Genomic DNA, 44216 nt, shown 5'->3' on the forward strand with positions numbered 1-44216 from the left:
TCGTCGCGGACGGGGCCGACTCCTTCTACCGGGTCCTCGTCGACCCCCGCGACGGAGCGCCCCTGGAAATCGGCCGCAAAAACTACCGACTCCCCGAAACCATCAAACGCTGGATCCGCCTGCGCGACACCACATGCACGTTCCCCGGCTGCACCAACCACACCCCCGACAACGACACCGACCACCTCACCGCCTGGAACCACGGCGGCACCACCGGAATCAGTAACCTCGCACAGCTCTGCCCCAAACACCACCGCCTCAAACACCACACCCGATGGACACCCGACCCCGCCACCCACAACGAACCACCCGGCTGGACCTCACCCACAGGACGCCACTACAAACCCGAACACCCCGACCCCACACCAACCCACTGGCCACCGGGAATCCTGCCGATGGATGCTGCTGTGACGCCCGTCGAAGCAGCAGCACGGCCCGGATCCAGGGCTCGACTTGATGACACTGCTCGACTTAACGACACTGCTCCGCCTGTCTCGGCGCCACCATGGCCAGGGTTGCACCTATCGGAAGATCCGATGTGGCAGGAGTTCCTCGCATCAATGCCGCCATGGCCTGATCCTCCTGTCGAAGAACCGCCAGGAAGCAACATGCTGGATCCGGCCGAGCTTGGTCCTGCTGATCCCCTGTGGGATGGGTTCTACGCAGCGTCGTGCAGCCTGCCCGCTGACCCACAGGCGGACTGGCAGCTGCTGCTGGGCATGTGACGGCAGGAGCGCAGCGCTCCAACAGTAAGGGTCCGGTCCGGTTATGGCACCCCAGCCTGGGCCCGTCAAGGTCCGTACTTAACCAAAAGGCATGATCTGGCGTTCAGGTCGGCGACGGCCAGGAAGAACTGGAATTAGGGGCCGCCCATCAGGCCACAGCCGACGCTTCCATCAGCCGCCTTCACGACGATGAATACGCGGTCTTCATCCGTGGAGGCCAATGCGAGGATTTCGGCTCCCCCTGCTGTAGTGCCTTGGGCTGTCAGGTTTGAAAAGTCGGTCCGCACCGGCTCTGGGCGGGGACCGCAGTTGTACTCCCTCCCGGCGAACTGGACTTTGGAAGGAACCTCTTTTGGCCAGAGGACCCAGTCGGAAGTCTGTTGATGAATGCTCCACACTCGTCCGCCAAGGAAAGATCCGCCCAACGCCACGATTACACCCGCTGATGCCAATACAGCCCGCAAACCGAGGTCCATGCTGCAACAATCCACGATCACGTTTGAGGAATCAACAGAAATCCATGCTCGACCGGCAGTCCGTCCTGGACCATCGTTCAGCAAGTCCGGGAGCGTTGGCTCAGCGACCTTCCACCGCGGAGCTACCCCAGCCCCACGGCCTTACCGAAGAGGCTGAAGCCGACGAAGGCCACGATATCCAGCAGCGCATGGGCGATGACCAGCGGCATGACCCGCTTGGTGCGGGTGTAGAGCCAGGCGAAGACCACCCCCATGACGGCGTTTCCAATAAAGGGGCCGAAGCCCTGGTAAAGGTGGTAGCTGCCGCGCAGCAGCGAGCTGACGCCGATGGCAAGCGGCATGCTCCAGCCGAACTTGCCGAAGCGGTCCAGGAGGTAGCCCACCACAATGACCTCCTCGAGCACCGCGTGACGCATGGCCGACAGAATGAGGACGGGCACGGTCCACCAGTATGCGTCCAGGGCACTGGGAATGATGGCAGTAGTGATGCCGAGGGCCCTGCCCGCCGCGTAGAGCCCGAGGGAAGGGAGACCGATCAGCGCGGCAAGCCCCAGGCCCTGCAGGAGGTCCTTTCCGGGGCGGGCGAAATCGAACCCCAGCTTGCGGAATGCGGAACCGAAACTACCTTCACCCGGCGCAGCTTGCCGCTGGTCCGTGAGGAAGTAGAGCACCAGCAGAACAGGAACCAGCGCAAAGATGATGTCCAGCAGCTGGTACGTGAGGTCGAAATACTCCCGCGTGCTCTGCGACCGGTTCAGGGTGGAGGTGCCCTCGGCCAGGGGCGCGCGGGTCATCTTGTCGAGCAGCTGCACCACGGAGTAGACAGCCGACTGGCCCAGGGACAGGCCAAGGACGATCCAGACTTCGAGCCGCAGTCGACGGCGGGAGGGAACCAGCATGTTCCCATCTTGCCTTCAGTTTCTGGATCCTGCCTGACGGAACCCCGCCCGGCCCCGGAAAGAATCAGGCGGGAGCGACAATCACTTCCGTACCGTTCGCTTCAAAGGCAGCCTTGTCGCGCGCAGAGATTCCGGAGTCGGTGATCAAGCGGTTGAAGTGGTACCCGTCCATCGTGGCAAAGGCGCGCACGCCGACCTTGGATGAATCCGCCAGGACATAAGACACCCTGGCCCTGGAAGCGAGCAGGGCATTGACCGAGGCCTCGCCCTCCCCCGTGTTGGTTGGCCCCACCTCAGGGTCGATGCCGTTGACACCGATGAAGGCGATGTCCAGCACCACCTTCTGCATGATGATGTCCGTGTAAGGGCCCACGAGCTCGTACGACCGCGGGTTCAGGATGCCCCCGGTCACCATCACCTTGATGTTGGGCCGGACAGCCAGTTGGCCGGCAATGTTGATGGCATTCGTCACTACGGTGAGGGTGGGCTGATTGGAGGGCGCGTTCAGGTCTTCCCGGGTTGCCAGGATCTGTGCCAGCGCGGTGCTGGTGGTGCCCCCACAGAGGCCGATGACAGCGCCCGGGCGGATCAGGGCGGACGCGCACTGCGCGATCTGTTCCTTGGCCTCGGCGTGGTCATCGCGGTTGTAGCGTCCGGGCAGGTCGTACGCGAGGGCACCGGTGGTGGCGCCACCGCGGGTTCGTGTCAGCAGCCGGCGCTTGGCAAGGCTGTCCAGGTCGCGGCGGGCTGTGGCCGGGGAAACGTTGAGCGTGCTGACGATCTCGTCAACTTCCACCTGCCCCGTCTTGGCCAGCAGGTCAAGAATCGCCGTCAGCCGGTCGGTGCGCGTCATGATGGCGTGCCTTTCGATACATCAGCCATCTCTCCTGATGACGTTTCCTGACAATAACCATATGGAAACAGTCAGGAACAATCAAAGTGAACGCCTTGTGTCAGCGTTTCCGCTCTCCGGCCCGCCAGACAGCGTACGTCAGCGGCATCCCCGGCCGGTAGGCAAGATGCGTCGCGGACGGTGCGTTCAGTAAGTGCAGGTCGGCCCGGTGCCCGACGGCGATGGACCCCACGGCGCGTTCGCCGTCGGCATCCCGCCCGGCTTCCTGGTGCAACGCCATCGCGCCGCCGTAGGTGGCGGCACGGACAGCCTCGTGCACACTGAGGCGCATCTGGAGCACGGCCGTCGTCACGCAGAAAGCCATGGAGCTGGTGTAGGACGTGCCCGGATTGCAGTTGGATGCCAAGGCCACCTGCACACCGGCGTCGAGGAGTTCGCGGGCGGGGGCCAACGGCTGGCGGGTGGATAGGTCGCAGGCAGGAAGGCAGGTGGCAACAGTGCCCCGCTCCCCCGTCCCCTCGGCAGGGTCCCAGCCCGACCAGGACGCAGCCAGCGCTTTCACATCCTGCGCGGCAAGGTAATTGACGTGGTCCACGCTGGCCGCGCCAAGCTCCACTGCAAGATGTACGCCGGGGCCCTCGCCCAGCTGGTTGCCGTGCACCCTCAGGCCCAGGCCGGCCTCGCGGCAGGCCACCAGCACGCGCCGGGATTGTTCGGCGTTGAAGGCGCCCTCTTCGCAGAAGACATCTGCCCACTGGACGTAGGGCCGGACCGCGGCGAGCATCGGTCCGCAGACCAGGTCGGTATATTCCTCCGGGTCCTGCCCGGCGGGAACCAGGTGTGCGCCGAGATAGGTCACCTGGTCCGCGATGGTGGAGGCAATACGCGCACTCCTGGCCTCGTGCTCTACGTCCAGGCCGTAGCCGGTCTTGGTTTCCAGGTAAGTGGTGCCCTGCGAGACGGCCTCGGCCACCCGCCCCATGGCCAGGCGGGTGAGATCGAAGTCTGACGTGGCGCGCGTGGCGTTCATAGTGACGGCGATGCCGCCGGCGGCGTACGCCTCCCCCGCCATCCGGGCTTCGAATTCGGCGGTGCGGTCGCCCGCGAACAACAGGTGGCTGTGGGAGTCCACCCATCCCGGCAACATGGCCCGGCCGCCGGCGTCGACGGCGTCATCCGCTGCCGGAGCGTCGGCCGACGCCCCGATCCAGGCGATCCGTTCACCGTCGATGACCACCGCTGCGTCCTTCAGAACCCGGTGTTCCAGGTCCTGCGTCATCAGCTCGGCGATGTTGGTGATCAAGGTGCTCATGGATTCATTCTTCAGCGTCTGATGGACCAGCGCGTGGCCGCCAGGGCCTGCGCTGTCCGGGATTCCGGACCGTCCACGGCCGCTGGGGCCGGTGCAGCGGCGCCGGATGCGCCCAGCCCGGCAAGGATCTGCCCGGCGGCGAACTCCGCCAGGGCGGCCGACGTCTGGAATCCGTAACCGCCCTGGCCTGCGAGCCAGTAGAACCCGGCCGCTTCTGCGTCAAACCCGGCCACCGGCACGCCGTCCGCGGCTTCGGTGCGCAGGCCCGTCCAGGCCCGGCGCACCCCGGTGATCCCCAGGCTGGTGAACGCATTGAGCTTCTCCACCAGGCGCTCCACATCACCTGGATGCGGCCGGGCATCCTCGGGCCCGCTGGGCACCGTCTCCGAAGGGGAAATCAGCACGTCCTGGCCGTCGGGACGGAAATAGAACGTATTGTCAGCCGCGGCCACCATAGGGGTGGCAGCCGGCAAGGAATGGTCGACGGCGGCAATCGCCGCAGTGCGCCGGTACGGCTGGAGGCCCAGCTTCTCGACGCCGCTGAGCACCGCCAGCTCGTCCGCCCAGGCACCTGCCGCATTGACCACGACCGCGGCTTCAAAGCCCTCGGCGCCGGCACCCACCTGCCAGCCGGAACCCACCCGCTGTGCTGAATGGACGCGGGCGCCGGTGATGATGTCGGCTCCGGCGGCGAGCGCCCGCTTGCGGTGGCGCTCCAGCAACAGGGGTGCGTTGCAGCCAAAGGAGCCGATGTCCAGGCCGGCTGCCTCGAAGGTTCCCGGCTTCAGGGCCGAACACAGTTCCAGGGCCCGGTCCACCGTGATGGGCTGCATGTGTCCGCTGGCCTCCGCGGCAACGTCCTCCGCAGAGCCCACCAGCATGAAGCTGCGCGGCGTGAGGACCGCTTCCGTCGCTTCCGCGTCGCGGGCTGCCAGCAGTTCCAGGGTGCGGACGGTGAGTTCCTGCACCACGGGAGGCCCGTAGCTGGGAATCAGCTGGCGGGCGGAGCGGGAGGACGTGTGGTACGCCAACTCCTGCTCCGCCTCCACCAGTGCAACGCTGCAGCGGCCGGAGAGTTCAGACGCAAGGGACAGGCCGGCGATGCCGCCGCCCACAATCAGGACATCGTAGTGTGCTGCCATTGGTCCATCCTGACAGAGATTGCCGGTCCCGGGGCCCTGTTTTGCTGAGGCCCAGCGTTACTGCGGTACAGCGCTTCAGGAGCAGCCCTGTCAGGCTGCCGCCTCGGCACGGCTGGCGACGAAGGCACGCACGCATGCTTCGACGTCATCCGCTGAATGTGCGGCTGAAAGCTGCACCCGGATCCTGGCGGCACCGCGCGGAACCACCGGGAAGCTGAAGGCGGTCACGAAGACACCGTGCTGCAGCATCCGGTCCGCCACCTTGGCCGCCATGACGGCGTCGCCGAACATGACCGGGACAATGGCGTGCTCGCCGGGGAGCAGGTCGAAGCCTTCCTCGGTCATGCGGCGGCGGAACAGTTCGGCGTTCTCGAACAGGCGGCGGCGGAGGTCGGCCGAGTTCTGCACCAGGTCCAGCGCTTTGAGGGTGGCGGCCACGATGGCGGGAGCCAGGGAATTGGAGAACAGGTAGGGCCGGGCCTTCTGGCGCAGCATGGCCACGATCTCGCTGCGTCCGGAGACGTAGCCGCCGGATGCTCCGCCCAGGGCCTTGCCGAAGGTGCCAGTGTAGATGTCCACCCGGTCGGAGACGCCGGCGTGCTCGGGCGTCCCGGCCCCAGTGGCGCCCATGAAGCCCACTGCGTGGGAATCGTCCACCATGACCACGGCGCCGTACTGTTCGGCGAGGTCGCAGATGGCTTCAAGCGGGGCGAGGAAGCCATCCATGGAGAAGACCCCGTCGGTGACGATCAGTGTCCGGCGGGCGCCCTGTGCTTCCTGCAGGCGGGCTTCGAGTTCGGCCATGTCCTGGTTGGCGTAGCGGTAGCGGCGGGCCTTGCAGAGGCGGATCCCGTCGATGATGGAGGCGTGGTTGAGCGCATCGGAGATCACGGCGTCGTCCGGTCCCAGCAGGGACTCGAACACGCCGCCGTTGGCATCGAAGCAGCTCGAGAACAAGATGGTGTCCTCGGTGCCCAGGAACGCGGAGACCTTGGCTTCCAGTTCCAGGTGCAGGTCCTGGGTGCCGCAGATGAACCGGACGCTGGCCATGCCAAAGCCACGCTCGTCCATGGCGGCCTTGGCGGTGCTGATGATGTCCTGGTGGTCGGCCAGGCCCAGGTAGTTGTTGGCGCAGAAGTTCAGCACATCCGCGCCGGGACCGCCGATCTGCCCGGCCGTGATGTGGCTGGACTGCGGTGAGCTGATGCTGCGCTCGGTCTTGTACAGGCCGGCGGTGCGGATCTCGTCCAGCTCTTCGCGCAGCTGATCCTTGATGGAGGTGAACATGGGGTTCCTTACAGTCGGGTCCAGTCGAGGACTACTTTGCCGCCCACGCCGCTGCGGGCAATATTGAAGCCTTTTTCCCAGTCCGTGGCGGGCAGCGTGTCCGTCACCACGGCGGAGATACCCGCGTGCAGGACCGGGTTGGAGGAGAGCATGGCGCTCATGGCGTACCAGGTTTCGTACATTTCGCGGCCGTAGATGCCCTTGAGCGTGAGCATGTGGGTGACCACCTTGCCCCAGTCGATGGTGATCTCCTGGCTGGGCAGGCCCAGCATGGCGATCCGGCCGCCGTGGTTCATGTTGTCGATCATCTCAGGCAGGGCGGAGGGATGGCCTGACATTTCCATTCCGACGTCGAAACCCTCGCGCATGCCCAGCTCGCGCTGGGCATCACGCACCCGGGTGGTGGAGACGTCGATGGCAAGGTCGGCGCCGAGCTGCCGCGCCAGGTCAAGCCGCGGCCGGGAAACGTCGGTGATGGCGATCTTGCGTGCCCCGGCGTGGCGGGCCACGGCAATGGCCATGAGTCCGATGGGGCCAGCGCCGGTGATGAGCACGTCCTCGCCCACCAGCGGGAAGCTGAGGGCCGTGTGGACGGCGTTTCCGAAGGGGTCGAAGATGGCACCGAGTTCGGGTGTGACGGAGGGATCGTGGTGGACCCAGACGTTGGTTTCGGGGATCACGACGTACTCGGCGAAGGCACCGTCACGCTGGACGCCCACGCTGACCGTGTGGATGCACATTTGGCGGCGTCCGGCCCGGCAGTTCCGGCAGATGCCGCACACTACGTGGCCTTCGCCGGAGACCCTGTCCCCTACCTTGACCTCGCGGACGTCCTCGCCCACTTCCACCACTTCGCCGTAGAACTCGTGCCCGGCGATCAAGGGAGCTTCGATGATCCCCTGCGCCCAGGAATCCCAGGATTGGATGTGCAGGTCGGTGCCGCAGATTCCGGTGGTCATGACACGGATCTTGACGTCAGCGGGGCCGGCTTCGGGTTCGGGCCGTTCGACGAGCTCGAAACCGGCGTGGGGACCGGCTTTGTACAGGGCCTTCATTGGCGTCCTTACTGCTTGGCGTGGGATCTGTGGGGTACGTCCCCATTGAAGCCCTGCCAACGCTTTAGCACAACAGGGATTTTCTCAATCGACGATGTAGCACTTGCTAATGATTAGAGTGGACGTATGGAGGTTCATCAGCTTGAAATCCTGCGGGAACTGGGCGCCCTGGGCAGTGTGAAGGCCGTGGCCGATACGCTCATGGTCACCCCGTCCGCGGTGTCGCAGCAACTGGCGCACCTGCAGCGCACCGTGGACGTTCCGCTGACGCGCAAGGAAGGCCGCAACCTGGTGCTGACCGAGGCAGGTCAGGTGCTCGCGGACGCAGGTGCCGCCGTGGTCAGCGCCATGGCCGAGGCCCGCGGCGCACTGGGCACCTACCACGGTTCCCCCGCAGGCAGGGTGACACTCAGCGGATTCCACAGCGCAGGGCAGGCCCTGTTCGCGCCGCTGGCCCGGATGCTGGACCGGCCGGAGCATCCGCGCATTGAACTATCGGACGAGGACGTTGCCCAGCAGGACTTTCCGGCCCTCACCGCCCGGTACGACCTGGTGCTGGCGCACCGTATGGACCACAGTCCACGCTGGCCGGCGGAACGGGTTGCCGTGATCCCGTTGGCGCATGAGCCCCTGGACGTGGCGCTGCCCGCTGGCCATCCGTTGGCCCGGCAGGAGACAGTTACGGCGGACGACGTCGGCTCGGAGGCCTGGGTGACCAGCCACCCCGGCTACTCCCCCGCCGATGTCCTGTCCGCCGTCGCAGCCGTCTCCAGCCGGGAGCCGAACATCATTCACCGCATCAACGACTACTCCACGGTGGCGGCCCTGGTGGCGGCCGGCGGCGTGGTGGGGCTGCTGCCCCGGTATACGGCGGGACCGGTCCTGAACCCGGACATCGTGCTGCGGCCGCTGGAAGGGATCAGCACCCGCCGCAGGATCGACCTGCTGGCCAGGCCGGAGAACCTGAAGCGGCGGGCAGTGGTGATGGTGTGCGAGGCACTGGAGGACATCATGGCGGGGCTGGTGAAACAGGGCTGAGCAGGGCCGGCATACCGGAAGCTACGAGTCCTGCTCATCCTGGCTGCTGCCGTTCCCCATCTTGTGTCCGAGCCCCTGGTTGTGGCCTGGCCCGTATCCCGGCACATGGCCCGGCCCGCGTCCCAATCCACGCCCCAGCCCCAGTCCGGGCCCGTCGCCGGCGCCCTTCACGATCCGCGTGGCCGTGGCGATGTCCCCGTCCTTGACGCCGGCGATGCGCACAGTGTCCCCGGCAGCGATGTCCGCGATGGTTCCGTCCGTGGGCTTGAGCCGCTTGCCGTCGTCGCGCATGGAACCCGGGGTGGTGTCGGGGCCTGGGGTGGCGCCGTTCGTGGCCGCTGCCGGAACCCTGGTGACCTTCGTATCGCCGTTGATGGCGTAAGCCTGCGAGAAGCCGTCCTCGCTCTTGACGGTGATGGCTGAGTCGCTAACGGACTCAACGGTGCCCCGTTGTTCCAGTTTGGTCTGGAACGTACCGTCGGGATTCTTGACCACACCCTCGCCGTGCAGGGGCTGTGCGCGCTGGGGCTTTCCGGGCTTATGTGGCCCCGGGGCGTCGCCTGGGTTGCCAGGCCTGGATTGTGACGAGGGTGAGGGCGTGGGTGCCGGCGCGCCGGTGGCGGACCATGCCAATGCGGCACCCGTCCCGGTCAGTGCCACCGCAACGGCACCGGCAAGCACTGCCCTGCGCATCCTCATGGATTCCATCATCGCTGTTCCTTCCCCAGGCTTGCGCCGCAACTGCTTGCCAGGGCATCTGCGCCCTGTGGGGTCCAGTGTAGGTCCGCCACGGACGGGCGGCCACGGGTAGTTTCGCTGACCGCCGGCTGAGTACTTAAAGCCAACCGGGCCGCAGTTATTGCCGTGATGAGGGTTCACAACGGCAACAACTGCGGCCCGGCCGGGCGGAAGTGCTAAGCGGTGACGCCCAGCTTCTCGAGGATCAGCTCGCGGACGCGGCCGGCGTCGGCCTGTCCGCGGGTGGCCTTCATGACCCCGCCAACAATCGCGCCGATGGCCTGCACCTTGCCGCCGCGGATCTTGTCCGCGACGTCGGGCTGGGCCGCCAGTGCGGCGTCGATGGCTTCCAGGAGAGGTCCGTCGTCGGAGACGACGGCGAGGCCGCGCTTCTGCACAATCTCCTCCGGAGTGCCCTCCCCGGCGAGCACGCCGTCCAGGACCTGGGAGGCCATCTTGTTGTTGATCTTGCCCGCTTCAACCATGCGGCTCAGCTCCACCACGGTGGCAGCGTCGACGCCCAGCTGGCCGGGATCCACGTCGGCGACCTTGGCCCGGCCCACGATTTCGCCCATCCACCATTTGCGGGCCACGGATGCGGTGGCGCCGGCGGCGATGGTTTCCTCGATCTCGTCCAGGACACCGGCGTTGACGACGTCGCGGAATTCGAGGTCGGAGTAGCCCCAGTCGGCCTTGAGGCGCTTGCGGCGCTCGGCCGGCGGCTCGGGGAGGGTGGCGCGGAGTTCCTCCACCCATTCGCGGGACGCCACCACGGGAACCAGGTCCGGTTCCGGGAAGTAGCGGTAGTCGTCGGCGTCGGACTTGGCGCGGCCGGAGGTGGTGGTCCGGGTGTCCTCGTGCCAGTGGCGGGTTTCCTGGATCACCGGTTCGCCGGAGTCCAGGACGGCAGCGTGGCGCTGGATCTCGTAGCGGACGGCGTGTTCCACGGCGCGCAGCGAGTTCACGTTCTTGGTTTCCGAGCGGATGCCGAACCGTTCGCGGCCGTGCGGGCGGAGCGAAACGTTCGCGTCGCAGCGGACGTTGCCGCGTTCCATCTTCGCGTCGGACACGCCCAGGTTCTTCACGATCTCCCGGACGGCCGCCACGTAGGCCTTGGCCAGTTCCGGTGCACGGGACCCTGCGCCTTCGATCGGCTTGGTGACGATTTCCACCAGCGGAACACCGGCACGGTTGTAGTCCACCAGCGAGAAGTCGGCGCCCTGGATCCGGCCGGTGGCGCCGCCCATGTGGGTCAGCTTCCCGGCGTCCTCCTCCATGTGCGCGCGCTCGATCTCCACGCGGAATACAGTGCCGTCCTCGAGTTCAACGTCCAGGTAGCCGTCGTACGCGATGGGTTCGTCGTACTGGGACGTCTGGAAGTTCTTGGGGGTGTCCGGGTAGAAGTACTGCTTCCGGGCGAAGCGGCAGGACTCGGCGATCTTGCAGTTGAGCGCCAGGCCGATCTTGATGGAGGACTCGATGGCCGTTTTGTTGACGACGGGCAGCACGCCGGGCATGCCCAGGTCCACCTCGTTGACGTTGGTGTTGGGCTCATCGCCGAAGACGTTCGGGGCGGAGGAGAACATCTTGGTCTTGGTGTTCAGCTCCACGTGGACCTCGAACCCCAGGACGGGATCGTACTTCTCCATGGCCTCTTCGAAGCTCAGGACATCATCAGTGCTCATTATTTTGCCTCCTGGGTTTCGAGGGTTGCGGCGTCGGCCAGGTCGGGTGCCTGGGCCAGCAGCGGGCCGCCCCACTTCGCTTCGAGCAGCGATTCGAGGACCGCACCCACCCGGTACAGGCGGGCATCCTCGCGGGCCGGGGCCAGCAGCTGGATGCCCACGGGCAGGCCGTCCTCGTCAGCCAGGCCGCCGGGCAGCGACAGGCCGGGGACGCCGGCAAGGTTGGCCGGGATGGTGGCGACGTCGTTGAGGTACATCGCCAGCGGGTCGTCCAGTTTTTCCCCGAGCGGGAACGCCGTGGTGGGGGCGGTGGGCGAGATCAGGACGTCAGCCTGCGCGAAGGCGGCCTCGAAGTCCCGCTGGACCAGCGTGCGGACCTTCTGGGCGGAGCCGTAGTAGGCGTCGTAGTAGCCGGCGGACAGCGCGTAGGTGCCCAAGATGATGCGGCGCTTGACTTCGTCGCCGAAGCCGGCGGCGCGGGTGGCGCCCATGACGCGTTCGATGGTCATGGGGCCCTCTTCGGGGAGGACGCGCAGGCCGTACCGGACGCCGTCGAACTTGGCCAGGTTGGAGGAGGCCTCGGACGGCATGATCAGGTAGTAGGCGCCCAGGGCGTACTGGAAGTTGGGGCAGGAGACCTCGACGATCTCCGCACCGGCTTCCTTGAGCAGCTCCAGGGCATCGTTGAAACGGTTTTCGACGCCGGCCTGGTAGCCCTCGCCGTGCAGTTCCTTGATGATGCCGATCCGCAGCCCCTCCACGTTGCCGGTCTTCGCGGCGGCGACGAGGTCCGCCAGGGGCTCGGGCAGCGAGGTGGAGTCGCGGGGATCGTGGCCGCCGATGACCTGGTGCAGGAGCGCGGAGTCCAGGACGGTCCGGGTGACGGGGCCGATCTGGTCCAGGGAGGACGCCATGGCGATGGCGCCGTAGCGGGAGACGCTGCCGTACGTGGGCTTGACGCCTACGGTTCCGGTGACGGCACCGGGCTGGCGGATGGAGCCGCCGGTGTCCGTGCCCAGGGCCAGGGGCGCCTCGAACGCGGCGACGGCGGCAGCGGAGCCACCGCCGGAGCCGCCGGGGATCCGGTCCAGGTCCCAGGGGTTGCGGGTGGGGCCGTAGGCGGAGTGCTCCGTGGAGGAGCCCATGGCGAACTCGTCCAGGTTGGTCTTGCCCAGGATGGGCATCTTTGCCGCACGCAGGCGCTCGACGACGGTTGCGTCGTACGGGCTGTGCCAGCCTTCGAGGATCTTCGAGCCCGCCGTGGTGGGCTGGCCGATGGTGACGATCAGGTCCTTGACGGCGATGGGGACGCCGGCCAGGTAGTGCAGGGCTTCGGCTTCCGCCCCGCCGGCGGCACGGATGGCGTCCACCTCGGCGGCAACAGCGAGCGCTTCTTCGGCGTTGACGTGCAGGAAGGCGTTAACCTTCCCGTCGACGGCGGAAATGCGGTCCAGGTGTGCCTGGGTGGCTTCGACGGCGGTGACGTCGCCGGCGCGCAGTTTCTCGGCAAGCTGTGCGGCGGAGAGCCGGATCAGGGTGTCAGCGCTGGTGTTCTTTTCAGTCATGTCTATGCCTCATCCAGGATGGCCGGAACCTTGAAACGGTTTTCGTCGGAGTCCGGGGCGCCGGAAAGTGCCTGTTCCGCGGTGAACGTGTGGCCCACAACGTCGTCGCGGAACACGTTGGTCAGCGGAATGGGGTGCGAGGTGGCCGGAACGTCGTCCCCCGCTGCCTCGCTGACGGACTTGACCGAATCCACGATGACGGCGAGCTCGCCGGCCATCCTGTCCAGCTCTTCGGCACTCATCTCGATGTGAGCGAGCCGCGCAAGATGCGCGACGTCGTCACGGTTGATCGCAGCCATGGATCTCCCCTGCAAAGTTCGAATTGTTTTCCGATCCAGTCTAGTGCGGAAACGCAGATGCCCGTCTGACATCCCCCAGCGGGCGTCAGACGGGCACCTTCGATACCCGGCCTGCCTCGGGGACAGGAGCACGGGCAGCTACAGACTAACCGATTCCAATGGCTCCAGTCAGCATCCCGACGCCGAGCATCACCAGGGAGATGACGGCCGTACGCCACAGGACCTTCTTGTGGTGGTCGCCCAGGTCCACCTTGGCCAGCGAGACCAGCAGCAGGATGGCCGGGACCAGCGGGCTCTGCAGGTGGAAGGGCTGGCCGGTGATGGAGGCACGGGCCATATCGGCGGCACCGACACCGTAGTGGGCGGCGGTTTCGCTGAGGACCGGCAGGACGCCGAAGTAGAACGCGTCGTTGCTCATGAAGAACGTCATGGGGATGCTGAGCACCCCGGTGATGACGGCCATGAACGGGCCCATGGAGGTGGGGATGATCTGGACCAGCCACGCGGACATGGCTTCCACCATGCCGGTGCCCTTGAGGACGCCGGTGAGGACGGCGGCGGCCATGACCATGCTGACCACGGCGACGATGGAGGGTGCGTGCGCAATCAGCTGGGCGCCCTGGTCCTTGACCTTGGGGAAGTTGACCAGCAGGGCGATCGCGGCACCCACCATGAAGACGAACGGCAGCGGGACGACGTTGGCGACGAGCACCACCATGACGGCGACGGTCAGGGCCAGGTTGAACCAGAACAGCTTGGGCCGCAGGGTGCTGCGGTTGGGATCGAGCGCGGTGTCTGCCATGGCGGAGTCGTGCTCGTCCACCAGGGTTTCGGTGCGTTCCAGCACTGCCACCGAGCCACCGGCCGGCGTTGCACCGGAGGGAGCGGGGGTGTTGCCCCTGCGGCCGGTGCCGGACGCGCCGGTTCCGGAGGCACCTGCGGAGGTGCCGCCGTCGAACTTTTCTGCCGTGTCCGGCACGCCCCAGATTTCGGGGGCAGTGGCGCGGAGGCGGTTGCGTTCCTGCAGGCCCAGCAGCCAGGCAAAGGCGAAGACGACCACCAGGCCGGCCACGAGGGACGGGATCATGGGCACGAAGACGTCGTTGACGTCGATCTTCAGTGCGGTGGCGGCGCGGGCCGTGGGGCCGCCCCACGGGAGGATGTTCATGGTGCCGTTGGCCAGGCCGGCCACGCAGGTGAGGACCACGGGGCTCATCTTCAGGCGCAGGTAGACCGGCAGCATCGCGGCGGTGGTGAGGATGAAGGTGGTGGACCCGTCGCCGTCCAGGGATACGGCGGCGGCCAGGATGGCGGTGCCCAGCACAACCTTGGCGGGGTCGTTGCCCAGCTTGCGGAGGATGAACTTCACCAGCGGGTCAAACAGCCCGACGTCGATCATCAGGCCGAAGTAGATGATGGCGAACATCAGCAGGGCCGCGGTGGAGGTCATGGACTTCATGGAGTCCATCACCATGTCGCCGATGCCCAGGCCGGCGCCGGCGAACAGGCCAAAAACAGTAGGGACAATGATCAACGCCAGTACTGGCGTCAACTTCTTCGTCATGATCAGCACCATGAATACCGCGATCATGGCGAATCCAAGTATTACCAGCACAGCCGGCTCCTTCTTGTGAACAGCGGCACAGCGGTGTGACGCGTGCTACAGACTGTAGGGTGGCGGACGTCACGGCAGTGCCTTTGGCTCAATTGATTGGCATACTGCTTATTGGGTGCATTTTGCTCATTGTGCTCACGTGCTGAGGCACCGAAACCCTGGCCCGCCGCCACCCGTCGAGGAGGATGAATGCAGCGTTCCGCGCCCCGGCAGCCGCTGCGGTTTTCCACCCAGACGCTGCTGCTCCAGCTGGCCGTGGTGCTGCTGGTGGTGCTGCTGAGCACCACTGTGCACGCGTGGCTGACGTATGACCGGGTGGGCAGCGACGCGGAGAACCAGGCGCTGACGCTGGCCCGGACCGTTGCGTCCGATCCGGAGGTCCGCGCCGATGTGCTGGCCATCAGCGGCCAGCCCGGAACTCCCCCTCCGGCCGAGCTCCTGGCCGGGCCGCTGCAGGCGTCGGCTGAGGCAGCCCGGACCCGGACCGGGGCGCTGTTCGTGGTCATCACCGACGAAACGGGCATCCGGCTGGCCCACCCCGATCCGCAGCGGCTCGGTGAGAAGGTGAGCACCGATCCGTCCGAGGCGTTGTCCGGGCAGGAGATCACCACCCGGAACACCGGAACCCTTGGCCCGTCGGCCGGCGCGAAGGTGCCGGTGTATGCGCCCGGCACCGCCACCGTGGTGGGCGAGGTCAGCGTGGGCTACTCCATGGAAACCGTGGCCCAGAGCGTGGCTCGCGATATCGGGCCGGTGGCATTGACGGCCGTGGGGGCGTTGCTGGCCGGGGTCCTGGGCTCCTTCCTGCTGCGCCGCCGCCTGCAGCGCCTCACTTTGGGCCTGGAGCCGGAAGAGATCAGCACGCTGGTGCACGACCAGGTGGCGGTCCTGCAGGGCGTGGACGACGGCGTAATCGGCGTCAGTGCCGACGGCCGGGTCAGCGTCTTCAACGCCGCGGCGCAGCGGCTGCTGGGTATGCCGGACCTGTCCGGCTCCCGCTGGGAAGAGGCTCCCGTCCCGGAACAGCTGAAAGCCCTGACGCGCCCCGGCGCCGGGGTTGCGGGCCCGGCTGTGGGTGGCGGCGGTTCGGCCCAGGATGCCCTCGAGCTGGTGGCGGGCGGCCGGGTGCTGGTGGTAAATGCCCGCAAGGCCCTGCACCGCCGGGAGGACCTGGGCTGGGTGGTCATGCTGCGCGACCGGACGGAGCTGCAGGAGCTCACCCGCCAGCTGGACGCCGTCGGGACCATGTCCACCGCGTTGCGCGCCCAGCGGCACGAGTTCGCCAACCAGCTGCACACCCTCGCCGGTTTCCTGGGCATCGGGCAGCACCGGGAGGCGCGCAACTACCTCGCCGGGCTCGCGGCCACCGGCCCGCTGAAGTTCCCGGTGGACCAGGCCGAGCTGCTCCAGGACCCCTACCTGCAGGCCTTCGTGGGCGCCAAGGGTGTGGAGGCGGACGAACGCGGGGTTGCGCTCCGCATTGGGCCGGAGACCCTGGTCCGCGGGCAGGTGACAGAGGCCCAGGATGTGACCACCGTGCTGGGCAACCTGATCGACAACGCCGTCAACGCCGCCGTGGCCGGGTCCTCGACGGACCGCTGGGTTGAGCTGGAGGTGCTGGACGAACCGGGCGACGACGGCGGCACGCTCCATGTGGTGGTGGCGGACTCGGGTGACGGGCTGGCAGAGGGCACGGACCCGGAGGGGGTGTTTGCCGAAGGTTTCACCACCGCCGCCGGGCCGGTCCGCGCCGGCGGCGGCCAGGGCTTCGGGCTGGCGCTGGCCCGCCAGCTGGCGCGGCGGCGCGGTGGCGATGTGAAAGTGCTGGACGGCGGATCCAGGGGTGGGCCGGGCGCCGTGTTCATGGCCACCCTTCCGCAGACGACGGCGGGAAACCCCGCCGCAAAGACCTTGGGGGCAGCCGGAAAGGATAAGGATGGCTGACGATTTTCGGGTCCTGATCGTGGACGACGACTTCCACGTGGCCAAGCTGCACGCCGCCTATGTGGACTCAGTGGCCGGGTTCCTGGCTTTGGCCCCTGTTGGGACGGCGTCGCTGGCGCTGCAGGCCATCCACAGCCTGCGGCCGGACCTGGTGCTTTTGGACGTGTACCTTCCGGACGCCTCCGGGCTGGACCTGCTGCAGCAGCTGGATGTCGACACGATCATCCTCAGCGCCGCCTCCGACGCCGCGTCCATCCGGGTGGCGTTCCGCCGGGGCGCACTGGGGTACCTGCTCAAACCCTTCACGGCGGAGTCGCTGTCGCAGCAGCTGCGCTCCTACGCCAGGTACCGGCGCCTCCTGGGCCAGCCCGGGGCGCTGGACCAGGAGGGCGTGGAGCGCGCCAAACGTGCGCTGATTCCGGGAGATGTCACGCCGTCGTCGAAACCCCGCTCGGCCACGGAAGCGGCTGTGCTGGAATCGCTGGTCCCGGGCGAGCAATACTCCGCCGCCGAAGTGGCCTCCCGGGTGGGTGTTTCCCGCGCCACCGCGCAGCGCTACCTGTCTTCGCTGGCGGACGACGGCGCGGTGGACATCCAGCTCCGCTACGGCACCACCGGCAGGCCGGAGCACCGCTACGGCCTGCCGGCGCGTTAGGCCGGAAGACTACTCGCCCTTCTGCGCCACCAGTTCGATCTCGACGAGCATCTTGGGGTCCAGGAACGGGAGCACGTGGACCAGGGAGAGGGTGGGCCGGATGTCGCCGAACACTTCGCCGTGGGCCCGGCCGGCTTCTTCCCACTTGCTGATGTCCGTCAGGTACAGCTTGGACTGCACCACGTCCGCGTAGCCGAAGCCGGCGTCGGCCAGGACCGAGCCAAGTTTCTGCAGGATGTACTGGGTCTGGGTGTAGAAGTCGTCCCCCACGATTCCGTCCTCACCGCTGGCGGCGGTGGCGGAGATGTAGAGGGTGTTGTCCACCTGGACGGCGCGGGAATAGCCGAGGGTTTGTTCCCAGACGGATCCGCTGCCGAAGGTTTTGCGCATGGGTGGGCCTTTCAAAGCTGGAATGGGTCGCCACCACTGTAGGGCTGCTACAGGTCGCGCCGGTAAACCAGCAGTTTTATGTCGGTTCCGGGGACCAGCCAGTCCCGTTCGGGCACCCGCTGGAAGCCGGTATTGCGGTACAGCCCGTGCGCGCTTTCCCAGGTTTGGCCGGTGGTGAGGGCCACTGCGCGGATGCCGGGGAGGGTGGTGGCGTAGCTGAGGATGGCCTCCACCATGGCCTTTCCGGCGCCGCTGCGCTGGACGGCGGGGTCCACCACCAGCATCCGGAATTCCAGCTCGTCCTGCAGGGCGATGTCCGCGTACGGTTCCCCCGGCAGTGCCAGGGTGACCGAACCCACCACAACGCCGTCGCGCTCCGCCACCCAAATGGTGGCCTGCTCCGCGCGCTCTGCCACGTCCATGATTTTGACCATGTACGGGTGGTCCGCGTCGTCAAAGTAGCCTGCCGAAAGATAGGAAGCTCCGGTGATCCGGGCAATGGCGGGGAAGTCGGCCTCGACGGCGGGACGGATGGTTATCTGCGGCTGCACCCGTCAATGGTAGTGGCGGGTGCAGCCGCGGCACGTCAGGATGGCACTTTCCGTGACAGAACTATCAGAACGGATCGTCCCCGACCCTGCGATGGCGGCTGTTCCCTTCCCCCCTGCCCGGATAGCCCTAGAGCGGAAACTTGCCGGACAGTTCCAGGCTGGCGGCACAGGTCCAGGCGTCCAGGCGCTCACCGTCGGTGGGGCCGCCCTCCAGCGGGCTGGTCAGGCGCGGCCTGCGCACCCAGCAGCCGGCCTCCTCCGCAATCAGGGCGCCGGCGGAAAAGTCATGTTCGTTCAGTCCCCGCTCACCGTAGGCATCGTGGGTTCCGTCGGCCACCATGCACAGGTCCAGGGCGGCGGACCCAAGCCGGCGGACGTCCGCGAAGCCGTCCATCAACGTGCCGAAAGCGGCCGCCTGCTGGGCTCGGATGGCGGGCTCGTAGCTGAACCCGGTGGCCAGGATCTGCCCCGTGCGGCCGGAGACCGGCCCCTCCAGCCTGGTGAGGGTGCCGCGTTCCTCCAGCCACGCACCCTGGCCGCGGGCAGCGTAGTACACGCGCCCCAAGGCAGGCGCGTGGACTACGCCGGCCTGCCAGGCGCCGTCGGCATCGGCGACAGCCACGGAGGTGGCGTAGTAGACGATGTTGCGGATGAAGTTGGTGGTGCCGTCCAGGGGGTCGATGGACCAGCGGTAACCGGTGGGACTGGCGGGGCGGGTGGTTCCCTGTTCCTCGCCGGTGATGCTGTCCCCCGGGCGGGCGGCGGTGATAACGCGGCGCACGGCGTTTTCCGCGGCCAGGTCGAAGGCCGTCACCCAGTCCCCCGCGGCCCCCTTGTTGCTGATGTCCAGGGCGCTGCCGTCGCGGCCGGACAAGACTTTCGCACCTGCCGCGGCGGCCTGCTTGGCCACCTCCAGCAGTTCTGTTGCAGACGTCACGCGCCCTCCCCCGCTGGGTTGTCCTGTACGGCGCTCTCCCCTGCCGGGGCAGGCACGGCCGCTTCTTCGTTGCCCCCGTCATCCCCGCCGGGTTCCACGGCATCTGCTGCGGTATCCCCCACGGCTTCCGGGCCGCCGTCGAGCAGTTGCCGGAACCCGTCCTCGTCCAGGACGCGGATGCCCAGCTGCTCTGCCTTGTCCAGCTTGCTGCCGGCGCTTTCGCCGGCCACCACGTAACTGGTGTTCTTGGAAACGGAGCCGGCTGCCTTGCCGCCACGGAGCAGGATGGCTTCCTTGGCCTCGTCGCGGCTGAAGTTGGGCAGCGAGCCCGTGACCACCACGGTCAGCCCCTCCAGGGTGCGGGGCATGGATTCGTCGCGCTCGTCCTCCATGCGGACCCCCGCCGCGGCCCAACGGTCGATAATCTCCACGTGCCAGTCCTCGGCAAACCATTCCTTCAGCGCGGCGGCGATAGTGGGGCCAACGCCGTCCACATGCGCGAGCTCCTCCTCAGATGCGGCGCGGATACGGTCCATGCTGCCGAATGCCTGGGCCAGGGCACGTGACGCACGCGGACCGACGTGGCGGATGGACAGCGCCACCAGGACGCGCCACAGGGGCTGGGCCTTGGCCTTTTCCAGTTCCTTGAACAGTTTCTGGGTGGTGGCGGTGGGCTTGGACGGCGACTTGGCCGTGCCCTTGCTGAAGAAGTACGGCACCAGCTCGTATTCGCCGGTGGGGACGCCTTTGCTCTTCTTTTCGCGCTGGATCCGGACACCGGCCAGGTCCTCGGGCGTGAGGTCGAACAAGCGGGCTTCGGAGGTCAGCGGCGGGGTTTCCGGTTCGGCGGGCTGGGTCAGTGCGATGGCCGCTTCCCAGCCCAGTGCTTCGATATCGAAGGCACCGCGTCCGGCCACGTGGAACACCCGCTCCCGGAGCTGGGACGGGCAGGACCTGGCGTTGGGGCAGCGGACGTCCACATCCCCCTCCTTCGCAGGCGCCAGCGGCGTTCCGCAGGAGGGGCATTCGGTGGGCATGACGAAGTCGCGCACCGGCGGATCCTGCTGGTCCCGGAGGTTCAGCACCGGGCCCACGATTTCGGGTATGACGTCCCCGGCTTTGCGCAGGATGACGATGTCGCCAATCTTGACGCCCTTGGCTTTGACCACGTCCTGGTTGTGCAGCGTGGCCATCTCAACGGTGGATCCTGCAACCTTGACCGGCTCCATGACACCGTAGGGCGTGACGCGGCCCGTCCGGCCCACGTTGACCTGGATGTCCAGCAGCTTGGTGTGGACTTCCTCCGGCGGGTACTTGTACGCCACGGCCCACCGGGGCACGCGGGTGGTGTTCCCCAGGGCCCGCTGGGTGGCGAAGTCGTCCACCTTGATGACGATGCCGTCGATTTCGTGAAGCAGCTTGTGGCGCTGGTCCCCGTACCGCTTGATGAATCCCAAGACGTCGTCCCGGGCCGCCAGCACCTCGAAGTACGGGCTCACCGGAAGGCCCCACTCCTTCAGCAGGCCGTAGGTTTCCGACTGGCTGCCGGCGGCAAGCCCTTCACGGGCACCGATGCCGTGGACGAACATCTTCAATGGCCGCTTGGCCGTCTCCGCCGGATCCTTTTGCCGCAGCGAACCTGCTGCGGCGTTGCGGGGGTTGGCCAGCGGCGCCTTTCCGGCTTCGATCAGGGCCTCATTGAATTCGGCGAACGCCTTGGACGGGATGAAGACCTCGCCGCGGACTTCCATCTCAGCCGGAAAACCGGTGCCGCGAAGTTCCTGCGGGATTTCCTTGATGGTGAGGAGGTTATGGGTGATGTCCTCGCCGGTGGTACCGTCCCCGCGGGTGGCTGCCCGCACCAGCTTGCCGTCGCGGTACAGGAGGTTGACTGCCAGGCCGTCGATTTTCAGTTCGGTCAACCAGGCGGCCTTCACGCCGCCGTCGCGGATTTTTTCGATGCTGGCTTCGGCCCGGTTGAGCCAGGCCTCAAGCTCCTCCAGCGAGAAGACGTCCTCCAGGCTGTACATGCGCTGCAGGTGTTCCACCGGAGCAAACGCGGCGGACACCTCACCGCCCACTTCCTGGGTTGGCGAGTCGTTGGCCACCAGTTCGGGGTGCAGGGCCTCGATCTCCTCCAGGCGGCGGAAGAGTGCATCAAACTCTGCGTCCGTCACCAGTGGGGCGTCTTCCTGGTAGTACGCGAACCGGTACTTCCGGACCAGGTCTGCGAGGTTGTCGTATTCCTCGCGGACGGCTTCGGTGGGGATCGCTTCGGGCTCGTGCGGTGCCGTGGTCCGGGCGGCGGTCTGTTCTGCGGGTCCTGGTCCTGTGCTCACAGACCTATCTTGCCTTACAGCCCTGACAGGGACGGGCTACGGTGGCGCGGCAGGCCGCAGGCTCAGTGGGACCGGAGCCGGTTCCGGTTGCGGTTCCACACGGCGAAGGCCCCGGCGGAGGCACCCACCAGCAAGGTCCCGAGGGCTAAGGATCCGGCCGCCGGTCCTCCCGTGTCGCCGCCGTGCGTCCGAACGGCCGCCGCCCTGGTGGGAGCCGGACTGCGGGTCACGGGGCTGTTCCAGTCCTTGCCGCTGGACGGTCCGGTGGGCGGGCGGTATCCCGCGGCGGCGGAAGCAGTTTCGGGAACAGGCTCCGCGGGCGCCTCGTCCGTGACGGGGACGGCAGGCGGAACGGGTGGCTGGGTGCCTGCCTGCGCCGGCGGGGGCTGCACCGGCTGGGAAGTGGGGGCTGGTGGTTCGGCAGGCGGCGCCGGCTGGGCGGGCGGAGCTGCGGGTTCCCTGGATTTCCGTGGCCGCCCGTTCTGGCCGGCGTCGGGGCTGCTGGCAAGGATGGGCAGGCAGACCAGTCCGCAGTCTGCCGGGGCCTGGGTGTCCGACGCCGGCGCGGGCGAGAGATCGGCGGTCACGGCCAGTGCCGGGCCTGTAGGGAGGAAGCCAAAAGCGAGAGCCAGGACTGCGGCTGAAGCGGTGGCCGGGACAGCATGGCGGACCGGTGTGGAGGGGGTCATTGCTACCTTTCGATGCGCGCAGGCCCCCCCACCGCGGCTTTGTGGTGTCCCGGGTAGTCTTCTACAGCGTCCGGCGGGGCCGCAAATCCGCCGCAGCAGCGGCCCCGCCATCATGTTCCCTGTTCAGTCCCGGTTTTCGGGCGGCAGCGCCACCTGGATCTTCCGTGCCTTGCCGCGTCCCACCACGTAACCGCGGCCCGGGATGAAGTCCGGGCTCACCCGGCCCAGCGAGGTGTTGAGCAGGCTGTCGCCTTCGATGTCGCCGGGGTTCAGCAGCAGGCCACGGCGCCCTGATTTGAAGGGCTGGGCAAGCTGCCAAGCACTGGACCAGGTGGAGGACTCGGACTCGCCCACCACCCACTGGTCCGCCTTCAGGGACGCCGTCACCAGCTGGGCCATGCCGGATTCGGCGATGGTATCGGTGAATTCGGTCAGTCCCTCGATGAAGAAGGCCACCGCTCCGGGGTTGCCGGTGGAATGCTCCACCAGGTCTTCCACCATCTCGGCGAGGTCGTCAGGGCCCACCACCGAGCGGTTCCAGAGCGGAAGGGACGCGACGGCGGACCGGCGCGATCCAATGTAGACCAGCTCCGTGGCCGGGTTGGACCGGCGCAGTGCGTAGGCCAGGGTCACCAGTGCCACAGTGCGTCCGGCACCCGGAGGGCCGGCCAGAAGCAGCGGGCCGCGGGCCATGATTTCCGCGGGCTGCAGGGACTCGTCGTCCACGCCGATCACCGGCAGGTCCTGGCTGCCGGCGGGCAGGACGTCCAGGTCCACCTGTTCCGGCAGGCGTTCGATGCCCGGCGCGGTGTCCAGCCCCTGGCGCAGCATGGCCTCGCTGAGTTTGTGGACTTCGCGGGCCTGCAGGGCCAGGTTGGAGTTTCCGCCCAGGACGGCGAGCTGCACCTCAAGTCCATCCAGCAGCCCGCGGCCGGGAGGTGAGTTGGCGGTGAGGACATCCCGGGGCACGTCCATCGAGATGTAGTCGTCCTCGTTGGAGAGCCGCAGCACCAGCCGTCGCTGGATGGAGGCGAGCAGCGACGCCGGGACGGCGTTGGGCCGGTCCCCCGTGACCACCAGGTGGATGCCGAGGGTCCGGCCGTCGGTGGCCAGCTGCAGGAAAATGTCCCATAGTCCGGAAAGCTTGCTGTGTTCGTAGGCCTCCCGGAATGCGGACATGCCATCCACCAGCACGAAGATCCGTTTTTCGTCGGGCCGGTTGGCCAGCTTCCGGTACTCCACGATGGTGGACGCGCGCACTTCGGCGAACTGCGCGGACCGCAGCTCGGCGATGTCCCGCAGGAGGCGCAGCAGCCGCCCCACCCGTTCGACGTCGTCGCCGTTGATGATCTCGCCCACGTGCGGAAGCTCCTCCAGCATCCGCAGCCCCGAGGAGCCGCAGTCGATGCCGTACACGTGCACCGGGCCACCACGCGGGGTGACTGCGGCGGCAATGGCGATGCCGCGCAGGGCCGCGGACTTGCCGGAACCGCCCGTTCCGTAGATGGCCATGTTGCCGTCCCGGTCCGGTTCGTAGAACACGGTGGGCTGGTCCTGGTGCACGGGATCATCCGCGACGCCCAGCAGGAGCTGTTCGTCGGTGCGGGGGTTGGGCAGCTTGGAGAAGTCGTAGGTCTTGGCCAGTTCGTCCAGCCACGGCTTGCGCGGGGGCGCAATGGCGAGGGTGTCCGCTGCGTGCACGATGGTGGAGGTCATCCGGGCGATGTCGTTGGGTCCGGCCGGTTCCTGGGCCACAGGCTTGTCAGGCGCGGGCGCTTCCCAGCTGGGACCCGAGCCGAACGCCATTTCCACGACGTCGATCTGGGGCCGCTGTGGCTTGTCCGTGGTCCAGCCGCCGGCGTAGCCGGTCTGGAACCCCTGGATGCGGCCGGGTCCGGTCTTGGCGGCGCCGCGGCCGGGAATGGCGGGATCGAAGTAGGCGGCGTCCGGGACGCCCAGGATGTCCGTGGCGTCGTCCTCATCGGCCATGCGCAACGCAACCCGGAGGTTGGTGTTGGCGCGGAGGTTGTCCTTGATGACGCCGGCCGGCCGCTGGGTGGCCAGAATGAGGTGCAGGCCCAGGGAGCGGCCACGGGCGGCCACGTCCACCACGCCGTCCACGAACTCGGGAACATCGTTGGCCAGGGCGGCGAACTCGTCCACGATGATGATCAGGTAGGGCGGGGCTTCCGGGTCTGCCTCGCGCTGCAGGGCCAGCAGGTCCTTGGCCTTCTTCCGGTTCAGCAGCTGCTCACGGTAATGCAGCTCCGCACGCAGCGATGTCAGGGCCCGGCGCACCAGGTGCGGGGACAGGTCCGTTACCAGGCCCACGGTGTGCGGCAGGTTAATGCAGTCCGCGAACGCGGCGCCGCCCTTGTAGTCCACGAACAGGAAGCTGACCCGGTCCGGGCTGTAGGCGGCGGCCATGCCCATGACCCAGGACTGCAGGAACTCGGACTTGCCGGCGCCGGTGGTGCCGCCCACCAGCGCGTGCGGGCCCTCGTTCTTGAGGTCCAGGTACAGCGGTTCAATGCCCTTGGACCCCACCAGCGCCCGGAGCGTGCCGTTGTCCTTGCGGTTGGCCACCGCGGTGGCGCGCACGGAGTTGTTTTCCGTCCAGCGCTCGGCCACGGCCTGGGGGTTGTCCAGGAAGTCCTTGCCGATCAGGGTGGCATAGGACACCGCGCGGGGCAGGTCGGAATCGTCGTTGACGGGCTTGCCCACATCGACAACGGGGGCCAGCATGCGGGCGAGCTGGGCCGCGAGTTCGGCGTCCACGCTTTCGCAGCTGACAGGGTAGGTGTGGCGGCCCAGGCGCACCTGGCCCGTGGTGGTGCCGTGGTCCCCGTCCACCACCATGAAGTCGCGGCAGGCAGCCGGGAGGGCCTGGATGTCGGTGGCCACCCACAGGACGTGGACACCGAGGTCGGGACCGCGTTCGGCCAGCCGGGTGAGGCGGCCGCGGTCCACTGGAGCGTCATCCTCCACGATGACCAGCACGGATGGGAGGACAGGCTCTTCCAGCTCGTGCTTGACCGGATCGATGCCGGGCCGCAGGTCAGGGCCGGACCGCTTGGCCGCTGCTTCCCGGGCATCCACCAGGTCCTCGAGCCGGGCCAGCAGGGAGGAACCGCCCGCGGAACCGGCGGCGAGGTGGTCACCGCCCAGCGGGCTGTGGCCGGAGCCCACGTGAGGCAGCCACTGGAGCCAGTTCCACCGTTCGCGGGACTGGGCGGACGTGATGGCGGTCAGGACCACCTCGGCCGGGGAGTGCAGGCCCACCAGCTGCAGCACCATGGCGCGGGCAACATCGTCCACCAGGCCGCGGGCGCCGGCAATGCCCAGCGCCCCGGACGTGCGCAGCTGGGAGACCACGGGGACGCCTTCAATCTCGCTGAACTGCTTAATGCAGTCCTGGATCTCGCGGGCGTACTGGACCTCGGTGTCGTTGTTGGACGGCTCTTCCAGGGGTATGCGGGACGGCGAGGTGCCCAGCCCGAACCGCAGGCCCAGGAAGGAGGAGTGCTCGGGGCGGTGCGTCCACAGCAGCGGCCCCAGCTTGTAGATGGCATCCACGGTGTCGCTGACGGACGGCGCTTCCTGGAGCCGGACGGCGCGTTCCACCTGCTGCAGTTCGGTGAGGTCCTGCCGGAAGGCGGCCATGGAGGCACGGAACTGCTTGAGCTGCTCCTTCTGCTGCTTCCGGGTCCGCATCCTGGTGTCCACGTAATGGCCCACGATGAACAGGGGCATCATCAGCATGAACACCATAGAGAGCGCGTTCCGGGTCACCGCGAAGATGACCGCGCCCATCATCAGGGGTGCCACCAGCATGATGTACGGGAACGGCTGCTCCTCGGGCCGCTTGGGCCCGGCAGGCAGGACGCGCTTGGGCACGTCGAAGCGGGGCACCACCCGGGGGGAGCGGTTGAAGTCCACCAGGGGCGACGTAGGCGCTGCCGCGTGGTTGTGCCCCAGCGGCACCACGGTGACGGTGGTGTCCCCCAGGGTCACCGTGTCGGAGGAGTTCAGGGTGGCGCGGGTGACCGGCAGCCCGTCCATGAGGAGGCCGTTGGCGGAGTTGGTGTCCACGATCTCGATGCTGTCGCCCACCGTGATCCGGGCGTGCCGCTTGGAGGTGAGCGGATCCGTGAGGCGGATGTCCACGTCCCGGTCCCTGCCGATGTAGCTGGTGCCGACGGGCAGCGAAAATTCGCGTCCGACGTCGGGCCCGGACAGCACGCGCAATGTGGCCGCTGCGGGTCCGCGGCTGGCACCGGGTTCGTGGAACTGCCCGCTCACCTGGGCCAGGGACACCACGGAGCCCGGGCGCAGGCCCGATTCGAGGAGGTTGTCTTCACGGGCCAGGACGTTGCCGGTCATGCCGGCGCCCACGAACGCTTCGTCGATGCGCAGCGACAGGTTGTCCGGGGCCGGAGTGCCCTTCCGTTCGGGGTCCGCCGCCCAGAGCACGGTGGCAATATCGGCCACGGTGGCCATGCCGTCCACCGTGACAGCCAGGTCCTTGGCGTCGGCCGGTTCGCGGCGGAGTGTCAGCCGGATCCTCATCCTTCGTCCACGCCCCTCATCTTTTCGAGCAGGTACAGGTCTTCGGACGTCACCAGGTGGGTGGTGACGGCGTGTTCCACCAGCCGCGCGCGGCGGTTGGTGGCGAGTTTCCCGCCGCCCCCTCGCAGTCCGACCACGCCAACGCGGTCCAGCTTGTCGCAGACGTTGTCCAGTTTGCGGTTGAAACGGGTCAGCGCCCAGCCCAGGGTCTTGGCGGCGGCCGCCGAGGACGGGATGGTGCTGAACCCGGTGCCTTCGCGCCGGAGCACCGGCTCGGCGAGCGCCACGATCAGCGCTTTCTGCGCGTCGGTGAAGACTACGGGGCCGATGGTGGTGTCGCCGCTGCTGGCGTCCTCCCGGGCTTCCTGGCGGAAGGACGGCGTCTTCAGGTGCACGGCGAACTCGTAGGTGGTGGGCCCGGCCGTGAAGATGACGTTGGTATGGCTGAACACCAGCGGAATCCGGGCACCGGGCGACAGCCAGGCCTGCATGCCGCCGGACGCGTCAGCCACGGTGGCGGAGAGCATGCTGCCCACGTTGCTGAGCCACCAGATGCCGTCGTAGCGGGCCACCTGCAAAAACTGCCGGTGCAGGTACGGGTTGTCATCCACTTCAAGGTCGCCTTCGCGGCCGATGTTGAAGATGTCTTCATCCGATGGCTCGTACCATTCGCCACAGAAATCTATAGCTAGATCCCCCATGATCTGTGCCTCCTCAAGGCAGAACTGTTCCGGTGACCGGAGTGCTGATGCTGAACTGATGCCTTTGCTGGACCGGCATCGTGGTTATTGGGCGGCGCACGCGATGGAATCGGATCCCAGCGGCGAAAATGCGCCATCCGCGCGGACGATCATCACCTGGATGCAGGTCTGGCCGGTGGGGTTGGGACGCAGCCGGACAGGCGCCTGCTGGATGGATTGGTACTCTCCCCCGCCCCCAATGGAATAGACCCGCCATTTGTAGGTGTCGCCCGGCTTGGGATCCGGATTGTTCCAGTGGAACGAGGCCTCACCGTTGATGTCGATGGAGCCGCCCAGGCCCTCCACATCCGGCACGGTGCCGTTATCCAGTGCGTCAGCGGGCGGCTTGCTGGCCTGCTGGGTTTCCACCACCTTGGGGGTACCGGGCGAAGCGTTGGCCACCACGATTCCGACGACGGCCGCCAGGGCCAGCAGGGTGCCGCCGGAGATGGCCAGCCACAGGTTCCGTTTGCCGTGGTCCGCTTCCGGTGCCGGCTGCGGTTCGTCCGTCCGGACGGACCGCTGGACCGTGGCATCGGCCGAGTAAGTGTCCTGGCCGGCGTCGGTGACCGGGGCACCGTAGTTCGCCGGGCCGGGGCTGCCGCGCAGGACGGTGGACTGGGCCCACTCCCCCTGCCCGCCGGCGTCGGCCGCGTCTGCTTCCTGCGTGCCTGTGCCGGCGGGGCCGGCAGGGATGGACGGCACGGCCGGGGCGGCCCGCCAGGGGGCGGGAGTGAAGGCCGACGGCGGGGCGGCGCCACCCCTGCGCGCCGTGGCGTCGGTTCCGGCGCCGGGTGCGTTGGGGCGGGTGCGTGCCGGAAAGGTGGGGGCGCTGCCGGTGCGTTCGGGATCGATGGCGGCAATGCTGCGGACGCGGGTTTCCTCGGTGCCGTCGTCCGGGTGGTTCTCCTCCTGCTGGGGTTCCTCCAGGACCTCGAACGGCGTGACGGAGAGGTTGAGTTCGGCCTGGATGCGCTGCAGGGCCAGGGCGAAGGCGTGGGCGGAGGAATACCGGGACTGGGGCGACTTGGCCATGGCGGTGCTCAGGGCGAGTTCCAGCGACTCCGGCACATCGGGGCGGCCCAGCCGCGGCAGCGGCGTGTTGCTGATCCGGTTGATCAGTTCGCGCTGCGAGTTGTCCGCCCCGGGCAGGACGAAGGGCGAGCGGCCGGCCAGCAGGGTGTACAGCGTGGCACCAAGGGCCCACACATCCACCATGACGCCGTCAACACTGCCGTCCCGGAACTGCTCCGGCGGGGACCAGGGAATGGACATGCCGGAGTCGTCGTCGGAGTCCCCGGCGAGGGTGCCGGAGATGCCGAAGTCGGTCAGCGCGGGACGGTTGTAGTCCGTCACCAGGATGTTGGCTGGCTTGATGTCGCGGTGGGCGATGCCGGCGCGGTGTGCCGTTTCGACGGCGGAGGCCACCTGGATGCCTACGGCCAGGACCTCGTCCACGCTGAAGCGCTGCCGCCGGTACCGCACGTCCAGGCTGGGCCGGGAGCAGTACTCCATGGCCAGGTAGGAGTGCCCGTCGCCGGTTACTTCCGCTTCGAAAATGGTGACGATGTAGGGGTGCGAAGACAGCTGGGCCATGAGGTTGGCCTCGGACTCGAACCGCCGGCGGGCACCCTCGGTCTTCAGGTCCGAGAGCAGCACCTTGACGGCGACCTTCCGGCGCGGCCTGTCCTGTTCGTACAGGTAGACGTCGGAGAAGCCGCCCGAGCCGAGCAGGCTGATGTAGGTGAACCCCGGGATGCGGGGCGGCGGCGCAACGGGCCGTTTGGAACTCAAGGAATCTCCTCAAAACGCAGTGAGATGTTGTCGCCCAGTTCAGCGATGTCGCCGTCGAGCAGGATGGCCATCTCGTTCTGGGCCAGGCGGCGCGGCGGTTGGCCTTCACGGACCAGCACCGTGCCGTTGGTGGCTTTGAGGTCGCAGAGCATCACGTGCCATCCCTCCAGCCGGACCTCCACGTGGGAGCGGGAAATGTCGCCGCCCGGGCTTGCCACCTGCACCAGCCGCGGCATCACACCGCCCTGGACCCGGGACACGGACGGCTGCCGGCCGATCACCATGGACTGGTCGAGATCCAGCAGGTCACCGGTGGACAACCGCATCCGCCCCAGCCGGGGCCGGGCCACCTGCACCGCGTCCGGCAGGAGTGCGGCTCCACAGGCGCTGCACTGGGCACGGGTTGGCGGGTTGGCGTGGCCCTGCGCGCAGACGCGGGCCAGAACCAGGGGGCCGCTGCCGGCGTCCTGCGGGGTGGCGTCCTGCGGGGTGGCAGGTGCGCTTCCCTCCGGACCGGCAGCTCCTGCGAGGCTGCTCTTCATCACCGTCTGGCCGTCATGGTCGGGATCGAAGCCGTCCCCGGATTCCCGGCCCTGCGGCGGATTACCGGCAGGCCCCGGTATCTGGAACGGGGCAGGTTCCCGTGCCGGTGCAGCGTGCTGGGCCGGTGCGGGGCGGTCGACGCCGGCGGGTGCCGCCGGCGTAGCGGCTGCTGCGCCCCCGGTGCGCCAGGGTACCGAGTCGATGAGGACTCCGGCAGACGCAGGACGGGCCGGGCCGGAAGCGGCGTCATCCGGGCCTGCCCCGGGGCCCGCCGGGTTGTCTGTGCCGGCAGCTGCGGGGCCGGAGAAGGATGCTTCGGCGTCCGCTGCTCCGGTTCCGGCGGAGGAGCTTTCCGGTGCCACGTCGTCTGCCGTCCCGAGGGCAGGCAGCGGTTCGGCAGCGGGCAGGGCCTGCTGTTGCTGCGGCATCACATGCCCGGAGTCGGCGTCGGGATCCTCCCTGACGGCAGCGTCTTCGATGTTCCGCATCACGGTGCGGTCCCACAGGTGGTCGTAGGACGTGGTCATCTCTACGGCAGGGGCCGCCTCGCCAGGGTCTTCAGCGGAAGCGGATGGCCCAGCTGCTGGTTCAATCCCGGCCGCCCCCGGACCGGGCTGCTCCGTTCTGGGGTCTCCGGCGCTGTCCGGGTCTTCCGTGTCCGGGTCTTCGCTGCCTGGCTCTTCCACGTTCGGGTCATCGGTATCCGGGTCGTCGGCGCCAGTGTGGTGGACAAGCTCTCCGTCGGCGTCAATGATGGCGCCCGGGGCTATGGTGGCTTCCGGATCCAGGTGGTGCACGGCGGGAGCCGTTTCAGGGGCTGATCCGGCTGTGGCCACGGGGTCGGATTCGAGGGTGAGTCCGGGCTCGGGCCCTGGTTCGGGTGTAAGCGCTGGTTCGGGCGTGAGCGCGGGTTCGGGCTCGGGTTCACCGGCACCTGGTGGCACTTCCTCGTAGGCAAGGGCCTGGTCGATGTCGGCGGGACCGTCAACCTGGCCGGACGCACTGACCGTGAACGGGCCGTCAACGCCGGTTGCCGTCCCGGTGGCCTCCCCGAGATCCTTGGCGGCAGGACCTTCGACGGCGGCGGGACCGGCCGGGGCTGACAGGGTCAGCGACTGGAGCAGGACCACGCCTTCCCCGAGCGGAAGTTCAGGCGCCGGCTGGCCGGGCGCCGCCGGTTCACCCAGTGGCCGGCCGGGGCTTTCCGCACCCTGTGCCGGTGCACCTGCGGCACCGCCGGAGACTTCCAGCCTGCACGTGCCCGGCACGATGAACCTGCGCTCGTTCCAGGTGGTGACGTCGCGGCCGTCAATATCCACGGGCCCGCCGGGCTGCTCCACGTTGAGGTCAAGGTCACCGCGCAGGAAGACCCGCAGAGACCCGTTGAAGTCGAGGATGCCGAAGGAAGGGATCCGGGTCAGTGACCCGCCGGAGCTGCTGGTCACGGCGGCCAGGACCTCGTGCGGCTCCGGCCGGGAAGCCAGGAGCTCCCAGAGGGCACCTGCCAGTCCGGCCGGCGCATCAGGGCCCAAAAGGACCGCGGTCCCGGACCGGACGATGCCCAGCCAGGTACCGGGAATGTAGCTGGCACCGGTCATCGTCCGGGCTCTCCGTCCTGGTTGGCCGCGTCCTCGACGGGTGCCGGCAAAGGCTGCGTGACGGCCTCGGAGGCAGCCGGCCGCGGCAGCGTCACTTCGTCCCCGTCTGCCGGGACGTGGCGGGGCGCGGTGGTGCCGGCGCCGTCGTCGTTCGCTACGTTCCTGGCGTCCACCACGATGGCGGTGACGTTGTCCCGTCCGCCGCTGCGCAGGGCTGCCTGGATCAGGGCGTCCACCGCGTCCTGGGGCCCGGCCACGGTGCTGAGGATCGCGAGGATGTCGTCGTCCGACAACTCGCCCGTGAGCCCATCCGAGCAGACCAGCACCCGGTCGCCTTCCTCCACGGGGAGGAGCCAGAAGTCCGCCTCCGTCTCATCCCCGGTGCCGAGGGCCCGGGTCACCACGTGCCGCCGTGGGTGGACAGTGGCTTCCTGGGCGGTGATCTCGCCGGCGTCCACCAGCTCCTGGACCTCGGAATGGTCCACGCTGATCCGCTCCAGCCGTCCCTGGCTGAGCCGGTAAGTGCGGGAATCGCCGATGTTCATGACCAGCCAGTACGGCACGCCCATCTGTTCCACCACCACGGCGCCGGTAAGGGTGGTGCCTGCGCGGGCGTTCGTGGCTTCGCGGATGGAGGAGTCGGCACGGACCAGGTACTGCTGGAGCAGGGAGGCCGTGATGTTCCGCTCCCCCGTGGTGACCTGAGGCATTTCGGCCAGGGCACGGACGCACAGGCCGCTGGCAATCTCGCCGGCCTCGTGCCCGCCCATGCCGTCAGCCACGGCGAAGATGGGGTCCGCGGCGATGTAGGAATCCTCGTTCAGCTCCCGGCGGAGTCCCCGGTCCGTCCCATAGCCGCAGGTGAGGCTGAGGCCCGGCCCCGGCTGGATGGTGGGGGAAACACTGGCGGGGTGCTGGTTCATGCCTGTCCTAGGTAAAAGGTACGGTCTCCAAAGTGCACGCTGGAGCCCGGGGTAACAAACGTGGGGACGCCCGGCACCAGGGGGGTGCGCAGGCCGTCCGGGGTGGTGACGGCGCTTCCGTTGGTTGACTGCCGGTCCGTCACCCAGATGCCCGCGCCGTCGGTGAGCAGGTGCAGGTGCGTTTTGGAGATGGAGCGTCCGGGGTCGTCCACGGCCAGGAGCTGGGCGTGCTGTTCGCCTGATTGGCCCACGGGATTGCGGCCCACCAGGACGCTGCGGTCCAGCTGGAAGTCGCGGCCGTCATCGAGCCGGATGCGGAGAACGGCCACCTGGGCAGGTCCGCCGGTGCCGGGGCGCACCTGGGTGCGTTCGACGTCGTCGTCCACGTGCTGCGGAGGCACCCGGTGGCCCACGGGGGCCCCCGGGGAAACGGCTGCGGGGGGCGCGAAGGATGCCGGCGAGGTGTAAGGCATGCTCTGGGACGGCATGGTGGCCGACGGGGCCGGCACCTGCGGTGTGGAGAAGTTGGGTGCGGGAACCTGGGGTGCGGGTGCCTGCGCTGCGTTGGAGTGCGCTGCGTTGGCCTGGGCGGCACTCGCCTGGGGCGCCGGGGCTGCAAACGACGGGGCCTGCGGGGCCTGGGGCACCGGGGTTTGCTGCACCGGGGTCGGCTGCACGGGGGTGGGCTGCGCCGGGGCCTCGGGCGCCCGGGCGCCCGCCACCGGTGAGAGCACCTGCTGCACGGGCGGGAGGTCCAGGGGCGCGAAACTGTAGGGACCCTGGATGCCGCCGGTGGTGATGGGGTCCCGGCCTGCCTTGACGTCGAACACCAGGGTCTTGGCGGCGGTGTCATTCCAGCCCCGCAGGCCGCCGTCCTTGTCCCAGCGGCTGGAAACCACCACCAGCACAGCCCAAATGGCACCCAGCAAGAGGAGCGGTCCAAGAATGAACAGGGCGGCGTCGAACCACTTGAACATCACCACCAGGACGGCCGCCAGCAGGGCCAGCAGGATGCCTGCTCCGGTGATGAGGCCGCGCAGGAAGACGGCTCCGGCGCCGGGGGCGTAGCCGTCCTGGTCAGCGCTGCGGATGCCCATGGCCAGGTTGCCGGGAGTCTTGCCGCTGCGGGCCTCCAGGCTCAGGACGACGAACAGGTAGGCAAGGGTCAGGCCGAGGCCGATCCCGCCGAACAGCACCAGGGAGGAGGTGTCGTACACAATGAAGCCACCGTTCCTGGTCCGGGTGATCCCGGCAAATCCGATGGCGAACGTCACCACCAGCACCGCCACCCCCGGCAGCCAGTCGATGACGGCAGCGCCAAGCCGCTTGCCCGCCGCAGCCGGAACAAGCTGAAGGTTCACTGCCATTCCCGTTCCTCCCCCTGGAGCGGTTTCCACCGTGGTGGAACCGCCGGTCGTACCCGGCCCGGTGCCCGCGTGGAGGGTACTCCTGCGCGCGGTGCCCGTGAATTCGGTGCCCGCCGGCTGACCTGCCGGGGGCCTTTCTACTACCGGGATAGTACCGGGAATCCCGGGCGCGTGCGCGGGACGCGCCTCCCCCGGGCCACTCCTGCCGTGGTCATCCCCCGGGCTGGAGGTGCGGGTGCGGCGCGCCGCCCGGTTGGGCAGCGGCGCGCCACAGGCAGGGCAAAAAGTGGCCCCCGTGCGGATCTGCTGGTGGCAGCGCGGGCAGCGTTCGGCGTCGGGCGTCACTGCTGGTCCGGTCCTTGATGGTCCGGTTCCTGCCGGTCCGTCCCGGGCGTATCCCGGGGCCGGGTCTCCGGCCGGGGCGCAGCAGGTGCGTCGGGGGTGCCCGTGTGGTCCCCGGAAGCGGCGCCTCCGCCACCACGGCGACGGCGTGCGGCGAGGATCCCGCCTACCGCCGGCAGCGCCATGCGGCCACCGGGCAGCCGGAGGCCGCGGCCGGAGTTCATTGCGGTCCGGGCATCGGCCAGCAGCGACCTCGGCGAGAACCGTGCCTGCTGCCGCCGCCAGAAGCCCATGTCGGAGGTCATCTCCTTGAGCGACCCATCAACGATGGTCCAGTACTCGCGGACTTCCTCCTCGGTGGGCTCCCCCGCTCCGAAGATGGAGGCGTCCGCCCGGCGGGCCAGCATGGTGGTGGTTCCTTGGGCGGCCGGGAACGCTTCGGCCAGCACGGCAGCGCTCTCCCGCCGTGTCGAGCGGGTGTCGACGGCGGCGCCCAGGTCTGTCGCGAGGCTCACCACCTCGTTCCAGCCTCCGCCCACGCGCTGGGCGGGGTGTCCGTCGCGGAAACGCGACTTCCGGCGTCGGGTCTTCAACAGGGCGATCAGCAACAGCGGAAGCGCCAGGATCACCAGCGGGATGGCCACGACGCCCAGTGCGCCCAGGAGGGCGCCCCAGAACAGCCACGGGTTGTTCTTCTTCTGGTCGGCGTCCAGTGCGTCCGGCGAGGAATCCGGCGGCAGGTCTGCAGGCTCCTGCGGCGGGGGCGGCGGCTGCAGCACCTGCGGCTTGGGCTTGGACTTGCTTTCGGGGTCCGGCGGGATGGGGATGTTGTCCTTGGGCGGCGTGGGATCGAAGCTGACCCAGCCCACCCGTTCGAATGCCACCTCAACCCAGGCGTGCACGTCCTTGCCGGTGATCTTTACCTCGCCGGCGCCGTTCTCCGGGCTGGTGGGCTCGGGGTAGAAACCCATCACCACGCGGGAGGGAATGCCCAGGTGCCGGAGCATCAGGGACATGGCCACCGCGTACTGCTCATCGTCGCCAAGCATCTGCTTGGCCGTCAGCAGGCTGCGGATGCGGGCGGCGCCGTGGCCGGAAACACTGGGCAGCTGGCCTTCACTGACCAGGCCGTTGCTGAACGCCCCGGTTTTCTGGAAGTGGGCTTCGATCTGGCGCACCCGGTCGATCGCGGTGGGCGCATCGGCGGAGAGGTCGTTGGCCTGGGATCCCACCACCGGGGGGACCTCCAACGCGTCCGGGAGTGAAACCTTGGCGAAGTCGTACTGCGTCAACTGCCCATGCTCCAGTTTGACGGGGTCGGAGACCTGGACGCTGTAGGAGTCGCCGCGGGAGAGCCCGTTGGTGGTTACCGCTGTGTCTGAGCCGGGGTTGAAGTATAGGCCCGATGCGGCGGCGGAGCCGGGCTGGTCAAAGCTGATGCCAGTGGTCTTCCGGCCACCGGGAACAAAATAGCCCTGGTAGTCCTCGATGTTGATGCTGATGGAGTAGTCGTTGGTGGGCACTACGCCGGACGAGTCGGCAAGGGTGTTGATGGATTTGGCATCGCCCACCTTGCTGAAGTTGCCGGAGCCGTTGGGGTCCATGTTGTAGTTGGTCCCGTTGAACGCATCCAGGGCGCCCAGCCGGACCCTGCCGTCCCGCGGAAGGCCCTTGACCACGAACAGGGTGTCGTCCTTCTGGTCCTTCACGTACGACCGGAAGCTCGCCAGCGGGGTGATGTAGTCTTTGGGATCGAACGGCGGCACTACAACGTTCCGGAGGACTTTCCGGTCCTCGCCGGCGCTGACCAGCGGTGCTGCCACAGCGGTGACGCCGACGCTGACGGCAATGACACCCGCCGCCATGCCCAGCCGGCGGATCCGGGCCCGCTGGGTGGCGCTGGAGTCCGACTGCGGGTTGTTGACGGACACCCGGCGGCTGTTGTTGCGCCGCAGGGCGTCCCGGCGGAACGTTGCCCAGGCGATGCCCAGCACGGTCAGGCCGATGCCGCGTTCAAGGGTGAGGAACGCCGCGTTGGTGCTGAAGGCGATGCCGGTGACGAAAAGGACCAGCACCGGCAGCAGCGGGAGGTAGGGGCTCTTGGTGCGCCAGGTCAGCAGCGCGGCCACGAGCCCGGTGATCAGTGAGCTGAGGAAGGGGACGATCAGCACCCCGCCGGCGGTCCCCACGGGCACGCCCACGGTGAGCATGTCCTTCCAGGCGAAGACCACGCCAAGGAGCAGCGTCCGCAGTGAATCCAGGGTGGGCACAAAGCCGGCGACGGCGGCGTCAGGCACCGCCAGCCAGGTACCGAGGACCAGGTAGGCGGCAAGGGCCAGGGCGGTGGTGATCAGCAGGCCCAGGCGCAGGTGTGCATTCGCCGCGCCGATGGCCAAGCCCAGGATGATGCCGCCGAAACCGGACAGCAGGTAGTAGGGATCCCCGCCGTAGCTCAGGCCGAAGCCAAGCAGCCCCAGGCCGAGGAGGACCACCAGGGCCCCGGCGTCGAGCAGGAAGTGCCACAGCGGCTGGCCGTCGGCGAACGCCGACTCCTGGCCGGCGGCCTTGCGGCGGGTACGGGTCTGGGGAATCGGTGTTCGTTGGGAACGGCCCGGTGCGGTGCTCATGCGGCCGCCTTTCTCAGCACGATGGCAAGGTCGGCCAGGTCGCCGAGTGTCAGGACGGTCAGGTCTGCGATGTTGGCCCGGGTGGGCGCGGCGCCGGCTTCCACCCTGACGGCCAGGCTGCGCACGCCGGGCGGCACGGAGGCGGCTGCGGAGCGGAGCTGGGTTGCGGTCACGTTGCTGCCCACCACGAAGAAGACCACGGAGGCGTTGGGGACGGTGTCGGCAAGGGTCCGGGCGAGGTCGACGGCGGTGCGGCGCATCGGGGTGCCCACGATCCGGGTCATGTCATCAAGGAGGTTGCGGCCGGTTTCGCACCGCAGCGGGCCCTTCTGGGTCAGCACGTCGAGTTCACGCTGTTCACGGATGGCCTGCCGCCCAATCGAGGCCGCCACGGAGATGGCCATTTCAAATTCGGTTTCCGAGGCGTATTCATCGGTGTTGATGGACAGCGAAATGGCCAGGTGGGCGCGGCGGGTTTCCTCGAACTGGCGCACCATCAGCTTGTTGGTGCGCGCCGTCGTCTTCCAGTGGATGTGCCTGCGGTCATCGCCCGGCACGTAATCCCGCAGCGCGTGGAAGGAGACGTCGGCGCTGGAAAGGTCCGTGGTGGGCATGCCTTCAAGGTCACGGATGAAACCTGCGGCCGAGCCGGCGAGGGCCACCGTGCGCGGGTGGACGAAGAGGTCCTCCGGTTCGGTCCAGAGGACCTGGCGGCGCAGCAGGTGCAGCGGGTCTGCCCGCACGGAGCGGACGGGTCCCACCACGATGACGGCGCGCCGGGCCGTGGGGATGGTGAACAGGTCTTCATGGATTTGGCCGGGCTTCATCCGGGGCAGGTGGAAGACGGCGGTGGTGCTGCCCACGGGCAGTTCCAGCGAGGCCGGCAGGAGCGGACGGGCGGAGGTATTGGAGACGGCAATGCTGCCGACGGCGCTGTCCCCCACCGCCACCCGCGTGCGGGCCAGGTCCAGGACCACCCCGTACGAGGACCGGCCCAGGATGAAGGCCACCGCGATCACGAACATGGCAAAGGCGGCGATGGACGCTGCGGTGGCTTCCTGCCAGCCAAACGCCTGGCCCGTGATCCAGAGCAGGATGGCAGCGGCCAGGACGGACCAGCCCAGGATGCTGACCACGGAAAGTACCGGCCAGGCATACTTCAGCCAAGTGTCGCGGACGGTTCGCCAGCCGGGCGTCAGGGCCTGGCGGGCGGTGCTGCTTGCTTCGGACCATACCGCTGCGGGGTGCAGCCGGGTGGGGCGGCCGTTCCGGTGGAAGAGCTGCTGGAACCGCTCCGCGAACCGGGTCAACGGGGTGCCGCTGGACGTGCCGTCGGACATAGGGATGTGCCTTCGTTGTTGCGCTGGAATGAAGTGGTGTTGGCTGCCGCGCCGGGCCGCAGCCGGGCGGATCAGGCGTTGGTGCGCTGCTGGGGAGCGGCGACGTCTGCCAGGATCCGGGTCAGCACAGCCTCAGCGGTGGCACCGGAGAACTCCGCTTCGGGGTCCATCACGAACCGGTGGGTCCACACCACAGAGGCCAGTTCCTTGATGTCGTCCGGCAGGACGAAGTTCCGGCCCTGCGAGGCGGCCCAGACCTTGGCGGCCCGCACCATGGCCAGGGCGCCGCGGACAGAGACGCCGAGCCGTGTTTCCGGGGCGTTGCGGGTCTCTTCGCACAGGCGCGAAATGTACTCCAGGACCGCGGTGTCGATGTGGGCGGTTGCGGCGAGGTCCGCCATGTCGGCCACGGCCTGCGTGGTGATGACGGCGGACAGTTCCTTGGAACGGTCCTTCAGGTTGCTGCCGCCCAGCAGGCGGACGGTGGACGCGTGGTCCGGGTAGCCGATGGAGGTCTTGATCAGGAAGCGGTCCAGCTGCGCCTCGGGAAGGCGGTAGGTTCCGGCCTGCTCGATCGGGTTCTGCGTGGCCATCACCATGAAGGGCCGGCCTGCGGAATAGGTGACGCCATCCACGGTCACGCGGGATTCCTCCATGACCTCCAGCAGCGCCGACTGGGTCTTCGGCGAGGCGCGGTTGATTTCGTCGGCCAGGACGATGTTGTTGAAGATCGGGCCCTTGTGGAACTCGAACTTCTGCGTCTTCTGGTCGTAGATGGTCACACCGGTGACGTCGGAGGGCAGCAGGTCAGGGGTGAACTGGATGCGGTTGTTGGAGCCCTGCACGGTGGCGGCGAGGGCTCGGGCCAGGGAGGTCTTGCCCGTGCCGGGGGCATCCTCAAACAGGACGTGGCCTTCTGCCAGCATGGCGGTGAAGGTCAGCCGGATGACGTGTTCCTTGCCCAGCACCGCCTGTCCCACGTTGGCAACCAGCTTTTCGAACGTACCGGCAAACCATTCGGCCTGCTCCATGGTCATGGTCATGAAAGTTATTCTTCCTTTTGATGGATCGGGATTCCGTGCGGGCCCGGGAGGCCCGGACCCGCGCGGAGTGGTGCGGTTGCTAGCGGTTCGGCATGCCGTTCGGCGGGTTGCAGCCCACGTTGGACGTATCGCAGCGGAGCCAGTTGCCCGAGGCCATCCCCGAGTTCAGGTGGTACCAGATGCCGCTGGGGTTGTTCGAGGTCTTGTACCAGACCTGGTAGCGGTCCGCCGTGGACGGGGCACCGGCATCAAGCCACTTGCCGGCGCCGGTGCACTGCGACGGGTTGCCCGCAATGTAGCTGTCCGTCCCCTTGCGCGGCTCCGTGCAGCTTCGCACTGGGCTTGCCGTGACGTTCCACTCCGTGGGCGGCGGCGGAACTTTGTCCGGGCCGGACGTGGACGTGGCCGGACCACCAACTGCGCCTGCGGTAACCGTGTAGGCACGGACCCGCAGTTTATGGCTCTGGCTCCAGCCGCCGGCGCCGGCGTCGAACTTGTTCGCCTTGCCAACATTCTGCCAGCCGCCGCCGTCCATGCTCACTTCGTAGTAGCTGAGCGCCCTGCCGTTCGTTGCCGGATCGTTCCACGTCCAGTGCACCTGGCCGTCTCCCCTGGCCGAGGTGGTGCCGTTCACGTTCGGGGCGTTGGCAGGACCATACGGGTTACCGGTGCCGATCGCCTTGGCGTCCCCGGACATGTTGTTCTTGGTGGACGTGGCAATGATGGTCACCGTGATGTCCCGCCCGTTGGTCATGCCACCGATGGTCCCTCCCCCTGCTTTGATCGCCCCGGTCTTGCCGTCGGCGTTGTAGGAATAGGCAATTTCTGCCGCGGTGGACCCGTTGCGCTGCGCATCCGTCAACGGTGTGAACGTCACGTCCAGCTGGCCGCTGGTGCCGTTCTCCTTGACCGTTCCGGCGTTCACGGTGCCGGGCTTGCCTGCTGCCCGGATCGCCGCGGACTGTGCACTGGTGGCGCTGGTCCCGGCCTTATTGGTGGCGGACACGGTGAAGGTGTAGTTCGCTTCGGAGTTGTCCACGGTGACGTTCTGCGATGTCCCCGTCACCTGCTGGCTGGCGATCGCAGCCCCACCGCGAAGCGTGGTCAGGGTGTAGGCGGACACCGCGTCACCGTTGTTGTTCGGCGCCGTCCAGACCACCCGCAGCTGGCTCTGCGAACCCACGGGTGTTGCCTGCGAGACACTGGGGGCTGCCGGCGTCGCGGGAACCCCGGCCGGCACTTCGGCAGCCGAGTACGGACTCCACTCCGACGGGTCCTTGGCGTCGTTCCGGGCCAGGACCCGGACCTTGTAGGAGACGCCGTTCTGCAGGCCCTTCCAGACGTAGCTGACCGCCGTCAGTCCCTGGATCTGGGCATTCTGGCCGGCCGGTGCCGGTGAGATTTCCAGGTCGTAGGACTTCACCGGTGAACCCTTGCTGGCCGGTGCGGTCCAGTTGACGGTGAGCTGCTTGTCGCCGAACTTCAGCGACGGCGCCACCGGGGTGTCCGGCTTGACGTCCGGGCGGACATCGGCGGACGCCGGCGACCGGTCGGAGTCGCCGAACTCGTTGGTGGCAATGACCTGGAAGTGGTACGTGGTGTTGTTGGTCAGCCCGGTCAGGGTGCAGGTGTTGGCCGGGCATTCCTGCTGGAATCCGCCCTCGCCGAACACCGTGTACTTGGTAATGGGCGAGCCCCGGTCGGCCGGTGCGGACCAGGTAAGCAGCGCTGTCTGGTCGCCCACGCTCTGCGCCTGCGGCGTAGTGGGCGCCGCAGGGGCGTCCTTGACCGTGAGCCTGACGCGCGCAGTGGCGTGCCGGGAAGCATCCCCGGTCTTGTCCTCCACCGTGTAGGCCACCACCATGGTTCCGGTGAAGCCGGGCGCGGGGGTGACGGTGATCGAGTCCCCGTTGACGCCCACATTGCCGCTGCCCGTTTCGGTGTTTGCGGCAATGATCTTCAGCGGTGTTTCGGGGAACGGGTTGGCGTCGTTGGCCAGCACGTTGATGGTCACCGGCTTGCCGGCGGCCGCATTGGCCTCGACGTCGTCGTTGGCCACCGGCTTGGGCCGGTTGGAGGCCGTCACTGCCAGCTGGTAGGTGGCGGTGGCCTCGAGCCCGCGGGGATCCGTGGCCTTGACCTGGACCGCGGCCCGGGTTCCGGTTGCCGTCGAATCGGACGCCGAAACTTTCAGCGTCCTGCCTTCGACGCGGGCGTTGAAGCCGCCCGGCGAGTCGCCCACCACCGCGTACTTCATCTTTTCGACGTCGTCCTGGTCCGGATCGGAGGTCAGCTTTCCAAGGTCGGTGCTGGCCGAATCACCCTTGGGAACGTCCACGTTGGCGCCCAGCAGTTCCGGCGGGTTGTTCTTGTTCGGGTCCGGCAGGACCTTGGTGCGGATGCTCAAGGTGGACTTGAGCCCCGCGGGATCGTCCGGCCCGGTCCCGTCCGTAACCTCGAACGTCAACGAGCCGGGGCCCACGTAGTCCGCGTTGGCCGCGTACTTCAGGCCGGTGCCCTCGCCGATCACGGGGTTCCCGTTGTCGGCGCCGATGAGCTTGATCCGGTCCGCCTGGGTGAGCCGGGGTGAGCGTCCTTCGCGGACCTTGACCCATTCCTTGAGGTCGACGTCGACGGACTGTCCGGCCACCACTTCGATGACCTCATCCTTGGCCAGGGTGGGGACCTGCTGTCCAAGGCCGGGCACCCAGATGATGGCGGTGGACTGCTGGCCGTCCACGTCCTCCACGGTGTACGGGATGAGCTGCGGCTGTTCGGTGAGGTCCACCAGGACGTTGCCGTTGCCGCCCGGGCGGGCCGTGGCGGCGTCCGTGCTGACCTTCAGGTTCTCGCCAACGCCGTCCGGGTCCTCGTCGTTCTTGAGGACGGGAACATCAACAGCTGTCTTGCCCATGGCCTGGGCGGACGTGACCCTGTCGTCACGGGCGATCGGCGCCTTCAGAGGCACCTCGTTGTCAACCACCAGGCGGATGGTGGCCTGGGCGGTGGCATCCCGGTCGTCGGCGATGGTGTAGCGCACGTTGACGGTTCCGGCCTCGTTGGGGGCCAGGAGGATGATGCGGCCGCTGTTCTTGCTGACGGTGGCCTGCAGTGCCGGGTCCGCCTCGATGCCGTCGGTCAGGATCCGGATGCGGTCGCCGTCGGGATCGGTGTCGTTGGCGAGGGCGTCGACGGCGATTTGGCGGCCCGGGCGGACCCGGACCTCGTCGTCCACCGGCGTGGGCTTTTGGTTGATGTCGGCGCGCGGGGCAATGCCGACGGTTACGGTGCCCGTGTTCACGGCGCCCTGGCGGTCAACCACCTTGTAGCGGAACGTGTCCGTGCCGGAGCCGTCGCCTGCGGCCGTGAAGTCGATGAAGTTGCTTCCCACCGTGGCGGTTCCCATGGCAGGGCTGCTGTCGATGCCCGTGAGCTGGACCGAGTCGCCGTCGGGATCGATGCCGTCCAGGGGAACCGGGATCCGGACCGTCCCTGCCGCCACCACGCGGGCAGTGAGGTTCCGCGGCTGGGGCCGGGAGTTCTCGGCGCCCTCGAGGGGAAGGATGTGGATGGTCACGGCGGCCGCGCTCTTCTGGCCCTGCGGATCCACGGCGTTGTAGATGGCGCGGACGGTCTTGGGCTGGCTTCCCGCGATGAAGCGGAGCGTGTTCTCGGAAACGAAGCTCTTGCCGTCGGCGGGATCAACCGCCTGCGGCAGGACGGGATCCACGGTCAGTTCCTGGCCCTGGGGGTGGGTGTCGTTGTCCAGGACCGGGATGGTGACCACATCGTTGACGCGGACGTTCACCTCGTCCGGCTTGGGCTGGGGGGCCTCCAGCACGGCGGGGGCCGGGACGGGAACCACGGAGACACTGCCCGTGGCGGATTTCTTGCCATTGGACATGGTGTATTCGAACAGCAGGGGGTCCTTGGTTCCCAGGATGTCGGTAATCCGCAGGACACTGTGGTTGATCACGCTGACGGACACCGGCGCGTTGTCCGGGAGTTTGACGGACTGCAGCACCAGGACACCGCCGGACGGGTCGGAGTCATTGGCCAGCGGGTCCAGCAGGACGCTCCCGCCGGTCGGCATCAGGGCCACGTCGTGCACCGCGACGGGATCGCCGCCGTCGTTCCCCGATTCAACGTCGACGCGGATCAGTCCCTGGCTGCTCTGCGGGCCGTTGCTGGCAATGTAGGTCAGGTACACCGGACCGGGGGTGGTGCTGCGGAACGTGAACGTGCCGCCGTCGGTGACGGGGCCCAGTTCGGCCGGGCCGTTGGCTTCCACCTGGGCCAGGCGGAGGGCACCGCCGTTGGGGTCGACGTCGTTCTTCAGCGGCGAGATGACCAGGTCCTGGCCCACCACGGCGGTGACGTGGTCGGCGTTGACCACAGGTGCAAGGGCGCCGGGCGGCTGCACGTTGACCACCACCTTGCCCGTGACGGTGGCACGGCCGTCCCAGATGGTGACCTGGACGTTCTTCTTGCCGGCGGTGGCGCCGGAGTCCTGGAAGGTGAGCAGGCCGTCGCGCCGGACCTTGACCTGGTCCTGGTCGTTGTCGGCCTTGGCGTCCAACAGGACCAGGTCGTCGCCGTCAGGGTCGATCCAGTCGGTGAGGATGTTCTGGCTGACCGTCTTGCCCTGTTCCACCAGCATGGTGGTGTCCTCGCCGCGCTTGAACTTGGGCGGCTTGTTTTCGTCGGGCCCCACCACGCTCAACGTGACCTGTCCGGTCGCGGACAGGCCACGGCCGTCGGAGGCGCTGTAGTTGAAGGTCTCCGTACCGGGTTTGGCATCCGCGGGAACGGTGACCTGGAAGGCAGTGCCGCCGTAGATGCTTTCCAGCGTGCCCGATTTCGGTCCGGCGTCCCCCACCGCTGCGGTGAGGACGTCGCCGTCGGGGTCGGAGTCGTTGTCCAGGACGCTGAGGATGGTGGTCCGCCCCGGCCGGACACCGATGGCATCGGGCTTGGTTTCCGGTGGCCGGTTGGGTTTAGTCCGGTCCGGCAGCACGTTGATGGTGTTGTTGTCCGCCGACTCCTGGTCCTGGTCGTCGGACTGGTTCTTGGGCGGGACAACGTCGTCCCAGTTGTTGACCAGCTGCATGTTCTGGTTCACCAACCACACATTCC

The 44216-nt window shown here is 68.1% G+C and carries 30 protein-coding genes and 1 pseudogene; 4 read left to right on the forward strand and 27 right to left on the reverse strand.

Features of this window, described 5'->3' with window-relative positions; genetic code table 11:
• Positions 1 to 725: HNH endonuclease signature motif containing protein (locus HNO81_RS20215; protein ID WP_254703550.1), on the forward strand; the 725-nt coding region annotated here is incomplete at its 5' end.
• A gap of 598 nt (positions 726 to 1323) precedes the next feature.
• On the opposite strand, the gene HNO81_RS17255 is transcribed toward HNO81_RS20215, so the two are convergent.
• The 6 genes from HNO81_RS17255 to tdh form a co-directional block, all read right to left on the reverse strand.
• The gene (locus HNO81_RS17255; protein ID WP_175319331.1) at positions 1324 to 2100 is read right to left on the reverse strand and encodes a CPBP family intramembrane glutamic endopeptidase; all 777 of its coding nucleotides are present in this window, start codon (positions 2098 to 2100) and stop codon (positions 1324 to 1326) included.
• 64 nt (positions 2101 to 2164) lie between these two features.
• Positions 2165 to 2953, reverse strand: coding sequence for a DeoR/GlpR family DNA-binding transcription regulator (locus HNO81_RS17260; protein WP_175319332.1), 789 nt, complete (start codon positions 2951 to 2953; stop codon positions 2165 to 2167).
• A 100-nt stretch (positions 2954 to 3053) separates the two neighbouring features.
• Positions 3054 to 4265 (reverse strand): imidazolonepropionase, encoded by a 1212-nt coding sequence (hutI, locus tag HNO81_RS17265; RefSeq protein WP_175319333.1) that lies wholly within the window; start codon positions 4263 to 4265, stop codon positions 3054 to 3056.
• Positions 4266 to 4276: 11 nt separating this feature from the next.
• Positions 4277 to 5407 carry an FAD-binding oxidoreductase gene (locus tag HNO81_RS17270; RefSeq protein ID WP_175319334.1) on the reverse strand — a complete coding sequence of 377 codons (1131 nt, stop codon included), beginning with the start codon at positions 5405 to 5407 and terminating at the stop codon, positions 4277 to 4279.
• Positions 5408 to 5497: 90 nt separating this feature from the next.
• Complete coding sequence (locus HNO81_RS17275; protein ID WP_175319335.1) at positions 5498 to 6694, reverse strand: glycine C-acetyltransferase; 1197 nt, start codon at positions 6692 to 6694, stop codon at positions 5498 to 5500.
• Positions 6695 to 6702: 8 nt separating this feature from the next.
• Positions 6703 to 7749, reverse strand: a complete 1047-nt coding sequence (gene tdh, locus HNO81_RS17280) for an L-threonine 3-dehydrogenase (protein WP_175319336.1) — start codon at positions 7747 to 7749, stop codon at positions 6703 to 6705.
• A 126-nt stretch (positions 7750 to 7875) separates the two neighbouring features.
• On the opposite strand from tdh, the gene HNO81_RS17285 reads away from it, so the two are divergent.
• Positions 7876 to 8787 carry a LysR family transcriptional regulator gene (locus HNO81_RS17285; protein ID WP_175319337.1) on the forward strand — a complete coding sequence of 304 codons (912 nt, stop codon included), beginning with the start codon at positions 7876 to 7878 and terminating at the stop codon, positions 8785 to 8787.
• Between the two features lie 21 nt (positions 8788 to 8808).
• Here the strand turns inward: HNO81_RS17285 and HNO81_RS17290 are convergent, their stop codons facing one another.
• The 5 genes from HNO81_RS17290 to HNO81_RS17310 form a co-directional block, all read right to left on the reverse strand.
• Positions 8809 to 9498 (reverse strand): hypothetical protein, encoded by a 690-nt coding sequence (locus HNO81_RS17290; RefSeq protein ID WP_254703551.1) that lies wholly within the window; start codon positions 9496 to 9498, stop codon positions 8809 to 8811.
• A gap of 203 nt (positions 9499 to 9701) precedes the next feature.
• On the reverse strand, positions 9702 to 11210 hold the full coding sequence (gatB, locus tag HNO81_RS17295; protein WP_175319338.1) for an Asp-tRNA(Asn)/Glu-tRNA(Gln) amidotransferase subunit GatB: 1509 nt from the start codon (positions 11208 to 11210) through the stop codon (positions 9702 to 9704).
• A complete protein-coding gene (gene gatA, locus HNO81_RS17300) occupies positions 11210 to 12775 on the reverse strand; it encodes an Asp-tRNA(Asn)/Glu-tRNA(Gln) amidotransferase subunit GatA (protein WP_175319339.1) in 1566 nt (521 codons plus the stop codon). Before gatA ends, gatB begins: the two co-directional genes overlap by 1 nt.
• A gap of 2 nt (positions 12776 to 12777) precedes the next feature.
• A complete protein-coding gene (gene gatC / locus HNO81_RS17305; protein ID WP_175319340.1) occupies positions 12778 to 13074 on the reverse strand; it encodes an Asp-tRNA(Asn)/Glu-tRNA(Gln) amidotransferase subunit GatC in 297 nt (98 codons plus the stop codon).
• 145 nt (positions 13075 to 13219) lie between these two features.
• Positions 13220 to 14689 carry an SLC13 family permease gene (locus HNO81_RS17310; protein WP_175319341.1) on the reverse strand — a complete coding sequence of 490 codons (1470 nt, stop codon included), beginning with the start codon at positions 14687 to 14689 and terminating at the stop codon, positions 13220 to 13222.
• Positions 14690 to 14878: 189 nt separating this feature from the next.
• Between HNO81_RS17310 and HNO81_RS17315 the strand changes: the two genes are divergently transcribed.
• Both HNO81_RS17315 and HNO81_RS17320 read left to right on the forward strand, forming a co-directional pair.
• Complete coding sequence (locus HNO81_RS17315; protein WP_175319342.1) at positions 14879 to 16633, forward strand: sensor histidine kinase; 1755 nt, start codon at positions 14879 to 14881, stop codon at positions 16631 to 16633.
• Positions 16626 to 17288 (forward strand): response regulator, encoded by a 663-nt coding sequence (locus HNO81_RS17320; RefSeq protein ID WP_175319343.1) that lies wholly within the window; start codon positions 16626 to 16628, stop codon positions 17286 to 17288. Before HNO81_RS17315 ends, HNO81_RS17320 begins: the two co-directional genes overlap by 8 nt.
• A gap of 9 nt (positions 17289 to 17297) precedes the next feature.
• On the opposite strand, the gene HNO81_RS17325 is transcribed toward HNO81_RS17320, so the two are convergent.
• From HNO81_RS17325 to HNO81_RS17395, 16 genes and pseudogenes are all read right to left on the reverse strand, one after another.
• On the reverse strand, positions 17298 to 17678 hold the full coding sequence (locus HNO81_RS17325; protein ID WP_175319344.1) for a RidA family protein: 381 nt from the start codon (positions 17676 to 17678) through the stop codon (positions 17298 to 17300).
• 47 nt (positions 17679 to 17725) lie between these two features.
• Positions 17726 to 18229 (reverse strand): GNAT family N-acetyltransferase, encoded by a 504-nt coding sequence (locus HNO81_RS17330; protein WP_175319345.1) that lies wholly within the window; start codon positions 18227 to 18229, stop codon positions 17726 to 17728.
• A gap of 127 nt (positions 18230 to 18356) precedes the next feature.
• On the reverse strand, positions 18357 to 19166 hold the full coding sequence (locus tag HNO81_RS17335; protein ID WP_175319346.1) for an inositol monophosphatase family protein: 810 nt from the start codon (positions 19164 to 19166) through the stop codon (positions 18357 to 18359).
• Positions 19163 to 21436 carry an NAD-dependent DNA ligase LigA gene (gene ligA / locus HNO81_RS17340; RefSeq protein WP_371818301.1) on the reverse strand — a complete coding sequence of 758 codons (2274 nt, stop codon included), beginning with the start codon at positions 21434 to 21436 and terminating at the stop codon, positions 19163 to 19165. Before ligA ends, HNO81_RS17335 begins: the two co-directional genes overlap by 4 nt.
• 131 nt (positions 21437 to 21567) lie before the next feature.
• Positions 21568 to 22194, reverse strand: coding sequence for a hypothetical protein (locus HNO81_RS17345; protein WP_175319348.1), 627 nt, complete (start codon positions 22192 to 22194; stop codon positions 21568 to 21570).
• 123 nt (positions 22195 to 22317) lie between these two features.
• Positions 22318 to 26763: an FtsK/SpoIIIE domain-containing protein gene (locus HNO81_RS17350; protein ID WP_175319349.1), complete on the reverse strand. Its 4446-nt coding sequence runs from the start codon at positions 26761 to 26763 to the stop codon at positions 22318 to 22320.
• Positions 26760 to 27464, reverse strand: a complete 705-nt coding sequence (locus HNO81_RS17355; protein ID WP_175319350.1) for a hypothetical protein — start codon at positions 27462 to 27464, stop codon at positions 26760 to 26762. Before HNO81_RS17355 ends, HNO81_RS17350 begins: the two co-directional genes overlap by 4 nt.
• 84 nt (positions 27465 to 27548) lie before the next feature.
• Positions 27549 to 29297, reverse strand: coding sequence for a serine/threonine-protein kinase (locus HNO81_RS17360; RefSeq protein WP_175319351.1), 1749 nt, complete (start codon positions 29295 to 29297; stop codon positions 27549 to 27551).
• Positions 29294 to 31438 carry an FHA domain-containing protein gene (locus HNO81_RS17365; RefSeq protein WP_175319352.1) on the reverse strand — a complete coding sequence of 715 codons (2145 nt, stop codon included), beginning with the start codon at positions 31436 to 31438 and terminating at the stop codon, positions 29294 to 29296. The genes HNO81_RS17360 and HNO81_RS17365 overlap by 4 nt, the downstream gene beginning before the upstream one ends.
• A complete protein-coding gene (locus HNO81_RS17370; protein WP_175319353.1) occupies positions 31435 to 32361 on the reverse strand; it encodes a PP2C family serine/threonine-protein phosphatase in 927 nt (308 codons plus the stop codon). The genes HNO81_RS17365 and HNO81_RS17370 overlap by 4 nt, the downstream gene beginning before the upstream one ends.
• The gene (locus tag HNO81_RS17375) at positions 32358 to 33728 is read right to left on the reverse strand and encodes an RDD family protein (protein WP_254703552.1); all 1371 of its coding nucleotides are present in this window, start codon (positions 33726 to 33728) and stop codon (positions 32358 to 32360) included. The genes HNO81_RS17370 and HNO81_RS17375 overlap by 4 nt, the downstream gene beginning before the upstream one ends.
• Positions 33729 to 33992: 264 nt before the next feature.
• A pseudogene (locus HNO81_RS20495) lies at positions 33993 to 34073 on the reverse strand (zinc-ribbon domain-containing protein); the annotation flags it as partial.
• Entirely contained in the window at positions 34070 to 36697 is a 2628-nt protein-coding gene (locus tag HNO81_RS17380) for a transglutaminase family protein (RefSeq protein ID WP_175319355.1), read from the reverse strand. The gene HNO81_RS17380 and the pseudogene HNO81_RS20495, both read right to left, overlap by 4 nt.
• The gene (locus HNO81_RS17385) at positions 36694 to 38037 is read right to left on the reverse strand and encodes a DUF58 domain-containing protein (protein WP_175319356.1); all 1344 of its coding nucleotides are present in this window, start codon (positions 38035 to 38037) and stop codon (positions 36694 to 36696) included. The genes HNO81_RS17380 and HNO81_RS17385 overlap by 4 nt, the downstream gene beginning before the upstream one ends.
• 71 nt (positions 38038 to 38108) lie before the next feature.
• Positions 38109 to 39080, reverse strand: a complete 972-nt coding sequence (locus HNO81_RS17390) for a MoxR family ATPase (RefSeq protein WP_175319357.1) — start codon at positions 39078 to 39080, stop codon at positions 38109 to 38111.
• Between the two features lie 79 nt (positions 39081 to 39159).
• Positions 39160 to 44216, reverse strand: a 5057-nt coding sequence (locus HNO81_RS17395; protein ID WP_175319358.1) for an Ig-like domain-containing protein, incomplete at its 5' end; no start/stop codon positions are given.

This window comes from Pseudarthrobacter sp. C4D7, from assembly GCF_013359725.1.
In the GTDB taxonomy this organism is placed as follows: Bacteria; Actinomycetota; Actinomycetes; order Actinomycetales; family Micrococcaceae; genus Arthrobacter.

Coding starts and splice junctions, on each gene's coding strand:
- HNO81_RS17370 (WP_175319353.1), bottom strand. CDS start 32,361: ATGAACCAGCACCCCGCCAGTGTTTCCCCCACCATCCAGCCGGGGCCG.
- HNO81_RS17355 (WP_175319350.1), bottom strand. CDS start 27,464: ATGGGGGATCTAGCTATAGATTTCTGTGGCGAATGGTACGAGCCATCG.
- tdh (WP_175319336.1), bottom strand. CDS start 7,749: ATGAAGGCCCTGTACAAAGCCGGTCCCCACGCCGGTTTCGAGCTCGTC.
- HNO81_RS17380 (WP_175319355.1), bottom strand. CDS start 36,697: ATGAGCACCGCACCGGGCCGTTCCCAACGAACACCGATTCCCCAGACC.
- HNO81_RS17320 (WP_175319343.1), top strand. CDS start 16,626: ATGGCTGACGATTTTCGGGTCCTGATCGTGGACGACGACTTCCACGTG.
- HNO81_RS17255 (WP_175319331.1), bottom strand. CDS start 2,100: ATGCTGGTTCCCTCCCGCCGTCGACTGCGGCTCGAAGTCTGGATCGTC.
- HNO81_RS17285 (WP_175319337.1), top strand. CDS start 7,876: ATGGAGGTTCATCAGCTTGAAATCCTGCGGGAACTGGGCGCCCTGGGC.
- HNO81_RS17275 (WP_175319335.1), bottom strand. CDS start 6,694: ATGTTCACCTCCATCAAGGATCAGCTGCGCGAAGAGCTGGACGAGATC.
- hutI (WP_175319333.1), bottom strand. CDS start 4,265: ATGAGCACCTTGATCACCAACATCGCCGAGCTGATGACGCAGGACCTG.
- HNO81_RS17270 (WP_175319334.1), bottom strand. CDS start 5,407: ATGGCAGCACACTACGATGTCCTGATTGTGGGCGGCGGCATCGCCGGC.
- HNO81_RS17350 (WP_175319349.1), bottom strand. CDS start 26,763: ATGAGGATCCGGCTGACACTCCGCCGCGAACCGGCCGACGCCAAGGAC.
- gatB (WP_175319338.1), bottom strand. CDS start 11,210: ATGAGCACTGATGATGTCCTGAGCTTCGAAGAGGCCATGGAGAAGTAC.
- HNO81_RS17315 (WP_175319342.1), top strand. CDS start 14,879: ATGCAGCGTTCCGCGCCCCGGCAGCCGCTGCGGTTTTCCACCCAGACG.
- HNO81_RS17345 (WP_175319348.1), bottom strand. CDS start 22,194: ATGACCCCCTCCACACCGGTCCGCCATGCTGTCCCGGCCACCGCTTCA.
- HNO81_RS17390 (WP_175319357.1), bottom strand. CDS start 39,080: ATGACCATGACCATGGAGCAGGCCGAATGGTTTGCCGGTACGTTCGAA.
- gatA (WP_175319339.1), bottom strand. CDS start 12,775: ATGACTGAAAAGAACACCAGCGCTGACACCCTGATCCGGCTCTCCGCC.
- HNO81_RS17375 (WP_254703552.1), bottom strand. CDS start 33,728: ATGGCAGTGAACCTTCAGCTTGTTCCGGCTGCGGCGGGCAAGCGGCTT.
- gatC (WP_175319340.1), bottom strand. CDS start 13,074: ATGGCTGCGATCAACCGTGACGACGTCGCGCATCTTGCGCGGCTCGCT.
- HNO81_RS17260 (WP_175319332.1), bottom strand. CDS start 2,953: ATGACGCGCACCGACCGGCTGACGGCGATTCTTGACCTGCTGGCCAAG.
- HNO81_RS17290 (WP_254703551.1), bottom strand. CDS start 9,498: ATGATGGAATCCATGAGGATGCGCAGGGCAGTGCTTGCCGGTGCCGTT.
- HNO81_RS17365 (WP_175319352.1), bottom strand. CDS start 31,438: ATGACCGGTGCCAGCTACATTCCCGGTACCTGGCTGGGCATCGTCCGG.
- HNO81_RS17325 (WP_175319344.1), bottom strand. CDS start 17,678: ATGCGCAAAACCTTCGGCAGCGGATCCGTCTGGGAACAAACCCTCGGC.
- HNO81_RS17385 (WP_175319356.1), bottom strand. CDS start 38,037: ATGTCCGACGGCACGTCCAGCGGCACCCCGTTGACCCGGTTCGCGGAG.